Source organism: Mesorhizobium sp. M1027, from assembly GCF_040318745.1.
Taxonomy (GTDB): Bacteria; Pseudomonadota; Alphaproteobacteria; order Rhizobiales; family Rhizobiaceae; genus Mesorhizobium.
In genome coordinates this window covers 1-54,278 of record NZ_JAMYMW010000002.1, presented here as the reverse complement: position 1 = coordinate 54,278, position 54,278 = coordinate 1, and the positions used below count along the sequence as shown (strand labels likewise).

57 protein-coding genes and 1 pseudogene (1 of these 58 running past the window's edge) are annotated in these 54,278 nt (G+C 62.9%); 28 read left to right on the top strand and 30 right to left on the bottom strand.

The window, feature by feature from the left end:
* Together NKH50_RS04745 and rph are read right to left on the bottom strand one after the other, a co-directional pair.
* Positions 1 to 350, bottom strand: the 5' portion of a protein-coding gene (locus NKH50_RS04745) for a VOC family protein (protein WP_254818002.1). It extends 61 nt beyond the left edge of the window; 350 of the gene's 411 nt are visible here — the first part of the coding sequence; the start codon lies at positions 348 to 350; its stop codon lies off the left edge, out of view.
* A 32-nt stretch (positions 351 to 382) separates the two neighbouring features.
* Positions 383 to 1,099 (bottom strand): ribonuclease PH, encoded by a 717-nt coding sequence (gene rph / locus NKH50_RS04740; protein ID WP_254818003.1) that lies wholly within the window; start codon positions 1,097 to 1,099, stop codon positions 383 to 385.
* Positions 1,100 to 1,244: 145 nt separating this feature from the next.
* Here rph and hrcA point away from each other — a divergent pair, with 145 nt between their 5' ends.
* The 6 genes from hrcA (at position 1,245) to NKH50_RS04710 (ending at position 6,643) form a co-directional block, all read left to right on the top strand.
* The gene (hrcA, locus tag NKH50_RS04735; protein ID WP_352877010.1) at positions 1,245 to 2,357 is read left to right on the top strand and encodes a heat-inducible transcriptional repressor HrcA; all 1,113 of its coding nucleotides are present in this window, start codon (positions 1,245 to 1,247) and stop codon (positions 2,355 to 2,357) included.
* 32 nt (positions 2,358 to 2,389) lie between these two features.
* The gene (locus NKH50_RS04730; protein WP_352648472.1) at positions 2,390 to 2,587 is read left to right on the top strand and encodes a hypothetical protein; all 198 of its coding nucleotides are present in this window, start codon (positions 2,390 to 2,392) and stop codon (positions 2,585 to 2,587) included.
* Between the two features lie 100 nt (positions 2,588 to 2,687).
* A complete protein-coding gene (locus tag NKH50_RS04725) occupies positions 2,688 to 4,043 on the top strand; it encodes a PQQ-dependent sugar dehydrogenase (protein WP_352802311.1) in 1,356 nt (451 codons plus the stop codon).
* An 87-nt stretch (positions 4,044 to 4,130) separates the two neighbouring features.
* Positions 4,131 to 4,748, top strand: a complete 618-nt coding sequence (locus NKH50_RS04720; protein WP_352591732.1) for a LysE family translocator — start codon at positions 4,131 to 4,133, stop codon at positions 4,746 to 4,748.
* A 153-nt stretch (positions 4,749 to 4,901) separates the two neighbouring features.
* Entirely contained in the window at positions 4,902 to 5,882 is a 981-nt protein-coding gene (gene cysK, locus NKH50_RS04715; RefSeq protein WP_254818008.1) for a cysteine synthase A, read from the top strand.
* A 137-nt stretch (positions 5,883 to 6,019) separates the two neighbouring features.
* The gene (locus tag NKH50_RS04710) at positions 6,020 to 6,643 is read left to right on the top strand and encodes a glutathione S-transferase family protein (protein ID WP_352648466.1); all 624 of its coding nucleotides are present in this window, start codon (positions 6,020 to 6,022) and stop codon (positions 6,641 to 6,643) included.
* A gap of 15 nt (positions 6,644 to 6,658) precedes the next feature.
* On the opposite strand, the gene NKH50_RS04705 is transcribed toward NKH50_RS04710, so the two are convergent.
* Positions 6,659 to 7,915, bottom strand: coding sequence for an RNA polymerase sigma factor (locus NKH50_RS04705; RefSeq protein WP_352877005.1), 1,257 nt, complete (start codon positions 7,913 to 7,915; stop codon positions 6,659 to 6,661).
* A 7-nt stretch (positions 7,916 to 7,922) separates the two neighbouring features.
* Positions 7,923 to 8,291, bottom strand: a complete 369-nt coding sequence (locus NKH50_RS04700) for a YciI family protein (protein ID WP_352877003.1) — start codon at positions 8,289 to 8,291, stop codon at positions 7,923 to 7,925.
* 237 nt (positions 8,292 to 8,528) lie between these two features.
* Here NKH50_RS04700 and NKH50_RS04695 point away from each other — a divergent pair, with 237 nt between their 5' ends.
* The 3 genes from NKH50_RS04695 to NKH50_RS04685 all read left to right on the top strand — a co-directional run bounded on the left by NKH50_RS04695 (position 8,529) and on the right by NKH50_RS04685 (position 12,028).
* Entirely contained in the window at positions 8,529 to 9,488 is a 960-nt protein-coding gene (locus NKH50_RS04695) for a TAXI family TRAP transporter solute-binding subunit (RefSeq protein ID WP_352877001.1), read from the top strand.
* 63 nt (positions 9,489 to 9,551) lie between these two features.
* Positions 9,552 to 11,648, top strand: a complete 2,097-nt coding sequence (locus NKH50_RS04690) for a TRAP transporter permease (protein WP_352876999.1) — start codon at positions 9,552 to 9,554, stop codon at positions 11,646 to 11,648.
* Positions 11,645 to 12,028 carry a DUF1850 domain-containing protein gene (locus tag NKH50_RS04685; protein WP_352476825.1) on the top strand — a complete coding sequence of 128 codons (384 nt, stop codon included), beginning with the start codon at positions 11,645 to 11,647 and terminating at the stop codon, positions 12,026 to 12,028. Before NKH50_RS04690 ends, NKH50_RS04685 begins: the two co-directional genes overlap by 4 nt.
* Here NKH50_RS04685 and NKH50_RS04680 read toward each other — a convergent pair.
* The 4 genes from NKH50_RS04680 to NKH50_RS04665 all read right to left on the bottom strand — a co-directional run bounded on the left by NKH50_RS04680 (position 11,917) and on the right by NKH50_RS04665 (position 14,912).
* Positions 11,917 to 13,668 (bottom strand): saccharopine dehydrogenase family protein, encoded by a 1,752-nt coding sequence (locus tag NKH50_RS04680; protein WP_352876997.1) that lies wholly within the window; start codon positions 13,666 to 13,668, stop codon positions 11,917 to 11,919. The two genes, NKH50_RS04685 and NKH50_RS04680, sit on opposite strands and share 112 nt — an antisense overlap.
* Positions 13,669 to 13,718: 50 nt before the next feature.
* Positions 13,719 to 14,099: a thiol-disulfide oxidoreductase DCC family protein gene (locus NKH50_RS04675; RefSeq protein ID WP_352777748.1), complete on the bottom strand. Its 381-nt coding sequence runs from the start codon at positions 14,097 to 14,099 to the stop codon at positions 13,719 to 13,721.
* Positions 14,100 to 14,356: 257 nt separating this feature from the next.
* On the bottom strand, positions 14,357 to 14,503 hold the full coding sequence (locus NKH50_RS04670) for a hypothetical protein (RefSeq protein ID WP_254818015.1): 147 nt from the start codon (positions 14,501 to 14,503) through the stop codon (positions 14,357 to 14,359).
* Between the two features lie 49 nt (positions 14,504 to 14,552).
* Positions 14,553 to 14,912, bottom strand: coding sequence for a hypothetical protein (locus NKH50_RS04665; protein ID WP_352876993.1), 360 nt, complete (start codon positions 14,910 to 14,912; stop codon positions 14,553 to 14,555).
* Here NKH50_RS04665 and NKH50_RS04660 point away from each other — a divergent pair.
* The 3 genes from NKH50_RS04660 (at position 14,911) to ligD (ending at position 18,924) form a co-directional block, all read left to right on the top strand.
* The gene (locus NKH50_RS04660) at positions 14,911 to 15,417 is read left to right on the top strand and encodes a YciE/YciF ferroxidase family protein (RefSeq protein WP_352876991.1); all 507 of its coding nucleotides are present in this window, start codon (positions 14,911 to 14,913) and stop codon (positions 15,415 to 15,417) included. The genes NKH50_RS04665 and NKH50_RS04660 overlap by 2 nt on opposite strands.
* Before the next feature lie 144 nt (positions 15,418 to 15,561).
* Positions 15,562 to 16,413: a non-homologous end joining protein Ku gene (ku, locus tag NKH50_RS04655; protein ID WP_352876989.1), complete on the top strand. Its 852-nt coding sequence runs from the start codon at positions 15,562 to 15,564 to the stop codon at positions 16,411 to 16,413.
* Between the two features lie 9 nt (positions 16,414 to 16,422).
* Positions 16,423 to 18,924: a DNA ligase D gene (gene ligD / locus NKH50_RS04650; protein WP_352876987.1), complete on the top strand. Its 2,502-nt coding sequence runs from the start codon at positions 16,423 to 16,425 to the stop codon at positions 18,922 to 18,924.
* A gap of 123 nt (positions 18,925 to 19,047) precedes the next feature.
* Here ligD and NKH50_RS04645 read toward each other — a convergent pair whose 3' ends face one another.
* The gene (locus tag NKH50_RS04645; protein WP_254818019.1) at positions 19,048 to 19,722 is read right to left on the bottom strand and encodes an ArsR/SmtB family transcription factor; all 675 of its coding nucleotides are present in this window, start codon (positions 19,720 to 19,722) and stop codon (positions 19,048 to 19,050) included.
* A 68-nt stretch (positions 19,723 to 19,790) separates the two neighbouring features.
* Between NKH50_RS04645 and NKH50_RS04640 the strand changes: the two genes are divergently transcribed.
* The 3 genes from NKH50_RS04640 (at position 19,791) to NKH50_RS04630 (ending at position 20,777) form a co-directional block, all read left to right on the top strand.
* Positions 19,791 to 20,006: a DUF1127 domain-containing protein gene (locus NKH50_RS04640; RefSeq protein WP_254818020.1), complete on the top strand. Its 216-nt coding sequence runs from the start codon at positions 19,791 to 19,793 to the stop codon at positions 20,004 to 20,006.
* Between the two features lie 97 nt (positions 20,007 to 20,103).
* Positions 20,104 to 20,436: an NIPSNAP family protein gene (locus tag NKH50_RS04635; RefSeq protein WP_352509481.1), complete on the top strand. Its 333-nt coding sequence runs from the start codon at positions 20,104 to 20,106 to the stop codon at positions 20,434 to 20,436.
* Entirely contained in the window at positions 20,433 to 20,777 is a 345-nt protein-coding gene (locus NKH50_RS04630) for an antibiotic biosynthesis monooxygenase family protein (RefSeq protein ID WP_254818022.1), read from the top strand. The genes NKH50_RS04635 and NKH50_RS04630 overlap by 4 nt, the downstream gene beginning before the upstream one ends.
* Positions 20,778 to 20,783: 6 nt before the next feature.
* On the opposite strand, the gene mbfA is transcribed toward NKH50_RS04630, so the two are convergent.
* Positions 20,784 to 21,767 (bottom strand): iron exporter MbfA, encoded by a 984-nt coding sequence (mbfA, locus tag NKH50_RS04625; protein ID WP_352876983.1) that lies wholly within the window; start codon positions 21,765 to 21,767, stop codon positions 20,784 to 20,786.
* 179 nt (positions 21,768 to 21,946) lie between these two features.
* Here mbfA and NKH50_RS04620 point away from each other — a divergent pair, with 179 nt between their 5' ends.
* The 3 genes from NKH50_RS04620 (at position 21,947) to NKH50_RS04610 (ending at position 24,190) form a co-directional block, all read left to right on the top strand.
* Entirely contained in the window at positions 21,947 to 22,264 is a 318-nt protein-coding gene (locus tag NKH50_RS04620; RefSeq protein WP_352509480.1) for a hypothetical protein, read from the top strand.
* A gap of 202 nt (positions 22,265 to 22,466) precedes the next feature.
* Positions 22,467 to 23,444, top strand: a complete 978-nt coding sequence (locus NKH50_RS04615) for a threonine/serine dehydratase family protein (RefSeq protein ID WP_352509479.1) — start codon at positions 22,467 to 22,469, stop codon at positions 23,442 to 23,444.
* A 92-nt stretch (positions 23,445 to 23,536) separates the two neighbouring features.
* Positions 23,537 to 24,190: a glutathione S-transferase family protein gene (locus tag NKH50_RS04610; protein ID WP_352876980.1), complete on the top strand. Its 654-nt coding sequence runs from the start codon at positions 23,537 to 23,539 to the stop codon at positions 24,188 to 24,190.
* A 35-nt stretch (positions 24,191 to 24,225) separates the two neighbouring features.
* On the opposite strand, the gene NKH50_RS04605 is transcribed toward NKH50_RS04610, so the two are convergent.
* From NKH50_RS04605 to NKH50_RS04590, 4 genes are read right to left on the bottom strand one after another with little or no spacing between them, the layout of a single operon-like run.
* Complete coding sequence (locus NKH50_RS04605; protein ID WP_352509497.1) at positions 24,226 to 25,362, bottom strand: ABC transporter permease; 1,137 nt, start codon at positions 25,360 to 25,362, stop codon at positions 24,226 to 24,228.
* An 8-nt stretch (positions 25,363 to 25,370) separates the two neighbouring features.
* Positions 25,371 to 26,291 carry an ABC transporter ATP-binding protein gene (locus tag NKH50_RS04600; protein WP_352509476.1) on the bottom strand — a complete coding sequence of 307 codons (921 nt, stop codon included), beginning with the start codon at positions 26,289 to 26,291 and terminating at the stop codon, positions 25,371 to 25,373.
* On the bottom strand, positions 26,288 to 27,241 hold the full coding sequence (locus NKH50_RS04595) for an HlyD family secretion protein (protein ID WP_254818028.1): 954 nt from the start codon (positions 27,239 to 27,241) through the stop codon (positions 26,288 to 26,290). Before NKH50_RS04595 ends, NKH50_RS04600 begins: the two co-directional genes overlap by 4 nt.
* On the bottom strand, positions 27,238 to 27,954 hold the full coding sequence (locus NKH50_RS04590; protein WP_352477088.1) for a CerR family C-terminal domain-containing protein: 717 nt from the start codon (positions 27,952 to 27,954) through the stop codon (positions 27,238 to 27,240). Before NKH50_RS04590 ends, NKH50_RS04595 begins: the two co-directional genes overlap by 4 nt.
* Before the next feature lie 88 nt (positions 27,955 to 28,042).
* Here NKH50_RS04590 and NKH50_RS04585 point away from each other — a divergent pair, with 88 nt between their 5' ends.
* The 3 genes and pseudogenes from NKH50_RS04585 to NKH50_RS04575 form a co-directional block, all read left to right on the top strand.
* Positions 28,043 to 28,516 (top strand): CYTH domain-containing protein, encoded by a 474-nt coding sequence (locus NKH50_RS04585; protein ID WP_352877547.1) that lies wholly within the window; start codon positions 28,043 to 28,045, stop codon positions 28,514 to 28,516.
* Positions 28,513 to 29,457, top strand: a complete 945-nt coding sequence (locus NKH50_RS04580) for a CHAD domain-containing protein (protein WP_352876976.1) — start codon at positions 28,513 to 28,515, stop codon at positions 29,455 to 29,457. Before NKH50_RS04585 ends, NKH50_RS04580 begins: the two co-directional genes overlap by 4 nt.
* A gap of 133 nt (positions 29,458 to 29,590) precedes the next feature.
* Positions 29,591 to 29,788: pseudogene (locus tag NKH50_RS04575) on the top strand (hypothetical protein); the annotation flags it as partial.
* Here the strand turns inward: NKH50_RS04575 and NKH50_RS04570 are convergent.
* Positions 29,785 to 30,585, bottom strand: a complete 801-nt coding sequence (locus NKH50_RS04570; protein WP_352876974.1) for a helix-turn-helix domain-containing protein — start codon at positions 30,583 to 30,585, stop codon at positions 29,785 to 29,787. The pseudogene NKH50_RS04575 and the gene NKH50_RS04570 overlap by 4 nt on opposite strands.
* A gap of 115 nt (positions 30,586 to 30,700) precedes the next feature.
* Here NKH50_RS04570 and NKH50_RS04565 point away from each other — a divergent pair, with 115 nt between their 5' ends.
* Positions 30,701 to 31,561, top strand: coding sequence for an SMP-30/gluconolactonase/LRE family protein (locus NKH50_RS04565; RefSeq protein WP_352876971.1), 861 nt, complete (start codon positions 30,701 to 30,703; stop codon positions 31,559 to 31,561).
* 16 nt (positions 31,562 to 31,577) lie between these two features.
* Here NKH50_RS04565 and NKH50_RS04560 read toward each other — a convergent pair whose 3' ends face one another.
* The 4 genes from NKH50_RS04560 to NKH50_RS04545 form a co-directional block, all read right to left on the bottom strand.
* Positions 31,578 to 33,287 carry a SulP family inorganic anion transporter gene (locus NKH50_RS04560; RefSeq protein WP_352876969.1) on the bottom strand — a complete coding sequence of 570 codons (1,710 nt, stop codon included), beginning with the start codon at positions 33,285 to 33,287 and terminating at the stop codon, positions 31,578 to 31,580.
* A gap of 180 nt (positions 33,288 to 33,467) precedes the next feature.
* On the bottom strand, positions 33,468 to 33,737 hold the full coding sequence (locus tag NKH50_RS04555; protein ID WP_292656925.1) for a helix-turn-helix domain-containing protein: 270 nt from the start codon (positions 33,735 to 33,737) through the stop codon (positions 33,468 to 33,470).
* A 312-nt stretch (positions 33,738 to 34,049) separates the two neighbouring features.
* Positions 34,050 to 34,751 (bottom strand): phosphatase PAP2 family protein, encoded by a 702-nt coding sequence (locus NKH50_RS04550; protein WP_352876966.1) that lies wholly within the window; start codon positions 34,749 to 34,751, stop codon positions 34,050 to 34,052.
* A gap of 14 nt (positions 34,752 to 34,765) precedes the next feature.
* The gene (locus NKH50_RS04545; protein ID WP_352876964.1) at positions 34,766 to 35,104 is read right to left on the bottom strand and encodes a hypothetical protein; all 339 of its coding nucleotides are present in this window, start codon (positions 35,102 to 35,104) and stop codon (positions 34,766 to 34,768) included.
* Positions 35,105 to 35,306: 202 nt separating this feature from the next.
* On the opposite strand from NKH50_RS04545, the gene NKH50_RS04540 reads away from it, so the two are divergent.
* Positions 35,307 to 37,313 carry a PhoX family protein gene (locus tag NKH50_RS04540; protein WP_352876962.1) on the top strand — a complete coding sequence of 669 codons (2,007 nt, stop codon included), beginning with the start codon at positions 35,307 to 35,309 and terminating at the stop codon, positions 37,311 to 37,313.
* Between the two features lie 103 nt (positions 37,314 to 37,416).
* On the opposite strand, the gene NKH50_RS04535 is transcribed toward NKH50_RS04540, so the two are convergent.
* From NKH50_RS04535 to NKH50_RS04520, 4 genes are all read right to left on the bottom strand, one after another.
* Positions 37,417 to 38,097 (bottom strand): GNAT family N-acetyltransferase, encoded by a 681-nt coding sequence (locus tag NKH50_RS04535; protein WP_352802354.1) that lies wholly within the window; start codon positions 38,095 to 38,097, stop codon positions 37,417 to 37,419.
* Positions 38,097 to 38,585 (bottom strand): MarR family winged helix-turn-helix transcriptional regulator, encoded by a 489-nt coding sequence (locus NKH50_RS04530; RefSeq protein ID WP_352876960.1) that lies wholly within the window; start codon positions 38,583 to 38,585, stop codon positions 38,097 to 38,099. The genes NKH50_RS04535 and NKH50_RS04530 overlap by 1 nt, the downstream gene beginning before the upstream one ends.
* Positions 38,586 to 38,719: 134 nt before the next feature.
* Positions 38,720 to 39,481 carry an ABC transporter permease gene (locus NKH50_RS04525; RefSeq protein ID WP_352509411.1) on the bottom strand — a complete coding sequence of 254 codons (762 nt, stop codon included), beginning with the start codon at positions 39,479 to 39,481 and terminating at the stop codon, positions 38,720 to 38,722.
* Positions 39,482 to 39,495: 14 nt separating this feature from the next.
* The gene (locus NKH50_RS04520) at positions 39,496 to 40,422 is read right to left on the bottom strand and encodes an ABC transporter ATP-binding protein (RefSeq protein WP_352876957.1); all 927 of its coding nucleotides are present in this window, start codon (positions 40,420 to 40,422) and stop codon (positions 39,496 to 39,498) included.
* 263 nt (positions 40,423 to 40,685) lie between these two features.
* Between NKH50_RS04520 and NKH50_RS04515 the strand changes: the two genes are divergently transcribed.
* The 3 genes from NKH50_RS04515 to NKH50_RS04505 all read left to right on the top strand — a co-directional run bounded on the left by NKH50_RS04515 (position 40,686) and on the right by NKH50_RS04505 (position 45,712).
* Positions 40,686 to 42,059 (top strand): cytochrome ubiquinol oxidase subunit I, encoded by a 1,374-nt coding sequence (locus NKH50_RS04515; RefSeq protein ID WP_352876955.1) that lies wholly within the window; start codon positions 40,686 to 40,688, stop codon positions 42,057 to 42,059.
* Complete coding sequence (locus NKH50_RS04510) at positions 42,056 to 43,060, top strand: cytochrome d ubiquinol oxidase subunit II (RefSeq protein WP_352876952.1); 1,005 nt, start codon at positions 42,056 to 42,058, stop codon at positions 43,058 to 43,060. Before NKH50_RS04515 ends, NKH50_RS04510 begins: the two co-directional genes overlap by 4 nt.
* A 102-nt stretch (positions 43,061 to 43,162) precedes the next feature.
* Positions 43,163 to 45,712 carry a mechanosensitive ion channel family protein gene (locus NKH50_RS04505; RefSeq protein WP_352876949.1) on the top strand — a complete coding sequence of 850 codons (2,550 nt, stop codon included), beginning with the start codon at positions 43,163 to 43,165 and terminating at the stop codon, positions 45,710 to 45,712.
* 228 nt (positions 45,713 to 45,940) lie between these two features.
* On the opposite strand, the gene msrA is transcribed toward NKH50_RS04505, so the two are convergent.
* The 4 genes from msrA to NKH50_RS04485 form a co-directional block, all read right to left on the bottom strand.
* Entirely contained in the window at positions 45,941 to 46,669 is a 729-nt protein-coding gene (msrA, locus tag NKH50_RS04500) for a peptide-methionine (S)-S-oxide reductase MsrA (RefSeq protein ID WP_352876947.1), read from the bottom strand.
* A gap of 76 nt (positions 46,670 to 46,745) precedes the next feature.
* Positions 46,746 to 47,081: a hypothetical protein gene (locus NKH50_RS04495; protein ID WP_352876944.1), complete on the bottom strand. Its 336-nt coding sequence runs from the start codon at positions 47,079 to 47,081 to the stop codon at positions 46,746 to 46,748.
* A gap of 77 nt (positions 47,082 to 47,158) precedes the next feature.
* Positions 47,159 to 47,875 (bottom strand): DUF1223 domain-containing protein, encoded by a 717-nt coding sequence (locus NKH50_RS04490; protein ID WP_352876941.1) that lies wholly within the window; start codon positions 47,873 to 47,875, stop codon positions 47,159 to 47,161.
* Between the two features lie 349 nt (positions 47,876 to 48,224).
* Positions 48,225 to 49,289: a TadE/TadG family type IV pilus assembly protein gene (locus NKH50_RS04485; RefSeq protein ID WP_352691878.1), complete on the bottom strand. Its 1,065-nt coding sequence runs from the start codon at positions 49,287 to 49,289 to the stop codon at positions 48,225 to 48,227.
* Positions 49,290 to 49,448: 159 nt separating this feature from the next.
* Here NKH50_RS04485 and lepA point away from each other — a divergent pair, with 159 nt between their 5' ends.
* Entirely contained in the window at positions 49,449 to 51,254 is a 1,806-nt protein-coding gene (lepA, locus tag NKH50_RS04480) for a translation elongation factor 4 (protein WP_352876938.1), read from the top strand.
* Positions 51,255 to 51,274: 20 nt separating this feature from the next.
* Here lepA and NKH50_RS04475 read toward each other — a convergent pair whose 3' ends face one another.
* From NKH50_RS04475 to NKH50_RS04465, 3 genes are read right to left on the bottom strand one after another with little or no spacing between them, the layout of a single operon-like run.
* Positions 51,275 to 51,739: a hypothetical protein gene (locus NKH50_RS04475; RefSeq protein ID WP_352876936.1), complete on the bottom strand. Its 465-nt coding sequence runs from the start codon at positions 51,737 to 51,739 to the stop codon at positions 51,275 to 51,277.
* A complete protein-coding gene (locus tag NKH50_RS04470; RefSeq protein WP_352509383.1) occupies positions 51,736 to 52,062 on the bottom strand; it encodes an STAS-like domain-containing protein in 327 nt (108 codons plus the stop codon). Before NKH50_RS04470 ends, NKH50_RS04475 begins: the two co-directional genes overlap by 4 nt.
* A 14-nt stretch (positions 52,063 to 52,076) precedes the next feature.
* The gene (locus NKH50_RS04465) at positions 52,077 to 53,225 is read right to left on the bottom strand and encodes a hypothetical protein (protein ID WP_352876933.1); all 1,149 of its coding nucleotides are present in this window, start codon (positions 53,223 to 53,225) and stop codon (positions 52,077 to 52,079) included.
* Between the two features lie 401 nt (positions 53,226 to 53,626).
* On the opposite strand from NKH50_RS04465, the gene NKH50_RS04460 reads away from it, so the two are divergent.
* A complete protein-coding gene (locus tag NKH50_RS04460; protein WP_352876930.1) occupies positions 53,627 to 54,139 on the top strand; it encodes a hypothetical protein in 513 nt (170 codons plus the stop codon).
* Positions 54,140 to 54,278 lie beyond the last annotated feature (139 nt).

Sequence of the window (54,278 nt, the reverse complement as noted above, 5' to 3'; positions counted from 1 at the left end):
TAGATCGAGCGGCCGCCTTGCGGCCACTCGAACTCGCTTTCGATGGCGATTTTCTTCGCCTCAAGATGCGCTTTCCAGCGTGGGATTTCATCCGCGCTTGCGGCGAAGCAAAGATGGCCCTCGCCGACCGTGCCATGCGGCGGCACGGGCAGCTTGGCGTCGGCCCGCGGCGGCACTTTGGTCGCCTCGGCGTTGAAGATAAGCAGCACGCCGTCGCCGCAGCGGAAGAAGAGATGCCTGCCATCGACCTTACCGAGCAGATCGAGCCCGAGGACGCCTGAATAGAACCGTTCCGCGGCAGCAAGGTCCGTCACGTAGAGTGCTGATTCCAGGATTGCGGAAGGAGTCACAGGATCGCCAATCTCTTCAATATTGACCGCAGCTAAGCCACCGCCATCTGCTGCAAGCTGACCAGGCGCTGAATGCCTTTCTTGGCGAGCCCCATCAGCGCCGCGAACTGCTCTTCCGAGAACGGCTCGCCCTCGGCTGTGCCCTGGATCTCGACGATGCCGCCCTTGCCGGTCATGACGAAATTGGCGTCGGTGCCGGCCGAGGAATCCTCGATATAGTCGAGATCGATGACCGGCTGGCCATCATGGATGCCGCAGGAGATCGCCGCGACGTGATCCTTAAGCACCTTGCCCAGGCTCGCCATCTGGCGGGCTTCCATCCAGCGCAGGCAGTCGTAGAGCGCCACCCAGCCGCCGGTGATCGAAGCGGTGCGCGTGCCGCCGTCGGCCTGGATCACGTCGCAGTCGACGGTGATCTGCTGCTCACCGAGCGCCTGCAGATCGACCACGGCGCGCAGGGAGCGGCCGATCAGCCGCTGGATCTCCAGCGTGCGGCCGCCTTGTTTGCCGGCCGAAGCCTCGCGGCGCATGCGCTCGCCGGTCGATCGCGGCAGCATGCCGTATTCCGCCGTCACCCAGCCCTTGCCGGAGTTGCGCATCCAGCCCGGCACCTTTTCCTCCAGGCTGGCCGTGCACAGCACATGCGTGTCGCCGAACTTCACCAGGCACGAGCCTTCCGCATGCTTGGAGACGCCGCGCTCGAAGGAGATGGGGCGCATTTCGTCGAATTGGCGTTTGGAAGGGCGCATTCAGGCTTCTTTCTTTCTTCGGAATCTTGGCCGGGGAATCTTGGCCGGCTTGTAGCCGCACGGGGCGTGAGGCGCAAAGGAAAATGGACCGGTTGCGCCGACGCCGCGGAAGTCTATATCTTCGGACCGGAGGTTTTTGGCTCGAATGACCAAGGTAGTCGATCCCGGCTCGCAGTCGCCAGTGCTCTCGTCGCCGGCACTTCAACCGCCCGCGCTTCAATCGCTCGATATGCGTTCGCGCGACATCTTCCGGCGCATCGTCGATTCCTATTTGAGGGATGGCGAGCCGGTCGGTTCGCGCAGCCTGTCGCGCATCCTGCCGTCATCGCTGTCGCCGGCCACCATCCGCAACGTGATGAGCGACCTCGAGCACCTCGGCCTGATCTACGCGCCGCACATCTCGGCTGGCCGGCTGCCGACCCAGGCCGGCTTGCGCTTCTTCGTCGATGCATTCATGGAACTCGGCGACCTCTCCGACGAGGAGCGCCGCACCATCGAGGCGCAGGTGCGCGCCTCCGGCTCGGGCGCGACGCTGGAGCATATGCTGACCGAGGCCAGCCAGATGCTGTCCGGCATGTCGCGCGGCGCCGGCCTCGTGCTCGCCGCCAAAAATGAGGCGGCGCTGAAGCACATCGAATTCATCCAGCTCGAGCCGACCAAGGCGCTGGCCGTGCTGGTCTCGCAGAACGGCGACGTCGAAAATCGCGTCATCGATCTGCCCGCCGGCATCACCGTCTCGCAATTGCACGAAGCCTCCAACTTCCTCAACGCCCATATCCGCGGCCGCACCCTGGCCGAGGCCCGGGTCGAAATCGCCCGCATCAAGAAAGAGACCAGGGCAGCCCTCGACACGCTGTCGCAGGATCTGGTCGAGAAGGGCCTGGCGGTCTGGGCAGGCGCCGAAAGCGGGGTGCCTGGGCGGCTTATCGTGCGCGGCCGCGCCAATCTCCTGGAAAACGTCACCGCCCAGGCCGACATAGAATTGCTGCGGCATCTGTTCGAGGATCTGGAGACGCAGGATGGGCTGATCCAGCTCCTCGACCTCGCCGAGGAAGGCCCGGGGGTGCGCATATTCATCGGTTCGGAAAACAAGCTGTTTTCGCTGTCGGGCTCCTCGCTGGTGGTGGCACCCTATCGCGACAAGGACGCGCGCGTCGTCGGTGCGCTCGGCGTCATCGGGCCGACGCGGCTGAATTATGCGCGCATAGTACCGATGGTCGACTATACCGCGCAGCTGATTTCGCGCATGCTGCGCTAGGAGCCGCCGCGGCCTGCCGCAAGGAGAAAAGAATGGCGCTGGAATCGTTCAAGGCCCAGATCAGCCTACTGCTCGAGGAAATGGTCAATCAGCCTGAGGATCACCACGAGGTGCAAGAGCAGTTGCGTGAGAAGCTGCAAGAGATGCGGGCCATGGGCCTGCCGCTGCCGGCCGATCTGGTCGCGCTGGAAAAGCGCCTCGACGACGACTTCTACGCCTCTGGCAACTGAACAGGGTTCGGCTTCAAATCCTCGTGTGCTGGACGACCGCTTGGAACGACCAATGCCTGATCCCGTTTGCCCTCTTCGAGGCAAACTTCGGAGGACGTTAATGATCCGATCTGGCGGCTTTGCGGCCGTTGCCGCTGCCCTCCTTGTCGCGACACCGGCAGCCGCCCAGCAGGCGGATCAAAAGGTGCTCAAAGGCGAAGCCGCTTTTGGCGATTGGCACGCCGACAGGCCTGGCGTCCGCCGCCTCATCGGGCCGCAAGACATGCCGGCAGCCGACCCCGCTCAATCCGCTTCGAACGGCGGCGGCGTGGCGGAACGGCCCGAAAGCGCCGAGCCAGAATTGCCGCCGGGCTTTTCGGCCGAAATGATCGCCTCCGGACTCTATAATCCGCGCGTCGTTCGCGTCGCTCCGAACGGCGACCTGTTCATCGCAAACGGCCATGCCGACCAAATACGCGTCTACCGTCTGGCCGAGGGCCGCGCCAAACCCATCGAGAAAGCGATTTTCGCCCAAGGCCTCAACTATCCATACGGCATCGCCTTCTATCCGCCAGGCGGCAAGCCGCAATGGGTCTATGTCGCAAACAGCGACAGCATCGTCCGCTTCCCCTATCGCGACGGTGACCTGAAGGCGTCCGGTAAACCAGAAACCATTGTCGCCAAAATCCCGTCGGGCGGTCACTCGACCCGCGACATCGCCTTCTCGCTTGACGGCAAGACGCTTTTTTTATCGGTTGGCTCGGACTCGAATGTCGCCGAAGACATGGACAAGCAGCCCGATGGCGGCCTTGACGCCTGGGCGAAATCAAAGCCGCTCGGGGCGGCCTGGGGCCCCGAGGAAGGCCGTGCCGATGTGCTCGCCTTTGACCCGGACGGGAAAAATCCCCGAACTGTCGCCACCGGCCTGCGCAACTGTACGGGCATGACGGTGCAGCCCGCCAGCGGCGCGTTGTGGTGCGTCGTCAACGAGCGCGACGAGCTCGGCGACAATGTGCCGTTCGAGTTTGCAACTGAAGTCAAGGACGGTGCGTTCTATGGTTGGCCTTGGTACTACATCGGCAACCACGAGGATCCGCGCCATCAGGGCGAGCGGCCAGACCTCGCCGGCAAGGCCACTGTCCCCGATGTATTGATGCAGGCGCATTCGGCGCCGATGAACATAGCCTTCTACGACGGCAAGAACTTTCCGGCGGATTACCGGGGGGATGCTTTCGTCACCATGCATGGTTCGTGGAACCGTGGCGCCAGGACCGGCTACAAGGTGGTGAGGCTCAAATTCAGGGATGGCAAGCCGACCGGCGAGTATGAGGACTTCATGACCGGCTTCGTCATCTCGAACGACGCCGTCTGGGGCCGCCCGGTCGGTGTCGCCATGGCCAAGGACGGCTCCCTGATCGTCACCGAGGACGGTAACGGCACCATCTGGCGCGTTACCTACGAAGACGGCCGCTCCTGAACGGCGGCATCGCCTGCTGCGCTGGCGCAATAGAATTCGGCCCGAGGGAATTCACCCAACTTCAACATTGTGCGACAAGCGCGAACCATGACGCTCACCGGGTTTCTCGCCTATAGCGCCGCTCTCGGCATCGCCGCAGCCATCCCCGGCCCAGGCGTCACCGCGCTTGTTGCGCGTGCGCTGGGTTCCGGCTTCCGCTCGTCGCTGGCCATGTCGTTCGGGCTGATGCTCGGCGACCTGACCTATTTGACTGCCGTGGTGCTCGGCCTGGCTTTCGTCGCACAGACTTTCGGCATGGTCTTCCTGGCCATCAAATGGCTGGGCGTCGCCTACCTCGCTTTTCTTGGCTGGCGTTTCTGGACGAGCGGCATCACGCCCGAAACGGTAGAGGCGAAGAAAGGCAAAGGCGGCTTGGCATCCAGCTTTGTAGCCGGTCTCGCCGTCACACTCGGCAATCCGAAGACGATGATCTTCTATCTCGCCATCACCCCGACCATCGTCGATCTGAAGACGATCACGCTGGCCGATTACGGCATCCTGGTCGCGCTCACTATCGTCGTTCTACTCGTGGTGCTGGTGCCCTATCTGGCGCTGGCGGCCAAGGCGCGCTGGTTCCTGAAGTCGCCGCGGGCGCTGAGGGCACTCAACCGCACCGCCGCCGGCTTCATGGTCGGTGCGGCGGCGGCAATTGCCGCCCGCCAGTAGATCTCTTCGCCAATCCGCCCAACGCCCTGCAAGGCGCCGGTATTCAGCACGACCGTCACTCGGATATTTTTCGAACGTGCCTATCTTGCGCGGCGGATGGCTCTATCCTATGCCCGCCCGGCTCTTGCCGCTTGACCTCTGGGAGGAAAACCAATGAACAAGCCCGCCACCCACACACACGTGCCCGGCCGCGGCCGCATCTACAATTCGATCACCGAAACGATCGGCGACACGCCGCTGGTGCGGCTGGATAAATTCGCCAGGGAGAAGGGTGTCGTCGCCAATCTGCTGGCCAAGCTCGAATTCTTCAACCCGATCGCCTCGGTCAAGGACCGCATCGGCGTCTCGATGATCGAGGCATTGGAGGCTTCGGGCAGGATTACACCCGGCAAGACCACGCTGATCGAGCCGACCTCGGGCAATACCGGCATCGCGCTCGCCTTTGCCGCCGCCGCCAAGGGCTACAAGCTGATCCTGACCATGCCGGAAACCATGTCCGTCGAACGCCGCAAGATGCTGGCGCTGCTCGGTGCCGAGCTGGTGCTGACCGAAGGGCCGAAAGGCATGAAGGGCGCCATCGCCAAGGCGGACGAGCTGGCGGCAACACTGCCCGACGCCGTCATTCCGCAGCAATTCGAAAACCCCGCCAATCCGGAAATCCATCGCCGCACCACGGCCGAGGAAATCTGGAACGACACCCATGGCGAAGTCGATATCTTCGTTGCCGGCATCGGGACCGGCGGCACCATCACCGGCGTCGGCCAGGTGCTGAAGAAGCGCAAGCCCTCGGTGCATGTCGTCGCCGTCGAGCCGGAAGCCTCGCCGGTGCTGTCGGGCGGCCAGCCAGGCCCGCACAAGATCCAGGGCATTGGCGCCGGCTTCGCGCCAAAAATCCTCGACACGACGATCTACGACGAGATCGTCAAGGTCTCGAACGAGGATTCGGTTGCCAATGCACGGCTCGTCGCTCGGCTCGAAGGTGTGCCGGTCGGCATTTCGTCGGGTGCCGCCCTGCAAGCGGCGATCGTCGTCGGCTCGCGGCCCGAGAACAAGGGCAAGACTCTCGTCGTCGTCATCCCCTCCTTCGCCGAGCGCTATCTCTCGACTATCCTGTTCGAGGGATTGGGGACTTAGAGTCTGGACACGAACAGCGATCCCTTCGCGCGCTGCCCTTCCGGCGGGCGGCTGAAAATACCTGTAGCGGCGTCGTTCGCTTGAGCGGCGGGTCACTTCCGTATCAAATCGTCGCTGCCCGGCAGGTGGAGGACTTCATGTACAAGCTCTATACGCGTGCCAATACCGGCGGCTTTGTCGTCGAGGCGGCGCTCGCTTTGGCGGGCGTGCCTTTCCACCAGGTCGACGTTCCGAAGGGCCGCCTCGATCAGGCCTTTCTTGACATCAGCCCCTTGAACCAGGTGCCGGTGCTGATCTTGCCGGACGGACGCTCGATGACCGAATCCGCGGCGATCTGCATCCTGCTGGCCGAGCGCCACCCGGAAGCAGGACTGGCGCCCGCGGCAAGTTCGCCTGACCGTGCGGATTTCCTGCGCTGGATGGTTTTCATGTCGTCGGTCATCTATCCAGCCAACCTGCGGTTCTTCTACGCACATCGCTACACCGCCGACGCCGGCGGCGTGGACGCCCTCAAACAGGCGGCGGTCTCGGAAATGGATCGCAGCTTCGCCATTCTCGATGCCGCTCTCGACGGCCGCGACTGGCTGGCCGGCGACCAACTCTCGCTGGCCGACATCTATCTCGTCATGTTGGTGGCCTGGCATCCGGAGGTCGCGAAGGTTCCAACCGCTTGGCCGAACATCGAACGCCTGTGGGCCAATTTGCGGGAACATCGGGTGATGAAGAGGCTGAATGCTTCCCACGACATGTGGCCGGCCTGAGCACTCCGCCTTGTCTCAGTCTTTTTCCGCGCGGCCGAGCGCGGCCCGTCGTTCCTGCAGGAACCGGCGCACGGCTGGATCGCGTTCGAGGCCGATAGCCCGGTCATAGGCCTCGCTCGCCTGCGGAACTTTGCCGACCCTGGCCAGCAGGCCCGCGCGGGCGGCCCAGTAAGGTTGATAGTCATACAGCCGCTTATCGCCGCTGAGTTGATCAAGGGCGCCCAATCCTGCCGAGGCACCTTCGGCCTCGGCAATGGCCACCGCACGGTTGATCGAAACCACCGGCGAGCCGGCAATCACCGACAGCGCGTCATAGAGCTCCTTGATCGCGACCCAGTCGGTGCCGCCGGTCAGCCGTCTTGTCGCATGGGCGGACTGCACGGCGGCCTCAAGCTGGTAGCGGCCGACAACGCCCTTGGCCGCGGCGCGCCCGAGCAGCGTCTCCGCTTCATCGATCAGTGTATCGTCCCACAGTGCAAGATCCTGCTCGGCCAGCGGCACATAATCGCCCGCCACATTGCGCCGCGCCGCGCGCCGCGCTTCGGCGAACAGCATCAGCGCCAAAAGGCCGAGCGCCTCCGGCTCGTCCGGCATCAGCGTGGCCATCAGACGGCCGAGCCAGATGGCTTCGCTCGCGAGGTTGCGGCGCCGCGTTTCGGTGCCGGCCGGGTCGGACCAGCCTTCGGCAAACGCCGCGTAGATTGCTTCCAGAACGGTGCCCAGCCGCTCGCCGAGTTCGGCCCGCTCCGGCACGCGGAACGGAATGCCTGTCTCGCGAATTCGTGTCTTGGCGCGCACCAGGCGTTGGCTCATCGTGGCTGGCGAGACAAGGAAAGCCGAGGCGATCGTCGCTGCGTCGAAGCCCAGGACCGTCTGCAGGATCAGCGGCGCGCGGACGCCGGCCTCGATCGCCGGATGGGCGCAGGCAAACATCAGCCGGAGCCGCTCGTCCGGCAGGTCTTCGTCGACCATGCGTGCCTCCATCTCCTCGGCGATCAGCCTAAGGTGGTCGCGGGCCGCCTCGCTTGTCAGTCGCCGTCTGACCGCGTCGACGCGGCGCTTGCGTGCCACCGCCAGCAGCCAGGCGTCCGGCTTGTCGGGCACGCCCGCCTGTGGCCAACGCTCGAGCGCCGCTGCAAAGGCATCTGCCAAGGCGTCCTCGGCAGCGGCCACGTCGCGTGTGCGCGCGGCGAGATACGCGACCAGCTTGCCGTAGCTTTGCCGGGCGGCCGCTTCCGCCGCCGCCCGCGCGATCTCCGGACGACTGTCCATCACACGGTCACTTCTGGGATGGGTACTCGGTCATTTCCCAGATCGGCCGCACCTCGATCGTGCCGGTGCTGGCACCCGGGCTGCGAGCCGCCCAGGCAATTGCTGCGTCGGCGTCCTCAGCCTCGATCATGTAGAAGCCGGCGAGCTGCTCCTTGGTGTCGGCATAGGGACCGTCGAGCACATTGGTCTTGCCGTTGGCCATCCGCACCGTGGTGGCGGTCTGGGTCGGCTTCAACCGGTCGCCGGCCAGCCACGCTCCGGATTTCTTCAACGCCTCGGTATAGGCTCCATAGGCTGCACTGATTTCGTAGGTCTGCTCCGTCGGCGCGGCCGCCATCGCGGCTTCGTTCGCATAGATCAAAAGCATGTATCGCATGGTCTTCTCCCGTTTTTCTCGAAGGCCGCTCCGTTGCGGGCCGAACGTATGTCGCGCGGCCTCGCCCGATTTCGACAGGCGCTGCAAAAATCTTTCGGCTCCCATGGCATTTCACGCAAGCTCAACCGTTCGTCTAATGGCGACAATTGCGGGTTGGCATTTCCCGTCCGCTCTCTAAACTCGTCCCGGATCGCGCTGACGAGGAGAGTGCGGCAGATACTTCAGGGAGGAAACCGAATGCTCAATTTCAGGACGAAGTTCGTTGCCGCCGGCGCCATAGCGCTGTCGCTTGGCCTTGGCGCGGTATCGGTCAAGGCACAGGAATTCATCAACGTGCTGACCGGCGGCACGTCGGGCGTCTACTATCCGCTCGGCGTGGCGCTGTCGGAAATCTACGGCAAGGGCATCGAAGGCGCGCGCACCCAGGTGCAGGCGACGAAAGCGTCGGTCGAAAACCTCAACCTGCTGCAGCAGGGCAAGGGCGAGATCGCCTTTGCACTCGGCGATTCCGTCAAGCTGGCCGCCGAAGGCAATACCGAAGCAGGCTTCCCAGGCAAGCTCGACAAGCTGCGCGGCATTGCGGCCATCTATCCCAATTATATCCAGATCGTCGCCAGCAAGGAATCCGGCATCAAGACGCTCGCCGATCTCAAGGGCAAGAGCCTTTCGGTCGGCGCGCCGGCCTCAGGCACCGAGCTCAACGCCCGCACCATTTTCGCCGCTGCCGGGCTGAAATACGAAGACCTCGGGCGGATCGAATATCTGCCCTTTGCCGAGTCCGTAGAGTTGATCAAGAACCGCCAGCTCGACGCCACGCTGCAGTCGGCGGGCCTTGGGGTCGCATCGATCCGTGACCTCGCCACCTCGGTGCCGGTAAACATCGTTGCCGTGCCGGCGGAGGACGTCGCCAAGATCGGCTCGCCCTATCTTTCCGTGGTCATCCCCAAGGGCACCTATGAGGGCCAGACCGAGGATGTCGCGACCGCCGCCGTCGGCAATTTCCTGATCACCAGCGCCGATGTCCCTGACGAGACCGCCTACCAGATGACCAAACTGCTGTTCGAGCATCTCGACCAGCTCGTCGCTGCCCACGCCGCTGCCAAGGCGATCGACCCTGCCAAGGCGCTCGACGGCATGCCGGTGCCGCTGCATCCAGGCGCCGAGAGGTATTACAAGGAAAAGGGATTGGTGAAGTAAGGAGCCTCGCCTCGCTCCGCACCCTCCCTCGGGGAGGGGAGCGCCCCGCCAGGAACCCCGCTAATGACCGCAACCCCGACCGTTCTTTCCCCCACAGCGGAAGCTCCTGTCGAAGGATTGCCGCCGGGCTTCGGCGAAGGCATCGCCGGCAAGGCGGCTTTTCTTATCGCCATCGCCTTCTCCATATTCCAGATCTACATCGCCGCCTATGGCAGCCTGCCGAGCCAGGTCGTACGCGCCATGCATGTCGGCTTCCTGCTGCTGCTCGGCTTTGCCCTAATCGCCAATCTGCGCGCTAAAAGCGTCCCGGCGAAAGCAGTGTTCTGGACGCTCGGGGTGCTCGGCTTCGCCACCGGTCTGTACAATTGGGTGTTCTATGCCGACCTCATCCGCCGCTCCGGCTTTCTCACCACGCCTGACCTGATCGTCGGCGCGGTGCTGGTCGTGCTGGTCTTCGAGGCGGTGCGGCGATTGATGGGGCTGCCGCTCGCCGTCATTGCCTTCATCTTTCTCGCCTACGCATTTACCGGCAATCATCTGCCGCCGCCTTTCATCCATCGCGGCTATGATTTCGCCCAGCTCGTCGACACCTTCGCCTATGGCACCGAAGGCATCTACGGCACGCCGGTCTATGTTTCGGCCGCCTACATCTTCATCTTCGTCGTCTTCGCCGCTTTTCTTGAACGCGCCGGCATGATCGCGCTGTTCAACGATTTTGCGCTTGGCCTGGTCGGCTCGTGGCGCGGAGGCCCGGCACAGGTCTGCGTGCTGTCCTCGGCGCTGATGGGCACCATTTCCGGCTCCGGCGTCGCCAATGTGGTGGCCAGCGGCCAGTTCACCATCCCGCTGATGAAGCGCTTCGGCTTCCGCTCGGCCTTCGCCGGCGCCGTCGAGGCGACCTCGTCGATGGGCGGCCAGATCATGCCGCCGGTGATGGGAGCGGTTGCCTTTATCATGGCCGAGACCCTGAACATCCCCTATGCCGCGGTGGTCAAGGCGGCGATCATTCCGGCGCTGCTCTATTTCGGCGCCTGTTCCTGGCAGGTACACCTGGAGGCAGGCAAGGCCGGACTGCACGGCATGGCCAGGACCGACCTGCCCAATCCGTGGGATGCGGTGAGACAGCACTGGCCGCTGGTACTGCCGCTCGCAGCACTGATCTACCTGCTGTTTGCCGGCTACACACCGGTGTTCGCCGGCACCATGGGCCTGGCGTTGACCATCGTGCTTATTCTCGGCACGCCGCTGGCAGCATCGATCGGGCCGCTCGCCTTCCGCATCGTCTTCTGGCTGGCGCTCGGGCTTGCCGCGGCTTCCTTCATGAAATTCGGCGTCGACATCCTCAGCCTGGTCATCGCCGTGCTGGTCGTCGCCTGCCTCACCTTCAAGGGCGGGCGCGAGACGCTGCGCATATGCATCGATTCCCTTGCGGAGGGAGCAAAGAACGCGCTGCCGGTCGGCATTGCCTGCGCCATCATCGGCATCGTCATCGGCACGTTGACGCTTACCGGCATCGCCTCGACCTTCATCGGCTGGATCATCTCGATCGGCGAGAACAATCTGTTCCTGTCGCTGCTTCTGACCATGCTGACCTGCCTGGTGCTCGGCATGGGCATACCGACCATTCCCAACTACATCATCACTTCGTCGCTGGCCGGGCCGGCGCTGCTGTCGCTCGGCGTGCCGTTGGTGGTCAGCCATATGTTCGTCTTCTATTTCGGCATCATGGCCGATCTCACCCCGCCTGTGGCGCTGGCCGCCTTCGCCGCCGCACCCATGGCAAAGGAAAGCGGCCTCAAGATCGGCATCCAGGCCACCAAGCTTGCCATTGCCGGCTTCGTTGTGCCGTTCATGGCGGTCTATACCCCGGCGCTGATGCTGCAGGACCCCGGCCCGATCGCCGCCCAGTTCGGCTATCCCGTCGAGGTCGCTTATATCGTCATCAAAGCCTGCATGGGCATCGTCCTGTGGGGCGCCGCTGCCGTCGGATTTCTGGCCCGGCGCATGGCCTGGTGGGAACGCCTCGTCGCCTTCGCCGCCGGCGTGCTGCTGGTTGCGGCGCTGCCGCTTACCGACGAGGCGGGCTGGGCGCTGTCCCTTGCCTGGATCGGCTGGCACTGCTGGCGTGCGCGGCAGGCTTCGCTGGCCAACTCGGCATGAGCCTCTGCATAGCCGCGGCCGGCAAGACGGTGACGCTCGCGGTCGCTGCCTTCACGCTCTCCTGGGTGCATTCGGTGGAGAAGACCCAGTGGCAGGAAGACTGGAAGGTGCTGCCGTCCGGCCTGCAGCTGGTCGAGGCCCGCATCAAGGGATCGGGCGCCGGGATGGAGCCGCCGCAAGGCTCGGTGCTGAGAAACGGCTGGTGGGTCTATGCGCCCAAGGTCGGGCCACAGCGGCGCCTCGTGCTCGCCGCGTCGGGCGCTACGGGTCAGGGTTGGACGCTGTGCACGGCGCAGGACTGCCGCGAACTGGCTAAGCTGGCAGGCGACACGATCTCGCTGGAGCCGTGCGGGCCGGAGGGCTCCAGCCAGCCGCGGTAGCAGGCGATCATGCCGGCAAGTGGATGCGAGATCTCGACGTGGAAGCGGAAGCGGCCATCCTCCACCGTTTCGTAGGAAGTCGAGCGTGGACCGAGCCACATCGGCAGCGGCAGGCCAAAAAAGCTCCAGCGGCGCAAGACCAGCGCCAGCCGGCCGTCCTCGGCAACCAGCGCCATCGCGAAGGTCAGCGGGCCGAAGCGTTCGCACAGCAGGCGCTGCGATCGACCCCGGCCTGCAAACTGCAGGCTAGAAAAACTGTGCTTGCCGAATGTCCGCGTCCAGGTCTCGCTCTCCTTGTCGGTGTCGAAGCGGACGTGAACCGGGATGTCCTCGCTTGCCCCGGGGAAGCCGACCATCCGGGCCATTAGCCGGCCAAGAACATTGCGCCCGCGTTCGACGCGCGCGCGGCCTGCCGCCATCGTTGTGCAATCGTGCATGGCGCGGATTTCCCGGGGCAGGCCATGCCAGGCGTCGCCGAGCAAGACGGCATAAAGCGACTTGTCCCTGTCAGCGGGCTCATTCCTGAACCCGGTGTAGATTGTCTTGCCGGCGAACAGCGCTTCATAATCCCGGAGCTCCAAATCGCGGACCGCCGCCCGTGCGCCCGGCGCGGGCTGATGTCCGGCCAGCGCTTTGCGGACCAGCGCTTCGACCGCCATCGACGGGATCAGCGGCCCATCATTGCCCTCGGCCAAGAGATGCCACGAGCGCTTGACGATGGCGCCCGCCCGGTCAGATCCCTCCACCTCGACGAACATGCCGCCGCGATGCTCGCCCCAGCGCAGCCGGTTCGTTGCCTGATGCATCAGCGGCGCCAGCGGCAAAAGCGAACCGATCAATCCGGCGCGCACCAGCCAGGCGAGGCAGATCAGGGCGCGGTGCAGCAACTCGGGTACCGGCCCGGCTCCCATCCAGATGGTCCTCGCCTCCGGCCAAAGCTCGGCCAAGGCGCGCAGGTCGGGAACGTCGACAAGCGAAAACAGCGTGTATCGAAGCGGCAGCCGGCCCGGCGGCACGATGGTGTAGCGCAGTTGTTCGGTGAACGGACGGCCTTGTTCCGGACGGCCATTGCGAACAAGCCGCACCGGCTGACCGGCATAACCGGCGATAGCGTGAATGACGTTTCCGCCGACACCGGCAAAGGGCGACGGCGCGATGCCGCCGCGAATGCCGTCGACCCGCGTCAGGTCCGACGACAGGCGGCGCACAACCGCGGCCGTCAGCACCGGAAAGCTCGAGACGCCGGACAGCACGAAAACCCCGGCATTTCGCGCCGCCTCGTCGAACGCAGAGACGCCGGCGACGAAATCCGAGCCGTCGGCTAGATCGAGATAGTTGATGCGCCGGGCGATGCAGGCTTCGATCAGGCGATAGCGTCCCTCGCCATAGGCCTGGAATGGGCCGCTCGCGTCGACTACAATATCAGGCTCAAATGCAGCGAGTTGCGCGGCGAGATCGCCGTCACGGTCGAACAGGGCCGGCTCCAGCCGGGCTGCTGTCGGCGCAGGCCTGTCGCAATAAGCGTCAGCCTTGGCAAGCGAGCGCCCGGCGACGAAGAGGATCAGACGCGGTTCGCCCTCCAAAAGCTCGACGGTGCGACCGCCAAAGGTGCCATAGCCGCCGACGACAAGAACCTTCATCCGCAGTTCCCCCAAAATGCCCCGCGCCGCTCCCGGCCACGGCGGTGAGCCTAGCCGATCAACCTTGCCCTCACCTCGGCGGAAGGGATTTCACAATTGTCCTTCTTGCCGAACAGAGCGTAGCGGTTCTTTGCGATGCGGTCGTAGAGCCAGTCGCGAAGCGGGCGCGGCAACAGCAGCAGGATCCGCGCTGCCCGCCACGGCCAGCCGAGTTCGGCCATGACGGCAACGAAACTGTCCAGGCGGGTGAAAGCGGCGCCATCGACGATGACGAGATTGGTCTCGTAGCGATCCGCTCGCAGCCCGTATTTCTGGAACAGCATCTCGCCGAAGGGCGACTGCGCCGTTGCGAAATGGAAGCGGCCCTTGCGGTCGAGCTTCACCACCATGCGCACAAAGCCCGAGCACAACACGCAAATACCGTCGAACACGATCAACGGGCGACGTGATTCGAATTCTGGCGGCTCAGGAGAATGGTTCGGCTTGACGATCACGTGACGCCCGGCAGCTGGTGTCAGGCGACACTAGACCTGCCGGCGGCTGGATCAAAGCCCGGACTGCTGAAGGCTTGGCGTTGTCGCACGCCGTCTGTCGGTCAGCGCAGGGCGCTCGGCGCGATAGGTCGTTGACCGATTGTCGGCGTCGGGCCGGCATATCCGGCTGTCGTGACGGCTCTCCATGCTCATCATCAGTGCACGCTGATCCCAAGCGTGTTGCCACGGCGCGCGCAGGCGGGGCCTGGGCCGCGCATGTAATAGCGCTCGGGCCGATAGGTCGGTGCGACGAATTCGCGGATGGCGGCAGCATAGCCGGCGATGTGATTCCAGAAGCTCATTTTACTCGGTCCCTGTCCCGTTTCGGATGTCCCTTCCGAATTGCGGGGATCATAGCGTCCAGGCGTGAATAGTCGGTGAACGCGATGTTAATCTCTGGTCGAAAATGCCTTCGTTCATGGCTGGAATGCGGCTGATTCGCGGTGTTTCCATGCAGTCCGTCGGCATTTCGCCCAGTGTGACTTTTGCATCACATATGTTTCGCCTGAATGTCGCTGAGGCGCGGTTTTGTTTCAGCTTTTTGCTGGACCGCGAAATTTCCGTGCACGCGGCCGGAAAACCAGGAACCCGCCCGTCAGCCGCACGTTGATTTCCCAGTGCCGGGACGAACCGGTTCCGCAGGCTGTGGTGCTCGGGTTGGGCCGCAGCCAAAAATCCGAAACTGCAAGAGAATGGAAAGGCAAAGGCCATGGGCTTCTTTTCGAGGGATATCAAAACACTCGATGACCTGTTCGTGCACACGCTGCGCGACATCTATTACGCTGAAAAACAGATCGAGAAATCGCTGCCGAAGATGATCGACAAGGCGAGTGATCCGCAGCTGAAAGCCGGCTTTGAGAAACATCTCGCCCAGACCAAGGGTCATATCCAGCGTGTCGAGCAGGTGTTCGAACTGCACGGTGTGAAGGCCAAGCAGGTCGACTGCCCGGCCATCGACGGCATTCTCGAAGAGGCCGACGACATCAGCGGCGACATCGCCGACAAGGAGGTCCTCGACGCTGCGCTGATCGCCTCGGCCCAGGCGGTCGAGCATTATGAGATGACCCGTTACGGCACCTTGATTGCCTGGGCCAAGCAACTGGGCCGCAGCGACTGCGCCAATGTGCTGGCCAACAATCTCAAGGAGGAGCAGGCGACCGACCGCAAGCTTACCGAGATAGCGGAAAGCAAGATCAACCTGCAAGCCGCCGAGTAGGGCAGCGATAGAGAATTGAGTTCAGGGCAAGGCCGGGCCGAAAGCCCGGACTTGCCTTTTTGCGCCGCCGGAACCGGAACGGGCTTTGGCCGTTCTCGGTTGAACGCCGTTCTCGGTTGAACCTTGTCGCGCAGGGAGTTTGTCATGGCGCCGCGCCCCGCCTGGAGAGGATATCTCAAGCTTTCGCTGGTTACTTGCGCCGTCGAACTGACCAATGTCGTGACCCAGGCGGAGAAAGTCTCGTTCCGCGTGCTCAACCGCAAGACCGGCAATACCGTCAAGCGCGTCTATGTCGATCCGGCCAGCGGCAAGCCGCTCGATGAAGGGGACGAGATCAAGGGCTACGAGATCGGCGACGGCGACTTCGTCCAAATCGAGGAGGAGGAGATCGAAGCCGTGCAGATCGAATTCTCGCACACGATGAGCCTCGATGGTTTCATCGAAAAATCCTCGATCCAGCAGATCTATCTCGATACGCCCTATTATGTGACGCCTGCGGACGAGGTCTCGGAAGAGGCCTTCGCCGTCATCCGCGACGCCATGGCCGCCAAGAAGACGGCGGGGCTGGCCCGTATCGTGCTCTATCGCCGCGAACGTCCGGTGGTCATCGAGCCGTTGGGCAAGGGTCTGCTGCTGACGACCCTGCGCTATGGCGATACGGTTCGCAGGCCCGAGATGGTGTTCGGCGACATCAAGCCGGTGAAGACCGACGCCGAAATGATCAGGCTGGCCGAACACATCGTCTATGAGAAACAGGCGAAGTTCGATCCTTCCGAATTCGAGGACAAATACGAAAACGCCCTGATCGAGCTGGTCCGCGCCAAGAAGGCCGGCAGGAAGGCACCGAAGACAAAGGCGGAACCACGGCCCTCCAACGTCGTCAATCTCTTCGATGCACTGAAGAAGAGCCTTTCGTCGGAAGCCGGTGCGCCGGCAAAGACCGGACGCCCGGCAAAGGGCGCCAAGTCCAAAGCCGCTCGGCGCAAATCTGCTTAGGATCAGACCATGGTCAGCCTCGAGCAGTATCACGCCAAGCGCAATTTCAAGAAGACCACCGAACCGGCCGGCAAGGTTTCGCGCGGCAAGAAAGCCGAGCCAGGTGGCATCTTCGTCATCCACAAGCATGCCGCCACCAGGCTCCACTACGACCTTCGTCTCGAGCATGGCGGCGTGCTGTGGAGCTGGGCAGTGACGCGGGGCCCGAGCCTCGACCCGCACGAAAAGCGGCTCGCCGTGCATGTCGAGGACCACCCGATCGACTATGCGCCGTTTGAAGGCACTATCCCGAAGGACCAATATGGCGGCGGCTCGGTCATTGTCTGGGACGAGGGAACTTGGGTCCCCGATGGCGACCCGGCAAAAGCGATGAAGAAAGGCCATATCAGTTTCGAACTGCATGGCCACAAATTGCATGGCGCCTGGCATCTGGTGCGGCTGAAGCCGCGTCCGGGCGAAAAGCGTGACAACTGGTTGCTGATCAAATCCGACGATGCCGCCGCGCGTCCGGGCGAGGACATTTTGCAGGAGGCGCCGCAATCGGTGAAATCCGGCCTGACCATCGAGGAGGTTGGCGAAGGCAAGACCGCCGATGGCAAGAAGCCAAGCGTCTGGCAGTCCGACAGGCCGGCCGCCAGCAAAGCGAAGGCCGTCGCCGCAAGGCGGCTCGAATTCATCGAACCGGCGCTCGCAACGCTGGAGCGGGACGCCCCGCCCGGCAAGGACTGGCTGCATGAGGTGAAGTTCGACGGCTATCGCATGCAGGCGCAGCTTGCCGGCACCGAGGTTCGGCTTTTGACACGCGCCGGCCTCGACTGGACCGACAAGTTCGGTGGCGCAATTGTCGCGGCACTTGGCGGCCTGAAATGCACCGATGCTATCATCGACGGCGAAATCGTCGTGCTGGCGGATAATGGCGTGTCGTCATTCTCGCTGCTGCAGCAAGATCTGTCGGCAGGCCGCACGGATCGTTTCATCTACTACGTTTTCGACCTGCTGCGTCTTAACGGTGAGGATATCCGTTCCGAGCCGCTGGTCGAGCGCAAGGAAAGGCTGCGCACTTTGCTCGCCGGACAGGCCGAGGATCAGGCCGTGCGCTTCAGCGACCACTTTGCCGAGCCCGGCAAGATCATGCTGGAGCATGCTTGCCGGCTGGGGCTCGAAGGCGTCGTCTCCAAGCGCGCCGATGCGCCCTACCGCAGCGGCCGGGTCCCGTCCTGGGTGAAGTCGAAATGTACGGCGCGCCAGGAATTCGTCATCGGCGGCTACATGCCGTCGGACAAGACCGGGCGCGGCCTGCGCTCGCTGCTGGTCGGCTATCACGAGGGCGGCAAGCTGCGCTATGCCGGCCGCGTCGGCACCGGCTTCACGGCCAAAAGCACCAACGAGCTGAAGAAGAGGCTTGATGCGCTGAAGACGACAACCTCGCCCTTCGACAGGGCGGTGCCAAGGGGTAAGGGGCTGGTCTGGGTCAAGCCCGAACTTGTCGGCGAAGTGGAGTTTCGCAGTTGGACGTCGGACCGTATAATACGCCACGCGTCGTTCCAGGGATTGCGCGAGGACAAGCCGGCGGAGGAAGTCGTGCAGGAGAAACCGAAAGCACGCTCAGCCCCGGCAGAGTCGAAGCCAAAGCCCGCCAAACCCGTGGCCACGGCGAAAACCTCGGTTACGCTGTCCCGCCCCGACAAGCTTCTGTGGCCCGAGGAGAACGTATCGAAGCAGGATCTGGTCGATCACTACGCGCTGGTCTGGCCGCGCATGAAGCAATTCGTCATCAACCGGCCGCTCAGCCTCGTGCGGGCGCCGGACGGTGTTGGCGGCCAACGGTTCTTCCAGAAGCATGCCTCGGCCGGCATGCACGACAAGATCGCCGTGATGAAGGATCCCACCGACGGCGAGGAGATATTGTTCATCCGCGATTTCGACGGTGTCGTGGCCCTCGTTCAACTTGGCGTCGTCGAGATCCACATCTGGGGCTCGACCACGGACGAGCTGGAAAAACCAGACCAGATCATCTTCGATCTCGATCCCGACGAGGGTGTCGACGTGAAGGCGGTGCTTGCCGCGGCGCTCGACATCCGCAGCCGGCTCGACGAACTGTCCCTGCCTAATTTCGTCAAGACCTCGGGCGGCAAGGGCTATCATGTCCTCGTCCCGCTGAAGCCGTCGGCGGACTGGGATGAGGTCAAAGGCTTCGCCCATGAGTTCGCTCGAGCGCTCGAGCAAGCCGCACCCGACCGCTACACGGCGACGCTGTCGAAGAAGGCGCGCACCGGCAGGATATTCGTCGATTATCTGCGCAATGGCCGTGGCGCGACCACGGTCGCGCCCTATTCGTCGCGCGCCAAGAAAGGTGCCACTGTATCAATGCCGGTGACCTGGGCGGAAATCGAGGCCGGATTGCCGCCGAACGCCTTTCCGATAGGCGACAAGACGACGCTGAAGCGGCTTGGGCAAGCCGATCCCTGGGAGCATTTTTTCAAGCAGGCCAAGCCGCTCAAGCGCGGCTAGAGCAATTCCAGGAAAAGTGTGTGGAACGATTTTCTGTCCGGAATTGCGTCAAAACAAAAAAGATAGAGCGGTTCGGCGTTTCCGTGGAGACGGCGAGCCGTTCTGGTGCGTCGAAGCGAGCCGTCAGGCGAGAAACGTCTTCTCGAATGCCTGCTTGCCTGTCGGCGAGAAGATCACTGCACGGCTGTCCTTCTCGCGCCGCGCCCATTTTTCGGCGAGGATCTTATCGAGAATGGCGGCGCCCAGCGTGCCGGCGAGGTGCGAACGCCGCACGCTCCAATCGAGGCAGGCCCGGCACACCGGTCGCCGCGCCTTGCCCTCGACATCGATGCCGATCGCGGCGAAATGCGAGGCGGCCGACGGCCCAAGCCGGATCTCCTCATCATTGCGCAGGAGCACTTGTCGAGCGACGAGACGGTCCAGCATCGCCACCGCCTGCTCGCCGGCGAGGTGGTCGTAGCAGACCCGCGCCACGCGCATGGCAGCGTCGCGTGGGCCAGGCCGCACTCGTTGCGGCCCGACCGCGGCGGCAACACCGGTGATCGCCTCAATCATGCCTGCTACCTGCGGGCCGGCGAGGCCGTAGTAGCGGTGCCGTCCCTGGCTTGCCAGCGTCAGCAGCCCGCCTTCCATCAGCTTCGACAGATGGGAGCTCGCTGTCGGAAGCGACACGCCGGCCTCGAGTGCCAGTTCACTCGCCGTCAGTGCCGTGCCGCCCATCAGTGCGGACAGCATGTTTGCCCGCGCCGGATCGCCCACCAGGCTGGCAATGCGGGCTATGTCAGGTCCTTCGCGCATGGTTCGTTCATCATCGAATCATCCTCGTCAGACAAGCATTAATCTCGATGCAAATCAAGGAGACGACAATGCCTGCAAGGACTATTCTCGGCGCCGCGCCTGCTCGCCGGCCGTTCCCGTTCATTGTCTTGCGCCGCCTGCGGCTGCGGCTCCTGAAGCGGTGGTACGACCGTCATTTGCAGCGTCTCGACCTCGCCGAGATCGACGATCATCTGCTGCGTGACCTTGGCCTGACACCCGAAGACGTCCGCCGCGAATGCGCGAAATCCTTCTGGCAAACCTGACCGGCCAGCGAATTTGCCTAGCATATCGATCTTCGGAACGTTTCGACCCGGCTCGAACTGTGACCGCCAGAAAACATCCACCGCCAAGGAGGCGAAAATGACCATCACCTGCTTCATCCGCTACGAGATCGATCCGTTCGGCAAGGCGGCGTTCGAGGAATATGCACGCAATTGGGGGCAGGCGATCCCGCGCTGCGGCGCCGATCTGATCGGCTATTTCGCGCCGCACGAAGGCTCGGCCACTACGGCTTATGCCGCCTACAACATCGACAGTCTTGCGGCCTACGAAGCCTACCGCGCCCGGCTCGCCGCCGATCCCGCCGGCAAGGCGAATTACGAGTTCGCCCGGCGGGAAAAATTTATCCTGAAGGAGGACCGCATCTTCCTCAAACTGGCCTCCGGGCCACATGCTTCTTTGGTGAAGCCATGATCGCCGTCATCTTCGAGGTCGAGCCGGCGGCGGGCATGCGCGATGCCTATCTCGGCATCGCCGCCGATCTGCGCCCACTGCTCGACGGCATCGACGGTTTCCTGTCGATCGAGCGCTTCCAGAGCCTTGCCGATCCGAACCGCATCCTGTCGCTGTCCTTCTGGCGCGACGAGGATGCGGTGAAGGCCTGGCGCAACACGCAGGAACATCGGCAGGCGCAGAGGGCTGGGCGCGGCGGCATCTTTGCCGGCTACCGTTTGCGGATCGCCCATGTCATGCGCGACTACGGCCTGACCGAACGCGCCGAGGCGCCAGCAGACAGCCGGGCGGTGAATGGGTAGCGACTGCTATGCATTCCCGATCAGCACCCCTGCCGCAAACACCAGCGCGCCGCCCAGCACCACCTGGAAGGCGGCGCGCCAGAATGGCGTCTGCATGTAGCGGTTCTGTACGAAGGCGATCGTCCAAAGTTCGAAGAACACCACGACCGCGGCGACGATCGTCGCCGTCCAGAAAAGCGGGATGAGATAGGGCAGCGCGTGCCCGAGCCCGCCCAGCGTCGTCATGACGCCGACGGTCAGCCCGCGTTTTACCGGCGAGCCGCGGCCGGATAGCTTGCCGTCGTCGGAGGCCACTTCGGTGAATCCCATCGAGATACCGGCGCCGATCGAGGCGGCAAGCCCGACCAGAAAGGTCTGGAACGTGTCGTGCGTGGCAAAGGCCGCGGCAAAGATCGGCGCCAGCGTCGACACCGAGCCATCCATCAGCCCGGCCAGCCCGGGCTGCACGTAGGTCAGGATGAACTGACGTTGCTCGGCCGCCGCCTCTTCGTCCTTGACCGCGCCCGATATATGCTTTTGCTCCAGCCGCTGCGCCAGTGTCTCGTGGCCCTGTTCGGCCACCGCCAGATCGTCGAGCAACTTTCTCGTCGAGGCATCGCCTGTGCGTTTGGCCGCCTCGATATAGAACAGGTAGGCCTGCCGCTCCATGGCCTCGGCTTGGCTGCGCACATGATCGATACCGAGCGGCCTCACCAGCCAGTCCGGCTGGCGCTCGTAATAACCCTTCACATGCTCGCGCCGGATCAGCGGTATGCGCTCGCCGAAACGCTTGCGGTAAAGCTCGATCAGCGCGTCGCGATGGCCGTCCTCTTCCTCCGCCATCTCCTCGAACACTTTGGCCGATTGCGGAAAGCTTTCCGCCAGCCCGTCGGCATAGGCGCGATAGATGCGCCCGTCATCCTCCTCGGAGGAGATTGCGAGCGCCAGGATCTCCTGCTCCGAGAGAGATTCAAACGGACGGCGGCCGAAGCCAAAAACGCGGGAAAGCATGAGAAATTCACCCCAGTTTAGAATAGTTCTAAACTAGAGCTTCGCACATCCTCGGTCAATCGCGCCCCTCCACTCATCTGCTCAAAAGTATCGACGTCGAAACCGAACGAGGCATCGTTTGCTATCGGCAAACGTTCACCTATATGATCGAATCTGAACCAAGAGAAAGGAACCCGCAGATGCCGGAACAACAGCAGCCATTTGACCCCAAGCCGGTTCTCGACCTGATCGCTAACATCGAGGCGGACTTGCAGCGCCTGAAAGGGCTGGTCGAGCAGCAGGTCGAAAAATTCGATCCCGCCAATCCACACAACAAGGCTCCCGACGGCAAGTTGACCGAGGAGGGCGTCGAGTGCTGCTATCGCCTGTTCGACGAGGGTAAGTCGCGCTATTCGGTTGCTCAGCAGATGAAGATCTCCTTCGCTGCTGCCACCCATCGCTTCAACACCTGGCGCAAGATGGGCGGCCCCAAACGGAAAAAGACGCTGTTGGGATGAGGAGCGGCCGGCAATGCCGGGTCAGGCAACGATTTGTCGATTGAAGTGACGAATGCATAGCGGAGAGTGGAGGCGGCGGTGGGTGACAGTCACGCCCCACTCCTGCCTCCAAGTCGAATTGTAACGGTCACATTTTTTTATTGGTGCGCGGCCTCCCTTTCCGTGCACCATAGGCGGTCTCATTTCTTGCAGGACCCCAGCCATGACCATCCCTCCCGGCATCGCCGATATTCACAGCGCAGCAGCGCGATTGTCCGGACTGATCGTCGAAACGCCGCTGATCGAATCGCCGGAGTTGAACAAGCGCTTCGGCGCCAGGATCCTGTTCAAGCCGGAGACGTTGCAGCGCACCGGCTCGTTCAAGTTCCGCGGTGCCTATAACAGGCTCTCCTCGCTCTCGGCGGAAGAACGCGCCCGCGGCGTCGTCGCCTTCTCGTCGGGCAATCACGCGCAAGGCGTTGCCGCCGCAGCGGCGATGTTCGGCGTCAAGGCCATCATCGCCATGCCTGCCGATGCGCCGGCGATGAAGGTCGGCAATGTCAGGAAGATGGGCGCCGAAGTGATCACCTTCGACCGGGTCCGCGACGATCGCACTGCCGTTGTCCGTTCTTACGTGGAAAAGGGCATGGTCCTGGTGCCGCCCTACGACGATCCGGCCATCATCGCCGGCCAGGGCACGATCGGCCTCGAATTGATGCGCCAAGCAAAAGCGCTTGGCGTCAGCCTCGATGCGGTGGTGGTTCCCTGCGGCGGCGGCGGGTTGAGCAGCGGCATTTCGATCGCGATCAAGGACGCCTCGCCGGACACCGCCGTCTGGGCTGTGGAACCCGAGCATTTCGACGACACACGCCGCTCGCTGATCCAAGGCGCCAGGGTGTCGAACGCGCCCGGCCACACCTCGATCTGCGATGCCCTTCTCGTCGCCGAGCCGGGTGCGATCACTTTCGAGATCAACCGCAAGAACCTTGCCGGCGCCATCGCCGTTTCCGACAAGGCGGTGGCTCAGGCGACGCGCGACGCGATGGCTTGCCTGAAGCTGGTGGTCGAACCTGGCGGCTGCGTCGGCTTGGCCGCGCTGTCGTCAGGCGAGATCGACCTTACCGGGAAATGCGTGGCCGTGGTGCTGTCCGGCGGCAATGTCGATTTCAGCACCTATGCCGAGATCATTGCTGCCAGCTAAGATAGCAATCAGTTGCAGGTCATGCGCCGGTTCGAGGCGCTCGAGCCTCCGTTGCGTCCGGTCGAACCGGTCCCATTCAAGGACTGAGATCAATGAAACTGTTCTTCAGCCGCAATCCCAATCCTCGCCTCGCGGTCGCCGTGGCACGTTATCTCAATGCCAAGGTCGAGTTTGAATTCGCCTCCCCCTTCGCTCCGGGGCAGGCCGAGCGCTTTCGGCCGCTCAATCCAAATCTTTCATTGCCCATCCTTGTGGACTTGGGAAAAAGCCTCTGGGAGGCCGATGCCATAGCCTGCCGGCTTTCACGCGACACGCATTCGCATTTTTGGCGCACCGGCGACGATGAGCCGGAGATGATCCGGTGGCTGAGTTGGGGCAAAGAGAACCTCGCAAGAGCCTGCGATGTCGTGCATTTCGAACGCGGGACCAAACAGCGCTATGGGCTCGGCCCGATCGATCAGGCACGGGTTGAGGAGGGCCTGAGGGACTTCAGTACCGCCGCTGCAATACTTGATGCCGAGCTTTCCCAGCGAGAATGGCTGGTCGGAAATTCGGTTTCCTACGCCGACTTTCGAATGGCGACGTTTCTGCCCTTCAACGACGTCGCCCGATTGCCTCTCGATGATTATCCCTCTGTCGGCCGCTGGTATCGGCAGCTTGAAGAAATCGATGCCTGGCGTGATCCCTTCGAAGGGCTCAATGCACCTGAATTGACACCGGTCCCGGGCCGGGCCAAGGCCGTGTGATTCTCGATCATTTGCGCAAGCTGATTGCGTCGACCCTAATCCAGCGTCCGGCGGAACCGCACCAGCGCAATGCCGGCGAATAGCGCCACGAACACCACCAGCCAGCCGATCTCCGTTGCCACTGCCGGCAGCTCGGCGCCCTTCAGCATCACCGCGCGGATAATGCGCAGGAAATGCGTCAGCGGCAGCACTTCGCCGAAATCTTGCGCCCAGTCCGGCATGCCGCGATAGGGGAACATGAAGCCGGACAGCATGATCGACGGCAGGAAGAAAAAGAAGGTGAGCTGCAGGGCCTGCATCTGCGTGCGGGCGATCGTCGAAATCGTGTAGCCGAGCAGTACCAGCGCCAAGACGAAGATCAGGACCGCCGTCAACAGCAGCGACATAGATCCGGTGAAGGGTATGGCAAACAGAAGCTTCGAGGCCGCCAGCACCACCAACACCTGCACGGCGCCGACCGCCAGATAGGGCAGCACCTTGCCCAGCATGATCTCGAGCGGGCTGGACGGCATCGCCAGAAGGTTCTCCATCGTGCCGCGCTCGGTCTCGCGCGTCAGCGCGATCGAGGTCATCATCACCATGGTCATCTGCAGGATGACGCCGAGCAGACCGGGCACGATGTTGTACTGCGAGACGGCTTCCGGATTGTAGCGCCGGTGTACTACCACCTGGAGCTGGCCCCGGGCAGCTTCAGCCGCCGTCTCCTGCATGCCGCGTGCCCTGAGCAGCGCCTGGTTGGCGACGGTGCCGAGCGTCGAGATGGCGCCGCTGGCGACGGCCGGGTCGGTTGCATCCGCCTCGATCAGGATCTGCGGGCTGTCGCCGCGCTCGACCCGTCGGGCAAAATCGGCGGGAATGGTGACGACGAAGGCGACATCGCCGCGCGCCATCAGGAATTCGGCTTCGGCGGCACTTTGCGCAACATGGTCGAAGCGGTAATATCCGGTGGTCTGCAGCGCCGAAACCATGGCCCGCGTGTAAGGATCGCTGCTCATCGCCACCAGTGCTGCCGGCAGGCTCTTCGGATCGTTGTTGATGGCATAGCCGAACAGCACCAGCTGCATCAGCGGCACGCCGAGCATCATGGCGAAGGTGATGCGGTCGCGCCGCATCTGGATGAACTCCTTGATCAGCAGCGCGCCTAGCCTGGCGAAGGAAAAGATGCTGTTTATCCCGTTCTTCATCCCATGTTGTCCTTCGAACCGGACATGAACTGGATGAACACATCCTCCAGGCTGGTCTCGCCGGGCGATACCGTGACGCCCTTGTGCTCTTTCTCGACATCGGCGAGCGCTGCCTGAAGCGCCTTCCTGTCGGAACCGACGACATGCAGCGTCGCCCCGAACGGCGCCACCTGGTCGACGCCGTGGCGGCCATGAAGTGCGGCCGCGACCTTATCGAGCCGTGGCCCTTGCAGGACGAAGGTGGTCAGCCCGGCATTCCTCACCACGTCCTCGACCGTGCCAGTGGCCAGCATCTTGCCGTAGGAGATGTAGCTGATGCGGTGGCAGCGCTCGGCTTCGTCCATGTAATGGGTGGAGACCAGCACGGTCAGGCCGCCGCTCGCCAGCCGGTGGATCTCGTCCCAGAATTCGCGTCTGGCCTTCGGATCGACGCCCGCCGTCGGCTCGTCGAGCAGCAGCAGTTTCGGCTTGTGCATGATGCAGGCGGCCAGCGCCAGCCGCTGCTTCCAGCCGCCGGACAGCGTACCGGCCAGCTGGTTCTTGCGCGATGTCAGGCCGAGCTCCTCAAGCGTCTTAGCCACATGCCCGTCGAGCGGCTTCAGCCGGTAAAGCCGTGCCACGAATTCGAGATTCTCGCCGATCGTGAGGTCTTCGTAGAACGAGAATCTCTGCGTCATGTAGCCGACTTCGCGCTTGATCCGCAGGCTGTCGGTGCGGATGTCGAAGCCCAGAACCGTGCCTTCGCCCTCATCCGGCGTCAGCAAGCCGCACATGATGCGGATGGTCGTCGTCTTGCCTGAGCCGTTCGGCCCGAGGAAGCCGACGATCTCGCCCTCGGCCACCGTCATCGTCACATGGTCGACGACGGTCTTGTCGCCGAAGCGCTTGACCAGGCCGTGCAGGTCGATGACGTTCATTTTCCGATGTCCGCCAGATCGACGTCGACGATCTGCCCGGGCTGCAATGCGCTGGCGTCGCCCTCCGGCCGCGCTTCGACCAGATAGACCAGCTTTTGCCGGGTCTCGAGCGAGTAGATCACCGGCGGCGTGAATTCCGGATCCGGCGACACGTAGCTGACGCGAGCCTTCACGCCCGCTCCGCAACCGTCGCAATGGACATTGAGCAGCGTGCCGACATCGACCGAGGAGAACGCGCTTTCCGGCACATAGACGCTGAGCTTCACCGCGCCATCCGGCAGTATGGAGATGACCGGCGCGGTCGGCCCGGCCGTGTCGCCTGGATAGCGGATGACATCGTTGACCCGGCCGGGCGAGGGCGCCGTCAGCACGCGCTTCGACAGCCGCCATTGCGCTTGCTCCAGCGCCGACTGCGCCTGCCTGACCTGATTGTCGGCGGCCTTGATCGTCTCGGGCCGTGCGGGCAGCCCGCCGACGGCGAGATTGGCCTCCGCCTGGCCGACCTGCGCGTTGGCCGTCTCCAGCGTCGCGGAAGCCGTGTCGTAGTCGGCCTGCGTGCCGGTGCCGCGTTTGAACAGATCGCTGGCGCGGATGTAACGGCGTTTGGCGTCGGCGGCTTGCGCCTTGGCCATGTCGACCTGCGCCTTGAGCACCGCAATCTCTTCCGGCCGCTTGCCGACCTGCAGGTCGGCAAGTTGCGCCTGGGCCTGCGCAAGGGCCGCCTCGGCTTGTGCGATGGCGATCTTGGCGTCGGCGTTTTCCAACGTCACCACCGGCGTGCCGGGCGCGACGCGGTCGCCGCGCTTGACCGCAATCGTCTCGACCTGCGCCACCTCGATCGGCGCGAGCAGGACGTAGTCGCCCTCGACGTAGCCGACGGCGAGCGGTGCTGCCGGCGCACAGGCGCTGAAAAGCTGGGCGGCAAGCGGCAAAGAACAGAGCAGGCTCATGATCCACGATCCTTCCGGACAGCCAAATCGCGCCGAGCTAAAATCGCGCTGAGATTGTCGGTTATTGTTGCCGCGATCTTGCCGGCCTCATCATCGCCGATCTTGCGCCAGCCCATCCGGCGCATAACCGCCTCGCGGCCGATGCGGAAATAGACGACCTGGCCGATCAGCGTGAATACGGTGAGTTTTGTGCGCTCGCTCTCGGCCGGCTCGCCCGTCGCCTGTTCCCAGATGAGGCAGAGCCGGCGATGCGCCGGTTCGAACACGCCGTCATAGATACGGTCGAGCGCCGCGGTAGGATGCGACAGCTCGCGCAGGACGAACTGTACAATCTCGCCGGCTTCCGGCCTTGCCGCGATGAAGGCGACCATGCGCTCCAGTGCGACGGCTAAATGTGCCCGCGCGGCCTCGGTGTCCGCCAATGCCGCGACCGGCGCCTGCAGATTGCCGATCGCCTGGCCAGCAACGGTCTGGATGGTGTCGACGATGTAGTCGGCTGCCGCGTTGCGGAGCCCTTCCTTGCCGCCGAAATGATAGGCGATCGAGCCGATATTGGCCTTGGCCTCAGCCGCGATCTGGCGCGTCGACGTGCCGTCAAAACCCTGGCGTCCGAACAGCTTCAGCGCCGCGCGCACGAGTGCCGTCCGCGTCATATCTGCGGCGGTTTTGGGCGCCTCATGAGGAAGGCTGCTGGCGCTGGGCGATTTGATCATCACCGACAATTTAATCAATCGAATGATTAAAGTCAACTGCGATCAAGCGGCTTGCCAACTCTGGCCGTGCGCGCTCTAGTGCATGGCCATGGGCAAGGAAATCGAGCGTAAATTCCTGGTCTCAGGTGAGGAATGGCGGGCAATGGTCGAGGCGGACATTCATATCCGTCAATTCTACCTTGTCGCCGAACCCAGCCGTACGGTGCGTGTGCGCATCAGCAATGATGCCGTCGCCAAGCTGACGCTCAAGTTCGGCAGCCAGGCACGCCAGCGCGATGAATTCGAATATCCGGTGCCTTTGGTGGAGGCGCAGGAGATGCAGGCCTTTGCCATCGGACATGTCATCGAGAAGACACGCCATCATGTTAGACACCGCGGCTATCTCTACGAAGTCGATGTCTTCGGCGGGACGCTTGCGGGGTTGGTGATCGCCGAGCTCGAGACGCCGGAGGATGTACCGGACGAAATGCTGCCAGATTGGCTCGGCCGCGAAGTCACCGGCGAGCCGAGATTTTACAACGCGTCGCTCGCCCTTGGGGGGATTGCGGAGATCGTCGCATGAGCTTTCGTATCGATCCGCACATCTCGCTGACCGGCGAGATCAGGCGCATTCTCGCCGAGGAGATCGGCAAGGCGCTTGTCCATCTGGAGGCCGCGCGTGACAGGCCCGAACAGGGGCTGCACAACTGTCGCAAACGGCTGAAGAACGTCCGCGCCTTGCTGCGCCTTGTCCGTTCCGGAGACGAAACATTCTGCGTGACTGAGAATCAATGCTACCGCCAGGTGGCGGCCCTGCTTGCCGGCCCGCGCGAGGCGACCGCACTGGTGGAAACAATCGACCGGCTAGCGGCAAGCTTTCCCGAGCAAAGTGCCGGCGGTGGCCTCGATGCCGTTCGCGACCGGCTCGTCGCGCGCCTTCATGAACTGCATGGCGGAGCAGGCCTCGATGCTGCGATAGGCGCGGCGATCGCCGCTTGCGAGGAAGGTGTCGGCCGGATCGACAAGCTCGCTCTGCCCGACCAGCCGGAGCAGGCTGCCGACGTGCTCGCCGAAGGCGCGCGCGCCACTTTGCGCCGCGCCAGGAAAGCGCTGGACAAGGCGGCTTCGCGCGGCGAAGCCGATGACTTTCACGACCTGCGCAAGGCGGCCAAGACGCATGGCATGCACCTGTCGCTGCTCGGCCGGCTGTGGCCGACGCCGATCAAGGCCCGGCGCAAGGCCGTCGATGAATTGGGCGAGCGGCTCGGCGAACTGCACGACGTGTTCGTCATGCGCGCGCTTCTCGATGCCGAGGACCAGCCGCTCGGTCCCCCTGAGGACACGCGGTTGCTTGCCAAGCTGCTGAAGCGCTCGGAAAAGAGCCTGAAAAAAACCTGCCTCGCCGAGGCGGCCGAGCTTTTCGGCGACCGTCCGAAGCGCTCGACAAGGAAGCTTGCCCGCAAGGTGCGCGACGATCTCACAGCGGTATCGCACGAAGACGCCGGCGCGCCTGGCGTGGGCTGATCATGGTGTAATTTGCCGCCCTGTGATAATCGCCGTCTGGCATGACCGAGCCCGGCGACACGCTTCTGGACCGACTTGGCCGCTGGCTTGCCGGCCGGCTGCAGGAGGAATCGTCCGGCTACGAGCCTTACACGCCGTCGGACGCTATTCGCGCAGGGAAATTCTGCACATCCGCCATCACTCGCTCGACACGCCGCGCGACTTCGACCTGTCGCCCTATTTCCGCATCAGCAAGCCGACCCTCGAATATGGTTTCGACTACCGGCAGATGATTTGGGACGACAAGCCCTGGATTACCAACGCCGAAACAAGGGTTCAGAGTGGCGGCTAGGCCGGCAGCGGCCGTCGTGCCTTTGCGGCGGCCCGGCCGGGTGTCCGCGTGCCGGCGTCGCGCGGATGCGGTCCGATCGGCATGATCGCCGGGAATGGCGTCGCGCCGAAAGCGAAGGTCCATTTGTAGCCGATCAACCCGTCTTCCGGCGTCGTGTGCTGATCGTGATGCGCAAGCAATTTGGCGCGCTCGGCCAGTTCCTCCGCCTCCCGCCTGACCATTTCCGCCGTCTCGGGCCGCATCCGCCTGGAGAAGCTGACGAATGTCGCCTCGCGCTCCAGATGGGTGATGGCCCAGCCGATGAAGTTCTTGTTGGTCACCTCGAACAGTGGCCGCAATGGCCCGTCGAAATTCCACTGGATTGGCGTCTCGACCAGCAGCCTGGCCGACAGGCCGCGACCGAGCGCGACCAGCCCCAACTCCTCGAGGTCGCGCAGATAGAGGAACATCGAAGCCTCGCTCAACCCCTGTGAGCGCATGATGCCTTCGGGCGTAAATTTTTCCGAAAGCATGACGAAGATGAACAGCAGTGCCGGCCGGCCGGCGAGCTTGCGCTCGATCTCCGGCGCGATGTGGTTGGCAGGTCCTGGTCCTCTGTTCATAGAGCCGAGCACGTTCTCCAACTCCACGCCGGCGGCAGCGCAGATCTCCATCAGCCGGTCGAGCTTGCAGTTGCGCTCGTGGAAAATGCGCTTCACCGTCGGCTCGGAAACGCCCATTCGCTCGGCAAGGACGCGGTAGGTCACGCCCTTGGCCTTCAGCGTCCGCTTCAGCGCGTCGAAGATCAGGCCGTTCATGGGATGCACCTCTTTTGCACGATTTGGTATCAATCTTCGGTACTAGTCCCGATAGATCTTCCCGAAAAGTATCGAAAGGCCTAGCTCTCCGCCAGTCCATTACAGGAGACTAGCCATGAAAAGCCTCTTCACACCGATACTTCTCGCCATCGTCGGCATCGCGACTGCGCCGGCAGTTCAGGCCGCTGAACTCTGGCGCGCCGGCGGCCTCGAGCAACCTGAATCGGCGCTGTTCGACGCCGCCGGCCAGCGCGTTATCGTCTCGAACATCGTCGGCAATCCCGGCGAAGCCGACGGCAACGGCTATCTGTCGGTTCTGTCGATGGACGGCAAGCTGGTCACGCAACACTGGACCGACGGCATGGACGCGCCCAAGGGCATGGCGATTGCCGGCGGCAAACTCTACGTCGCCGACATCACCCATGTGCGCGTCGTCGATCTCCAAAGCGGCAAGCTAGCGTCGACGATCGACGTGCCGAACGCTGTCTTTCTCAACGACATGACCGCTGATGCATCCGGCAAGGTCTACGTCACGGATATGCTTGCCGATACGATCTATCGCAGCGACGGCGACCGGCTCGAACTGTTCATCAAGGATGCGGCGCTCGCTTCGCCGAATGGCATCTTCGCCGATGGCGGCCGGCTGATCGTCGCTTCGTGGGGCAAGGGCATCAAGCCCGACTTCAGCACCGCGGAGCCGGGCGGCCTGCTCTCGGTCGATCTCGCCACCAAGGCCGTTTCGCCTCTGGCTGGCGCGGAAAACTTTGCCAACCTCGATGGCGTCGTTGCCATCGGCGGCAGCATCTACGCCACTGCCTATATGACCGGCACGCTCTACCGCTACAAAGCCGGCGGTACGCCGCAAGTGGTTGCGACGTTCAAGCCGGGCAGCGCCGATATCGGCACAGATGGCAAGTCGACAATCTTCGTGCCGCTGATGAACGAGGGCGAGGTCTCAGCGTTGGGTCTCGACTAAGCCGGAAGTTGCCAGCTCAGGCGGCGGGCGCGGCTTTCTTCAGCTGCGCCCGCGCATCCGTGATCGATGCGGCATAAGTCACCAGCGGCCGCTTGACACCGTGGTTGATCAGCATGCGGCGTGTCTGCGGTGAAGCGCCTGAGATAATAAAGCGAACGCCGGCGCGCTTGGCCTTGTGGGCCGCGCCCTCGATGACATTGGCCGCCGTCGAATCGAAGAACGGCACCGCCGAACAGTCGAGGATGAAGTTGCGCTGGTCGGCGATGCGGTCCAGCACCGTGCCGACGGTCGAGGCGGCGCCGAAGAAAAAGGCGCCCGATATCCGGTAGACCACGGTGTCGGCATCGCTCGCCTCGCTGGAATCATAAGCGCTGGCTCGGTCGGCGACGTCTTCCTGCACCAGGGATTGATGGTCCGCCTCCACCGCGATGCTCTTGGCCATGCGGTCGATGAACAGGATCGAGCCTAGCGCGAAGCCGACGACGATGCCTTCGGTCAGGTCGCGGAAGATGACGATCAGGAACGTCGCCATCAGTACCAGCGCATCGCCGCGCGAGGCGCGCAGCAAGGTGGCGAAGGCCTGTTTCTCGAACATGTTCCAGCACACCACCGCCAGCACGCCGGCAAGTGCTGCAAGCGGGATATAGCTGGCCAGCGGTGCCGCCACCAGCATCAGAGCAAGCAGAATGGCCGAGTGCATCATGCCTGAGACCGGTCCATGCGCGCCGGCCCGTACATTGGTCGCGGTGCGGGCAATGGTGCCAGTGGTGCATATGCCGCCGAACAAGGCGGAGGCGATATTGGCGAAGCCTTGCGCCACCAACTCGCAATTGGAGCGATGCCGCCTTCCGGTCATGCCGTCGGCGACGACGGCCGACAGCAGCGATTCGATCGCCCCGAGCAGCGCAAAGGCGATGGCGTCCGGCAGCACGTCGATTATCCTGTCGAGGCTGAGCGGCGGGAAGGCCGGCCATTGCAGGCTGCGCGGGATGCCGCCGAAGCGCGTGCCGATCGTCTCGGCCGGCATGGCGAGCAATGCGACGACGAGGGATGCCAGTCCGATGGCAATCAGCATAGCCGGCCACTTCGGCCGAAACCGCTTCAACATCGCAATGGTGATGATGGTCAGTGCCGCCACCGCAGTTGCGGCGAGGTTGATCGTTCCGGCCGCCTCGCCAATGGCGATCAGCTTCGGCACCAGCGGCCCTGGCTCCTTGCCGGCGAGCTTCAGCCCGAACAGTTCGACGATCTGGCCGGAGAAGATGATGACAGCGATGCCGGCGGTGAAGCCGACGGTCACCGGGTACGGGATGAATTTGATGTAGGTGCCAAGTCTGAGATAGCCGATGGCAAGCAGGAACACGCCGGCCATCATCGTCGCCAGCAGCAAGCCGTCGACGCCAACCCGCGCCACCGTCGCCGCCACAAGCACAATGAAGGCGCCGGCCGGGCCGCCGATCTGGAAACGGCTGCCGCCAAGCGCCGAGACCAGGAAGCCGCCAATGATCGAGGTGTAGAGCCCGCGCTCCGGCGTCACGCCTGAAGCAATGGCAATTGCCATCGACAACGGCAGCGCAACGATGGCGACAGTCAGCCCGGCGATGGCATCCGCCTTGAAATGCGTGAGCGTGTAGCCCTCGCGCAGCACCGTCACCAGCTTCGGGGTGAACAGTTCGGAAAATGTCGGCCGCGCCGGTTGATGCACTGCCCGCTGCGTCTGATCCATCGAGTGCCTTCCGCATGAAACCAAGGAGCGGCGGGATCGTCGGCAGGACTGTCGGCGGTCGCCGTCGCGACTTGGAGCGGCGTGCGTCCAAATAGGCGCACAGATACGCCCCAACACTTTTGACCCGCGCATCGGACTATCCGAAAATCGAATTTGATTTTCGGCGATGCGGCAGTAGCGTCAGCCTTGCGGGTTCTGCGGCGTGACAGGCTTGAGGCGAACGCCCCTGCCGCCACGCTCGCTCGCCTGGTTCTCGCCGATCAGCTCGACCCCGGCCTCTTCAAGGGCCTGGATGACCTTCATCAGCGTATCGACCACGCCCCGGACCACGCCGTCGCTCGCTTCCATGCGCTGAATGGTTGGAAGCGAAACCCCGGCGCGCTCGGCGAGGGTCTTCTGATCGATGCCGGCCAGCGCCCTCGCGGCACGCATCTGCGCGGCAGTGATCATCGGTCAAACCCCCGTCTGAGTTCTGCAGTATCACATATAATACCTTCATAATGATGGGTCAAACATCATCTTGCATATGTGAAACATGCAACATCCTTTGCCAGCCGGTGCGCTGGCATGCTACAAACCTCGGCATCGTTTGGCGGGACATCCATTGCGGTACCGATTTTACACTACGACCTCAAAAGGATGAGCAGGTGAAGACATTCAAAGCGTTGGCGACCTCGACAGTCTTGCTGTCGATGGTTTTCCTGCTGGCAGGCTGCGGACATGGCCTGATCAACAGGCTGATTTGAAGTAGTCCGGCCGACGTCAGGTGCCGTCGGCCCGCCCTAGCCATCGCTCCAGCAGTCGTGCCGCCAGCCAGCACAGCATCGCCCAGGCAAAGCCGGCGCACCAGCCGGCCAGCACGTCGGACGGCCAGTGGACGCCGAGATAGATGCGGCTGATGCCGACCACCACCGTCGTCAGCACCGCCAGCACGAGCACATAGATCTTCGTTGTGCGCCCGGGCAAAAACCGTGCCGCCATGCTGCCCAGCGTCAAATACGTCACCGCCGACAGCATGGCGTGGCCGCTCGGAAACGAAAGCGATGCCACATCGGCGAGATGCGAGACCAGATCGGGGCGCGGCCGGTCGATATCGAATTTCAGCACGCTTGACAGGAGCTGGCCGCCCGCCACCGCGACGAACATGAGAAGCGCCGCGCCTGGCCTGCGGATAAGGAGCAGATAGACGATCATTGCTGCCGTGATCAGCACCAGTACGCTGGCGCTGCCGAGGCTGGTGATGTCGCGCATCGCTCCTTCCAGCCATGCCGGTCCGATCGGATTGTCGGGCTGGCCGGCCTTGCGGAAGGCAAGTAGGATTTCGGTGTCGAAGGCATGCGGCGTGGTCGCCCGCGCCAGCTCCATCAGTTCTTCGAACCCCCACAGCCCGCCGGCAATGACCAGCCCGGCCAGCAGAACCGGGAACTCCAGCCAGTTGCGCAGTCTGCTTGCAATCTTCTTCATCGGCCCGATCGCAGCTACAGCCTTTGCAGATAGGGTCCGAGCGTGATCAGCGCCACAGCTGCGATGGCAAGCACAATGCCGGTTGCCTGTAAGGTATTGACGCGCTCGCCGAAGAAGACCAGCGCCACCACATTCACCGACACCAGCTGGATCACCGCCGACAGGCTGAACGACACAGACATGCCGAATTCACGGATCAGCCTCAGCATGATCAGATTGCCCAGCGAATAGAGCGCCAACGTCAGCACGATCTTGCCGAGGCTCGGCGCCAGCCCCCACTGTTTTGCGGCCATCGCCGCCAGCAGGAAGATCACGGTCGAAACGCAGAGCTGCCCAAGTCCCCAGAAACTCACTTTTGTTCTCTCCCGATGCGGTCCCTACGCGCTGCCGCAGCTCTTGTTTCCGAAGCGCCGGTCGCGGTCAAGCGGGACTGATGTTGGATACGAAATCGCAGGTGGCAATTAGCCGGCATGTCATCAAACTGTGACCTGCCGGTAATACCGGATTGGCCAGGCAACACGCTCCAGCAATCCATCCAGCCAGAGGCAGGCCCCCATGACTGAACAGCGCTCGACCGAACATCGCACCCCTGACGCCCATTTCCGCACCAGTCTGCTCGAGGAAAACGATGGGCCAGGAGCCAATCCCACCGATAACCGCACCATGGGTGAGATCATCGCCGCGCGGTTCTCGCGCCGCGGCTTCCTCAAGGGCTCGCTTGCCGTCTCGGCCATAGCCGCTACCGTTAGCCCGCTGGCGCTGATCACCGCCGACAACGCCCGCGCCGCCGAAGGATCCGCCTTCGCTTTCGACGAGCTCGAGGCCGGCATCGACGACAAGCATCACGTCGCACCTGGCTATGACGCTGACGTGCTGCTGCGCTGGGGCGATCCGCTGTTCGCCGATTCGCCGGAATTCGATCCGACAAAACAGTCGGCGGAAGCCCAGGCCAGACAATTCGGCTACAACAACGACTATGTCGGTTATATCCCGATCGGCGGCTCGGCCGAGCATGGCCTGCTGGTCGTCAACCACGAATACACCAATCCGCATCTGATGTTCCCGGGCCTCGTCACCATCGTCGATGGCAAAGCCAAGCAGGCGCCCCTCAGCAAGGAGCAAGTCGATGTCGAGATGGCCGCGCATGGCGGCACCATTGTCGAGATCCGCAAAGAAGCCGGCAAATGGCAGGTCGTGCGCGACGGCAAGCTCAACCGCCGCATCACTTCCAATACCGAGATGGCACTGTCTGGCCCCGTCGCCGGCCACGACCGCGTCAAGACCAGCGCCGACCCGAGCGGTACGAAGGTCATCGGCACCCTCAACAACTGCGCCGGCGGCGTCACGCCGTGGGGCACCTATGTCATGGCCGAGGAGAACATCCACGGCTATTTCTCGGGCGAGCTGCCGCAGGGCCATAACGAGGCGGCCAACTACAAGCGCCTCGGCATTCCCGAAGGCGCCTATGAATGGGCGGCGCATCACGACCGTTTCGATATCGGCAAGGAGCCGAACGAGCCGAACCGCTTCGGCTGGATCGTCGAGGTCGACGTCCAGGATCCGACGTCGGTGCCGAGGAAGCGCACCGCCATGGGCCGCTTCAAGCATGAGGGCGCAGAATCGATCGTCGCCAAGGATGGCCGTGTCGTCTTCTATCTCGGCGACGACGAGCGCTTCGACTATGTCTATAAGTTCGTCACCACAGGCAAGTTCAATCCGGACGATCGCGCCGCCAACATGAATTTGCTCGACGACGGCACCTTGCATGTCGCCAAGTTCGCCGAGGACGGTTCAATCGAATGGCTGCCGATCGTCTTCGGCCAGGGACCGCTGACAGCGGCAAACGGCTTTGCCGGCCAGGCCGACGTGCTGATCGAGACGCGCCGCGCCGCCGACCTGCTTGGCGCCACCAAGATGGACCGCCCGGAAGACATCCAACCCAATGCCGCCAATGGCAAGGTCTATGTCATGCTGACCAACAATTCGAAGCGCAAGGCTGACCAGGTCGACGCCGCCAATCCGCGCGCCGAAAACGCCTTTGGCCATATCATTGAGATCGTCGAGGATGGCGGTGATTTCGCTGCGACCAAGGGCAAGTGGGAAATCCTGCTGAAATGCGGCGATCCCGCCGTGGCCGAAATCGGCGCCACCTTCTCCACCGCAACCACTGCCAATGGCTGGTTCGGCATGCCGGACAATTGTGCGGTCGATTCGGCCGGCCGCCTCTGGGTTGCTACCGACGGCCAAGGCCCGAAGGCCACAGGCCGCACCGACGGCCTGTGGGCGGTCGACACGGAAGGCCCGGCGCGGGCGACCTCAAAGCTGTTCTTCCGTGTGCCGATCGGCGCCGAAATGTGTGGTCCCCTGTTTGCGCCGGACGACCAGACTGCTTTCGTTGCCGTCCAGCATCCAGGCGACGGTGGCGAGGACTGGGAGGCTTTTGGGCGTCCGTCCTATTATGAGGATTTGTCGACCCGCTGGCCTGACTTCAAGCCGGACATGCCGGTGCGCCCGGCGGTCGTTGCCATCACCAGGCAAGGCGGCGGCAAGATCGCGGTCTGAGACGCAAGAAGGCCTTGCAGTCTCAAGGAAGGATTTCGACCATACGAAATCCTTCCTTTCCTGATACTGGATGCATCCATGCGGCGCATCATGCGCCGACTAATCATTCGGTGCGCTGAACCACGGCAACATTCATTGTGCTTCGCAACCTGAAGCCAATGGACTCGTATAGTCTGATGGCCGTGGCGTTGCTGGCATAGGCGTGGAGATAGGGAACTTCGCCGCGAGCCACTATCCGGTTTGCCACGAACAGGGACAGCAGCTTGCCCAGGCCACCGCCGCGAAATTCCGGATGTGAGCACACCCCGCTGAGTTCGGTATAGCCAGGTTGCTTCATGCGCTCGCCGGCCATTGCCACAAGTCTGCCCTCGATTTTCACGCCCCAAAAATCGCCCAGGCTCAGGGCTTCGAGCGTGAATGGGCCAGGCTTGGTGAGCAATGCCAGGGCGAGCATCTCAGCCGCATCGTCTCGGGTCAGACGTTGCACACGTTGGTCAGACACGGTTTGCAACGGCCGCTCGGCAATCATTTGAACCCCGGCTGCGGTCGAAGTCGCAAAAAGCCCCGCGGGCAGAGCAATGGCGTCCGACTGAAGCAGGATGACACTCTCGCCCGCGGAGACAAGCTGTTCGAGCGCCCGCAGGCTTTCCGCGTCGTCGGCGCCAGTGGCGGCGAATGGAACGATCGACGGCCGATACCGCCTGGCGAGGTCATTCCCTTGCGCGAACGCCCGATGTCGCGTCTGAAGTGCGCTCCAGATAGGGCGGTCGAGCAGGTGTCTCATTACGCCGCGGTCTCCGGATTTTTCACTCGACGGTCGAGAGGAGCCGCGGCGAGGCCGTCCTCGATGGCGGTCAGCTGCTCAAGAAGCGGCCCCGAAAGATCCGCGCACAAATCCGCAACGGCGTTTTCGATGCGCGGCCAGACCTCGCGCTTTGCGACATCGACCAGCCGCCGGCCGTCCCGAGTGAGGGCGACAATCCTGCGCCGCTGGTCATCGGTCGACGGACTAACCTCGAGCAATCCCAATCCGGCCAGAAGCGAGACGCTTCGCGTTACACCTGGCTGCGCGATGCCAAGCGATTGCGCCAGTTCCCCGACAGGCAGCGGGCCCAGCCTGTCGAGCGCGGCCAGCAGTGGGTACTGGCTCGCCTGAACCGGAACATCCAGCCGGTCGAGCAGGCGCTGCGCCTCCGCTTGCAGTTGCTCGCCTATACGCTTCATCCTGCTGCCCAGGCACAAGAAGCCAAGCGATCGTATGATGTCTTCCATAAACCAATCCCTCTCGCGAAAAACAATAACATGATATATAACAAAACATGAAGATCAAGGGCATCGTCGCAAGGGCTGCACTCAGCGCTGTTTCCGTTGACTGATAAGGCTGCTTTGCCTGGCAGGCCAGTCGATCAGTTGCGCAGCCGGTAGCCGGTCCTGAAGATCCAGGCGACGATTGCTATGCAGACGAGCAGGAAAACAACCGTCATGCCGAGGCTGACGCCGACCGAAACGTCGGATTTGCCGTAGAAGCTCCAGCGGAAGCCACTGACCAGGTAGACGACCGGGTTGAACAGCGTCACCGTGCGCCAGATGCCCGGCAGCATGTTGATCGAATAGAAGCTGCCGCCGAGGAAGGTCAGCGGCGTGATGATCAGCAGCGGCACCAGCTGCAGCTGCTCGAAGCTCTTCGCCCAGATGCCGATGATGAAGCCGAACAGGCTGAAGGTCACCGCCGTCAGCACCAGGAAGGCGAGCATCCAGAACGGATGCTCGATGTGAAGCGGCACGAACAGCGAGGCCGTCGCCAGGATGATCAGGCCAAGCACGATCGACTTTGTCGCCGCACCCCCGACATAGGCGATGACGATCTCCAGATAGGACACAGGTGCCGACAGCAATTCGTAGATCGAGCCGACGAATTTCGGAAAATAGATGGCGAAAGAAGCGTTGGAGATTGACTGCGTCAGCAGCGACAGCATGATCAGCCCCGGCACGATGAAGGCGCCGTAGCTGATGCCGTCGATCTCGGTGATGCGCGAGCCGATGGCCGAGCCGAAGACGACAAAATAGAGCGACGTCGAAATGACCGGCGAAACAATGCTCTGCAGCACCGTGCGAAGGGCGCGCGCCATCTCCACCCGATAGATCGCCCATACCGCATGAAGATTCATGACCGCGCGCGGGTTCATGCCTGTTTCCTCACCAGATTGACGAAGATCTCCTCGAGCGAGCTGTTTTCCGTATCGATGTCGCGGAACTGAATGCCGGCCGCCTCGAGCTCGCGGATCAACGAGGCGACGCCCGGCCGTTCGCTCTGGTTGTCATAAGTATAGGTCAGCTGCCCGCCATCCGGCGAAAGCTCCAGCGCGTAGCGCGAAAAGGCGTCGGGAACGGTGGCCAGGGGACTGCGCAGTTCCAGCACAAGCCGCTTGCGGCCGAGCTTGCGCATCAGCTCGGCCTTGTCCTCGACCAGCACGATCTCGCCGCGGTTGATGACGCCGACGCGGTCGGCCATCGCCTCCGCTTCTTCGATGTAGTGTGTGGTCAGGATGATGGTGACGCCGTCTTCGCGCAGCCGGCGCACCATCGCCCACATGTCCTGGCGCAGCTCGACATCGACGCCTGCCGTCGGTTCGTCGAGGAACAGGATGCGCGGCTCGTGCGACAACGCCTTGGCAATCATCAGCCGGCGCTTCATGCCGCCGGACAGCGTGATTGCCTTGGCGTCCTTCTTGTCCCAGAGCGACAGGTCGCGCAGCACCTTTTCGATGAACGCCTTGTCCGCCGGTTTGCCGAACAGGCCGCGGCTATAATTGACCGTCGCCCACACGCTCTCGAAGGCGTCGATGGTCAGTTCCTGCGGCACCAGCCCGATCAAGCTGCGCGCCGCGCGGTAGTCGCGGTTGATGTCATGGCCGTCGACGGTGACGGAACCCGACGAGCGGTTGACGATGCCGCAGACGATCGAGATCAGCGTCGTCTTGCCGGCGCCGTTCGGCCCGAGCAGCGCAAAGATCTCGCCGCGCACTATATCGAGATTGATCTCCTTCAGCGCCTTGAAGCCGGTGGCGTAGGTCTTGGTGACCCCGGAAATCGAGATGATCGGCTGCATGGCTGAAAACGGCTGCTTGAAACAGAGTTGTTGATTTAATCCGCTGAATGTCGGTTCGCAAATCCGGATGTCAATGCCGCTCCCGACAGTTCTGGACATCGAGGTTCGCCGGAATAGGCGACACCTGCCCGATCGTCCAGCCAAATTCCGCGCAGAAGCAGATTCACCGGCACTGCGGCGTTCCGCCTCGCGGCGGGACGCCGCTTTGACCGTCCCGCGCATCAAGCCTATCCTTGTACAAACAAGCAGCAGCCGGAGCCGCCATGGACCCGCTCATTCTGTCGCGCATTCAGTTCGGCGCGAACATCTCGTTCCACATCCTGTTCCCGGCGATCACCATCGCGCTCGGCTGGGTGCTGCTGTTCTTCAAGCTCCGCTACAACGCGACAGGCGATTCGGCCTGGATGCGCGCTTATTTCACCTGGGTTAAGGTATTCGCGCTGTCCTTCGCCATGGGCGTGGTTTCCGGCGTCACCATGAGCTTTCAGTTCGGCACCAACTGGCCGGGCTATATGGAGACGGTCGGCAACATCGCTGGCCCGCTGCTGGCCTACGAAATCCTGACCGCCTTTTTCCTCGAGGCAGCGTTCCTCGGCATTATGCTGTTCGGCTTCCGCCGCGTCTCGAACCGCGTCCATACGCTGGCGACGGTGCTGGTGGCCGGCGGCACCACTTTGTCCGCCTTCTGGATCATAGCACTCAATTCGTGGATGCAGACGCCGGCCGGCTTCGAGATGCGCGATGGTGTAGCGCACGCCACCGACTGGTGGGCCGTTGTCTTCAATCCGTCCATGCCCTACCGGCTCGTCCATATGCTGCTTGCTTCGGGGCTGACCGTCTCGTTCCTGATCGCCGGCCTGTCGGCGCTGCGCTATCTCTACGGCGATCGTTCGGAATCGATGTGGAAGGCGCTGCGCACCGGCGTCTTCACCGCCGCGATCCTGATCCCGATCCAGATCTTCGCCGGCGACCAGCACGGCCTCAACACGCTCGAACACCAGCCGCAGAAGATCGCCGCCATGGAGGCCAACTGGAACACCGGTCCCAACGTGCCGCTAGTGCTGTTTGCGCTTCCCGATGAAGCGGCGAGCGAGAACAGGTTCGAGCTCACCATTCCCGACGGCGCCAGCCTCATCCTCAGGCACAGCGCCGGTGGCGTCGTGCCGGGGCTGAATGATTATGCCGGCAACCATCCGCCGGTGTTTCCGGTATTCTGGGGCTTTCGCATCATGGTCGGCACCGGCCTCATGATGCTCGCCGTCTCCTGGTCGGCGGCCTTTTTCCTCAAGCGCCGCCATAGCCTCCCCAAGCCGCTGGCGCTCGTCATGGTGCCGATGGCGCTGTCCGGCTGGCTGGCGACGCTGGCCGGCTGGTACACCACCGAGATCGGCCGCCAGCCCTGGCTGGTCACCGGCGTGCTGCGTACCGCCGATGCTGTCGGGCCGGTCGCCGGCAGCCATGTCGCGCTGTCGCTCGCGGTCTATCTCAGCCTCTACGTGCTGCTACTGATCGCCTATCTCGGCGTGTTGGTGCATCTGGCATTGAAGGCGGCGAAGGATGGTGACACCTCGCCGCTGCCGGGTGTCATGAACAGGCCGCTGTCGCAGCCGGTTGCGCAACCGGGAGAAACATCATGAGCGTCGACTGGCCGACCCTGCTGCCTCTGATCTTCGCCGGCCTGATGGGCCTCGCCATCCTGATCTACGTCATCCTCGACGGCTTCGATCTCGGCATCGGCATCCTGTTCGCCGCAGCCGAAGGCACCGAGCAGGATACGATGATCGCCGCCATCGGCCCGTTCTGGGACGCCAACGAGACCTGGCTGGTGCTGGCGGTCGGCCTGCTGCTGGTCGCCTTCCCGCTGGCGCACGGCACCATCCTGACGGCGCTCTACATTCCGGTTTTCGTGCTGCTGGTCGGCTTGATCCTGCGCGGCGTCGCCTTCGATTTCCGCGCCAAGGTGCCGGCCGGCAGGAAGCACCGCTGGAACCGCATCTTCTTCCTCGGCTCGGTCGTCGCTTCGCTGGCGCAAGGTTATATGCTCGGCGTCTATGTGCTCGGCCTCGACGTCGGCCCTGGCGGCATGGCGTTCGGCGCGCTGGTGGCGCTCTGCCTTGCCGCGGCCTACGCGGCAATGGGCGCGGCCTGGGTCATCTACAAGACGGAAGGCGACCTGCAGAGGAAGGCGGTGCTGTGGCTGCGCACGACACTGGTGCTGACCGCGCTCGGCATGGTCGCGGTATCGCTGGCCACGCCCTTTGCCAGCGCGCGCATCTTCGACAAATGGTTCGTCTGGCCGGCCATGCTCTATTTGTCGCCGCTGCCGATCCTGTCGGCAGTGCTGTTCCTGTGGCTGTGGCGCCAGACCTTCCATATGCCGAAACCCGGCGACCGCCACGCGCTGCTCCCGTTCCTGACATTGGCCGCGATCTTCACGCTCGGCTTTGCCGGCCTCGCCTGGTCTTTCTACCCCTTCGTGGTGCCCGACCGGCTGACCATCTGGCAGGCTGCTTCGGCACCCGAAAGCCTGGCCGTCATCCTGGTCGGCACGGTCGTCGTGCTGCCGATCATCATCTTCTATTCGTTCTTTGCCTACCGAGTGTTCGGTGGCAAGGCGACGGATCTGACCTATGACTGACCGGCATCGCCGTGGCAGCCTGAAACAGAATATTCATCTTCAAGCGGAATAACCTTCTCTGGCCGGCCCAGCAGAATCGCCGGCAAGAAGAAGGGCAACAGAATGAACCCCTTTTCTGCGGCAGGACAGGATCGGCTGTTGCTTTTGCTGATCCGGACAGTCGCGCTGATCGGCGCACTCGCGCTTGCCGGCCTGCTGCCGGCCATGCCGCAGGCGCATGCCCAGGACGCGGCCAACTGGACGGGCGTGTGGGACACGAAATGGCGCGGCGGCGGCGCCCAGATCAAGTTCGAGCAGACGGGCGCCGACGTAAAGGGCGTGTACCCGCTTTATAACGGCCGTATCGAGGCCAAGGCCGAAGGCGACAAGCTTGTCGGCCACTGGTTCGAAGGCGACCGCCAGGGCGCCGTCACCTTCGTCCAATCGCCTGACGGCGGCAGCTTCATGGGTCGCTTCGATGCCGCCACCGCCGAATGGTGGACAGGTGTGCGCGTCAGCGCCGTCGAGGACGTCCGTGTCGACCAGTCGAGCCCGATGAGCACCATGCGCTCGTTCCTGCAGACGATGAACGAGAGCGGCGCCGACAACGTGCCGCGCGCCACCGGCGGCGGCATGGGTCTTGCTGGCCTGGCAGCGGGTCTCGTCGACGTCACCGAGGCCGACCGCGGCGGCCTCAACATGCCCGATTACACCAAGCTGCTGTTCACCGTCATCGACAACGCGACGTTCCGTCTGTGGAGCCTGCCGCATGATGCGATTGCCGGAGACGAGGTGACGGCGACGCTGCCGCAATACGGCACCAGGGTCTCCTTCGCCGTCACTTTTCGCCGCAAGAATGGCGACTGGTTCATCGTCGGGCCGCCACTTGGCCAGCTACAGGCCAAGCTCGCCGAATTCCAGGAAGCGCGTGGCGAAGCCATCGACATGGTCGACGATCCGAGCAGGCTCGCCTCGCCGCGCGACACGTTCAAGGTACTGTTGAGCGGCCTCACCGAAGCCGGCGACCCGGCCCAGGCGGCGCTCGACCTGCGCAACTACAGTCAGGCGGTGCGCGGCGACGAGGCGTTCCTGCTTGAGCGCTATCTCAAAAAGGTCATCGACCGCATCGGCTATGTCTATTGGCAGGAGATCCCCGACGATCCGAAGAGCAACACCCCCTTCGTCTATTTCGAGCATCCCGCCGGCAACATCGTCATCGGCCCGGTCGAGACTGACCCCGACGGCACCGGCAAGCGCAAGATCTGGCAGTTCACGCCCGAGACGCTCGCCCACATCCGCGCGCTCTACGCCGACGTCGAAGACGTGCCGGTGGCGCCGGAATTCGCCGCCTTCGCCAGCACCGACCCGTTCTTCATCGCCCGTGGCCTCGCCCGCGAGATCAGCCCCGGCCTGCTCACCCGCGCCGGCCCGATGGAGCACTGGCAATGGTGGATGCTCGGCCTTGCCGCACTGGCCGGCATCGTCTTCGGCTTCATCGCCAATGCGCTGATTTCCTTGTTTGTGCGAGGGACGGACAGCCCGGCCTTCTTCCGCATCGTCGAATGGGCGGTGCGCTCGATCGTGCTTGGCTTCTTCCTGCTGTTGACGCTGCGCCCGCTCGGTCTGCCGCAAGTGGTCGCCGCCCCGGTCAAGGCAATCGCCTGGAGCCTGATCGTGATCGGCGCCGTGCCGGTGGTCTGGCATCTGATCGGCAAGGTCGCCGAACACTATCGCGGACTGTGGCAAGTGCCCGGCTATCACGACACGCTGATTTCGCTGTCCACCGGCGTCGCGCGCGTCGCCGTGCTCGTCGTCGCCTTCCTGCTGTTGGCCGAAGTGCTCGCCATCCCCTACGAAGGCGTCATCGCCGGTCTCGGCATCGGCGGTCTGGCGGTGGCGCTGGCCGCGCAGCCGACGCTGCAGAACTTCCTCTCCGGCCTGACGCTTTATGCCGACCGGCCGGTAAGCGTCGGCGACTTCTGCAAGTTCGGCGACCAGTCCGGCACGATCGAGCATATCGGCATGCGCTCGACGCGCATCAGGTCGCTCGACCGCACCATCATCTCGGTGCCGAACTCGGATTTCGCCGGCATGCAGATCGAGAACTACGCCCATCGCGACCGCACCCGGTTCGCGACGACGCTGCAGCTGCGCTACGAAACGACGCCCGATCAGCTGCGTTACGTCCTGGCCGAGCTGCGCAAGCTGCTGATTGCCCACCCGCGCGTTATCGATGAGCCGTGCCGCGTGCGCTTTGCCGGCTTCGGCGCCTATTCGCTCGATATCGACGTGTTCACTTATATCAAAACCGCCGACGTGGCCGATTTTCAAGCTATCCGCGAGGACATCCTGTTGTCCATGATCAACATCATGGATGATGCCGGCGCGCAGTTCGCCTTCCCTTCGTCACTGGAATACAGAGCCACCGACCTTCCGGTCGACGACGAAAAACGCATTGCCGCGGAGAAAAGGGTCGGCGATTGGCGCGAGGCGCAAAATCTGCCTTTCCCCGACTTCAGCCAGATCGACAAATTCGCCCTCAACAACACGCTTGCCTACCCGCCTGAGGGCTCGGCCCATTATCGCGAGACAGAGCCCGACCCGGACTCGGCCGAGGCAAAGGCGACGCTGGAGAAAATGCGCTGGAGCCTGCCCTGGAAAAAGGGGAGGTAGTTTCGAGACGTTGGCGGGACAGCACCCCCCTCTGGCCTGCCGGCCATCTCCCCCGCAAGGGGGGAGATTAGCAGTTTCAGCGCTCCGCTCGTCCTGAACGTTGGAGATTTGGCGAAGGTCGAGGTGATAGCCGATCTCCCCCCTTGCGGGGGAGATGTCCGGCAGGACAGAGGGGGGTGCGAAGGATCGCCGACGCTTATTCTCCGTCGCGCCCGCCGGCGCAAAAGCTCAGCTCTTGTTGGCGGCCAGCACCAGCACCGGCTTTTCGCTGTAGAGGTTGGGGAACAGCCGCTTCAGATTCTCGACCTTGGGCAAATCGTTGTAGACGATATAGGGATAGGACGGGTTGAGCGTCAGAAAGTCCTGGTGGTAGTCCTCGGCCGGATAGAAGCTCTTGCCGGTCTCCAGCGTCGTCACGATCGGCTTAGGAAACACCTTGGCCTTGTCGAGCTGGGCGATATAGCTTTCGGCGATCTTTTTCTGCGTGTCGTTTTCGGCAAAGATCGTCGAACGGTACTGTGTGCCGCTGTCCGGCCCCTGGTAGTTCAGTTGCGTCGGATTGTGCGCCACCGAGAAATACACCTGCAGCAGCTGGCCGTAAGTAACCTTGGACGGCTCGTAGGTGATCTCGACGGATTCGGCATGGCCCGTCCGGCTGGTGCCGACCATTTCATAGACGGCCGTGTTCTTGTCGCCGCCGGCATAGCCGGAGACGGCGCTGGTGACGCCGTTGACGTGCTGGAACACGCCTTGCACACCCCAGAAGCAGCCGCCGGCGAAGACCGCCTTTTCGGTGCCGGCGGTGGCCTTCTCGTCCATTGCCGGCGGCGGGATCACCACCGCGTCTTCGGCCGAGACTGCCGGGGTCTGCCAGAATACGGCGGCGGCGGCCGTGAGGATGAGCGCGGCAGCTGCTGCTTTTGCGAAAATCGACGATCGTTTCACGGCTGCGGTCATGTCTGATCTCCCATGATGTGGTGTGGATTATACGACGGATAGGTCCGCCGGGCTCTCACATTGCTGTGCGCATCGCCTATTTGGCCGGAGCCATGGCATCGCAGGCCTTGGTCGCCTCTGCCTTCTTCATGGCGTCCGTCTCGGCGTCGGCCTTGTTCATGCAGTCGGCCTTCATCGGATCTGTCGCCTTCATCGCGGTCGTGGCCATTGCGTCAGCCGCCATGGCGCCGGCCGGCTTCATTGCATCGGTTGCCGGCTTCATGGCGCCCGTTGCCGGCTTCATGGCGTTTGTCGCCATCGCCGGCTTCATCGCATCTTCGGCCCGCGCCGCGCCTCCTGCGAACAGCGCCGCCGAGCAAAGTGCGAAGGCGAGTGCCGCCAGGGTCGGGCGATTGGTCAAACGATTGGTCATGATGATCTCCTAGGGTTTGGCAGGGTTCACGGCATGCGGCGGCGCCGCTGCGCGTTGGGGGAATTTCGCGCGGGTTTCTAATTCGTAGCGGCAGCAAGGATCGGCCCGCCGCCCGGCACCTGCACCAGCACCGCCGTGCTAAGGCCGCCCGTCGTCGCCGGCAGCGGCAGCGCGGTGGCGTCGCCGGTCCAACTGCCCAGCCTGGTCAGCGAATGCACGACATTGGCGTGCGGCAGCGTGCGCCCGGTGTTTTCTCCGCGCGCCACCGGCACCTCGACGACGCCCTTGCCGTAACGCACCAGCCAGACGTCGGCCTTGTCGCCGGGCACCGGACCGGCGCCGATGCTGACCGTCCCGCCGGCGAGCGACAGCGAAGGTCCGTCGGCGTGGCCGCCGCTCGCAATCAGCTGCTCGATCTCGCCCGGCCTGGCGCCGACCGCATCGGCCCTGCCGTTGACCACCACTTGCGGCGTGAACGGGCCGGAACGGCCGAGCGACGGTTCATAGCGGACCTGGCGCTGCGTGAATTCTTCTTTGCCGAATGTGTCCTTCCAGCCGAGATAGTCCCAGTAGGTGACGTTGAAGGACAGCGCCAGCACGCCGGGCCGGTCCATGACCTTGATCAGATTGGCGTTGGCCGGCGGGCAGGACGAGCAGCCCTGGCTGGTGAACAGCTCGACGACGGTCTGCGTTTGGCCGGCGGCCGCGCCGGTTGCCGACAGCACAGTTGCCGAAAACAGTATTGCGGCGAGCCCCATCAGGGCTGTGCTGCGTTTCGCTGTCGATCCAGGCATTGCGTTTCTCCTGCGCAGACATCGTTCCATGTCCACACTTCGCCGCCGACACACGGTTCGTTACAGCATCACCGCTTCGTGATCGTTCGCAGCTCTCCCTTCCCCTTGTGGGAGAAGGTGGATCGGCGCGAAACGCCGAGACGGTTGAGGGGTGCTGGAAGAAATGAGGCGTCGGCGTCCCCTGGAACACCCCTCATCCGACCGAGCTTTGCTCGGCCGTCTTCTCCTACAGGGGGCGAAGGGAAGACGGTCGCTCGCAACCAACACGCCACCCGGTGTGACCGGGCGGCGGTGTGATGGACGGGCAGCCTAAGCGGGCCGATATGCCCTCGCACTCAGCTGCGGCGGCCTATTGTGTCAACAGCGTTTCCGATGCCCGCTGATTGAAGGCGCACTTGCCGGTTACTGTGTAGAAAAAGTCCGCGTTGGAATCGGTGATGGTCGGAGATGTCGGCACCGGCGATCCCCCGTCTTCCCACGCTTGTGTGCTGGTCTGGCCGCACGGCACCAATGTAAAGATATCGACCGTTTGGCCACTGGCGATCTCGACGCCGTCCGCGTAGAGGCGGTTCGATGTCGCCGGATCGTTCGATTTGAGCACCGTTGGATTGCCTGACGGCACATCCATCTGCAGGTAGAGCTGGTCCATCTGGCTGACGTCGATCACCGCGCCGGCACCGGTCGCGGGGTACATGGTGTTGACGCAGGTGGTCGCATATTTCTTGCCGTTGGAAGCGGTCTGGGTGATCGTGGTGCTGGGCAGCCCATAAAAGCTGAGCACCGTGGTGGTCGTACACACCTGCTGCTGGACCGTAGTGATCGTCGCTCCGTTGATGGTGGAGACGGTCGCCGTGCCATAGCCTTTCGGATCGCCATAACCGTTGTATGTGTAGGTGATCTTCATCAGCTTGTTGGCCACCGTGTCCCCGAATTTGGTGCCGTAGAGCGTCATTGTCTTGCCCCACCAGCCCGAGACCTTGGTCACCTTGAACGTGGCTTGCACCAATGCCGGCCGCTTTGTCACTGCCGACGCAACGCCGACCTGCACCGTGTTGATCCTGGCGATCTGCATGAAATTCGTCGGCATGGCAAAGCCGGCCGAAGCCTTGATGCTGGCGGCGCCGTCGGTGGCGACGACGAAGCTGTCGAGCTTGGCCGTGCCTTGCCCGCCATTGGCCAGGTATACCTCCTGCAGTTTTACCTGACGGTCCGCCAATGAGGTGTCCGTCGCAAGCGTCGTGATCGACAGCGACGCTGCATCGAGGGCGTTCTGCATCGATGCCCTGGTTGAAACCGCCGAGGTATAGTCGATGGAAAAGCCCAATGCGGCAACCATCGGGATAAGCAGGATGGCGAGCATCGGCGCGAACGAGCCGCTCACCGATCTGAGAAATTTGCGTGCTGACAGCGGCATTCCGATCCCCCCGAAACGGCGATAGACCGGTGGGCTACCACGCCGGGCGCAAACTATGCTCTAATCTCATGGATCAAAGTTTAACGACTTTGCCGCCTTGCCGCCGCACCCGCGCCCCGCCGCTTGCCGATATACCGTGCCCCTGCTAAAGCGCGCCGCATGACCACGCCCATCAAGAACATCCGCAACTTCTCCATCGTTGCCCATATCGACCATGGCAAATCCACGCTTGCCGACCGGCTGATCCAGTCGACCGGCGGGCTGGAGCTGCGCGACATGAAGGAGCAGGTGCTGGACTCGATGGACATCGAGCGCGAGCGCGGCATCACCATCAAGGCGCAGACGGTGCGGCTGAAATACCGCGCCAACAATGGACAGGATTATGTCCTCAACCTGATCGACACGCCCGGCCATGTCGACTTCGCCTATGAAGTGTCGCGCTCGCTCGCCGCCTGCGAGGGCTCGCTGCTGGTCGTCGATGCCTCGCAAGGCGTCGAGGCGCAGACGCTGGCCAATGTCTATCAGGCCATCGACAACAACCACGAGATCGTCGTGGTGCTGAACAAGGTCGACCTGCCGGCCGCCGAGCCCGAGCGCATCCGCGAGCAGGTCGAGGAGGTGATCGGCATCGATGCCTCCAACGCCGTGCTGATCTCGGCCAAGACCGGGCTGGGCATCCCCGACGTGCTGGAAGCGATCGTCAACGATCTGCCGCCGCCGCGCGAGGGCGACATCACGGCTCCGCTGAAGGCGATGCTGGTCGACTCCTGGTACGACGCCTATCTCGGCGTTATCGTGCTGGTGCGCATCATCGACGGCGTGCTGAAAAAGGGCCAGACCATCCGCATGATGGGCACCGGCGCCAAGTACCTGGTCGAGCGCACCGGCGTCTTCACACCCGCCCGCGTCAATGTCGACGAGCTCGGCCCCGGCGAGTTCGGTTTCTTCACCGGCTCGATCAAGGAGGTTGCCGATACCCGCGTCGGCGACACCATCACCGAGGACAAGCGCCCGACGGCAAAAGCCCTGCCCGGCTTCAAGCCGGCGCAGCCGGTGGTGTTCTGCGGCCTGTTCCCGGTCGACGCCGCCGATTTCGAAGACCTGCGCGCCGCCGTCGGCAAACTGCGCCTCAACGACGCGTCCTTCTCCTTCGAAATGGAAACCAGTGCCGCGCTCGGCTTCGGTTATCGCTGCGGCTTCCTCGGCCTTTTGCATCTCGAAATCATCCAGGAGCGGCTGGAGCGCGAGTTCAACCTCGACCTCATCGCCACCGCGCCCAGCGTCGTCTACCGCCTGCTGTTGAACGACGGCACGGTCAAGGAACTGCACAACCCAGCCGACATGCCCGACGTGGTCAAGATCTCGGCCATCGAGGAGCCGTGGATCCGCGCCACCATCCTCACCCCCGACGACTATCTCGGCGGCATCCTGAAGCTATGCCAGGACCGGCGCGGCATCCAGGCCGACCTGTCCTATGTCGGCAAGCGCGCCATGCTGATCTACGATTTGCCGCTCAATGAGGTCGTCTTCGATTTTTATGATCGCCTAAAATCGATCTCCAAGGGCTACGCCTCCTTCGACTATCACTTGACCGACTATCGCGAGGGCGACCTGGTGAAAATGTCGATCCTGGTTAATGAGGAGCCGGTCGACGCGCTGTCGATGCTGGTCCACCGCACGGCGGCGGAAAAGCGCGGCCGCCAGATGTGCGAGAAGCTGAAGGAGCTGATCCCGCACCATCTGTTCAAGATCCCGATCCAGGCGGCGATCGGCGGCAAGGTCATCGCCCGCGAAACCATCTCGGCGCTGCGCAAGGACGTCACCGCCAAATGCTACGGCGGCGACGTCTCACGCAAGCGCAAGCTGCTCGACAAGCAGAAAGAGGGCAAGAAGCGGATGCGCCAGTTCGGCAAGGTGGATATTCCCCAGGAGGCGTTTATCCAGGCGCTGAAGATGGGGGATTGAGAAGCCGGTCGGCTTCTCGTCTACCAAAGCAGGCGGTTAGCTTCGTATTGAACATCGCGCAACGCAACCCTGAATGCGATCGCGTTCGAGCGGATTTCTACAACCTTGGCCGGGTTTGGCGCACGACCTTTGACGTCGAAATCGTCACCAGAAATTGAGCGTCGAAAATTTGCATATGCCGGCGCTATTCTCAGCTCTGCTTTGGCCCCTTTCGACCCGAGGAAAGAAAGGATGGTAGAAATATCGTGGATTTGGCATACCAGTTCCTGTTCCTCATGAATCTTGTCTCCACCTTTTGCGCCCCACACCATATAAGACAGCTCAACGCATTTTAATATTATACTCTCCATCTCAGCATAAAGATCATCAAATATCTTTTTATTTCTGGAAATCTTGTCAGAAATAATGAAGAAAATATGAGAAACGATTGCTGCCGAGAGACCTCCTATAAAAGAGACAATAAAAAGATTGGCGAATTCTTTCATTTCGAGCGCCTTTGAGACACCTCGATATAGTGATAGATATCATCCTGGTAAATTTTGTACTGATCCGACGCAACTATCTTAACGCGTTGAGTGAATTGATCTCGCGTCCATCCCATCTTCCTTGCAAGACCGGCAAAAGCCTCGTCAAGAAAAGATGACGGATACCCTCGTGTTCCATCTAGGATTACAGTAACAGGAGAACCCTTGCTGAGGGCAGGAATGAGGAGCCGTTCACGAAAATCCTCGCCGCTGAATGGGCCATCGGTTAAATACCGTCCACCAGGAGTAGCCGAAAAATCCTCTGCCACCCGAATGGTCTGCATTGGCCCCTTCCCTATCAGACTTTGGATATTTGCCACTGAATCAGTGTTCCGCCAAGGCTAAGCGGACGACCGATACGTCCGATTTCGCTTGCGCCGCTTGTGTACCTAACTTCACCATGGCCACTCAGGATGCGCAAGTGTCCCCGCACGTGGTCAAATAGGCGCATCATAATTGGCAGGCCCTTCCCTCGCTCGACCTGACCAGTTCGGGTTCGTCCAGCTTGCATGGCGGCAGCAATCATCGAGCTGTCATCATTTGCCCCGAATGCAGCCAAGATACCCTTTATTTGCTCCCAGAGCCCCGAGCGAGGCAGAGTTGCAGGGATTCCGACGCCCATGTCATAGACTGCCGCCGTTAGAACCTTGGCACGTTCACTATAAGCCCCACACATTAACCAGGTTCCCGACGAAACGCCGTGCCAACCTGAATTGTCCGGATACGCGTGATGTTTTACATTGTTTAGCGCCTCAACCAGCCCATCGAAAATGAATTTCTCAGCTTCGATTGACCCAACGATCGCCGATAGGTGGTCAAGTAGATCACTACATGCGGTTGGAGTGACGCCTACGCCGCTTCTATATTTAATAAACTTAAAAAAGGGGGGTTCACTAGGACTGGGCTCCGGGCGTTGATCGGGCGTCTCGAGGAACTCGAAAAGCCCGAAATCTCTAAGCATCCTTGAAATCAAGGGATCCCAGTCGTCTTGCAAAACAGGCACAAGCTTGCGCTGAGTAAATATCTGCCATCTATATAACTCCGCAGCCAAAACAAGTGCTGCGCCGGGCGTTATCTTCTTAATAGAACGAAAATCAACACCAAGCGCACTAGCCGATGTCGGCGGTATGTTATATGCGCGATCTCTCAAATGTTGGAAGAAGCTCACAACATTATCGTAGTCCCCTCTCAACGAAAAAGTTTCTGGAGGAATGATCAATTCTCTCCTAAAAGTTCTATTTTGCCGGACGTATACGAATTGTGGAGGTGCTGCTTTTTGCTCAGGTGAGCTTACTCGTTGAATGATCAACTGCTGCTGAATTGCGGAGTTTGCAAACAAATCCTCGCTGACTCGAAGGAGTTTGCGTCGCCGTGATCGAGAACGCCGGGTTTCATTTTTTTGTCTGGCCAGAAACCAATTCAAACGGCGAATAGTAAGTTTCTTCAAATCGAGTCCCCCCGACAAACCTCTTACCAATTAGAGAGGGTCAGGTACAAATTGTTTATCCTAACTTGAACTACCTGAATGCTACGCGACCATAGCACCTGGGATATTGCTCAGTGCTACCTCGGCCTCGACGTCTCCTACTTTCCGTTCCATTCTCCCCATGTCAGCGCCCATCGAATCCGCAACAGCGCGTCCCGCAACACCTACTAGGTAATCGCGCCGTTTATCAGCGCGACTGTTGTCAGGCTGTTGTGGAGGGCGCTTTCGCCCGATACCGCGCGAGGCTAAACAAGCGATAGCTAACGCCATCCGCTTCGCAGGCGCGGCCTCTGGACACCGGACCACCCTTTGAGAACGCTCCGCCCTGCAGTACCTTGCGTGCCTAGGGGAGATCGATCTCAATGCGCTCCATCTCGGACAACATCGCAGCGATTGGCCTCGCCATCGGCGGCGCTCTGGGCCTCGCCGGCACTTTCGTCGAGGGCGCGCCACTCCGCGAAACACTCTGGACGATCGACGGTGTCGCACTCGTCGTGGCGACCGCGCTGTTGACCATGAAGTATCAGCGGCTGGGAAATGACTGCGTAGCGGCAGGGTTCCTGACCTTCGTGGCGGGCGAGAGTTTGCTGCTCGCCGGCAATGCGGCCGGGCTTCAGGCCAGCGTACCCTCCTATGTCGGCGGTATCTCGCTTTGGGCGGCGGCGCTGGTCATGGTAAGCGCGCCGAAAACCCTCGCACTGTGGATCCGGCTTACCGCTGTCGTGGCGGCTGTGCTGTTCGTGGTGTCGGCGGGCCTGATCCTGTGGGGTGCGCCTTTGCTGCCGACCTCGGCGCCGCTGCCCGCTGCCGGATATCCGTTCCTGGTGCTCACATTCATCGGCTGGATATGGACGCTGCTGAAGCCTGATCGTTGAGCCCGGTCGGACCGCCCCCTCTCCGGGGGCGGGGGGGGCCCCCCCCCCCCCCGACGCCGCCGGGGCGGGCCCCCCGGGGTTGGTGGGGGGGGCGCGCCCACGGCCCCCGCCGCCCGGGGGGGTGGTGCGGAGGCCGGAT

Coding starts and splice junctions, on each gene's coding strand:
- NKH50_RS04665 (WP_352876993.1), bottom strand. CDS start 14,912: ATGGCCTTTGCCTTTCCATTCTCTTGCAGTTTCGGATTTTTGGCTGCG.
- NKH50_RS04640 (WP_254818020.1), top strand. CDS start 19,791: ATGCCTGCAAGGACTATTCTCGGCGCCGCGCCTGCTCGCCGGCCGTTC.
- NKH50_RS04580 (WP_352876976.1), top strand. CDS start 28,513: ATGAGCTTTCGTATCGATCCGCACATCTCGCTGACCGGCGAGATCAGG.
- NKH50_RS04610 (WP_352876980.1), top strand. CDS start 23,537: ATGAAACTGTTCTTCAGCCGCAATCCCAATCCTCGCCTCGCGGTCGCC.
- NKH50_RS04660 (WP_352876991.1), top strand. CDS start 14,911: ATGGGCTTCTTTTCGAGGGATATCAAAACACTCGATGACCTGTTCGTG.
- NKH50_RS04560 (WP_352876969.1), bottom strand. CDS start 33,287: ATGGATCAGACGCAGCGGGCAGTGCATCAACCGGCGCGGCCGACATTT.
- NKH50_RS04620 (WP_352509480.1), top strand. CDS start 21,947: ATGCCGGAACAACAGCAGCCATTTGACCCCAAGCCGGTTCTCGACCTG.
- NKH50_RS04600 (WP_352509476.1), bottom strand. CDS start 26,291: ATGAACGTCATCGACCTGCACGGCCTGGTCAAGCGCTTCGGCGACAAG.
- NKH50_RS04475 (WP_352876936.1), bottom strand. CDS start 51,739: ATGAAAGAATTCGCCAATCTTTTTATTGTCTCTTTTATAGGAGGTCTC.
- NKH50_RS04555 (WP_292656925.1), bottom strand. CDS start 33,737: ATGATCACTGCCGCGCAGATGCGTGCCGCGAGGGCGCTGGCCGGCATC.
- rph (WP_254818003.1), bottom strand. CDS start 1,099: ATGCGCCCTTCCAAACGCCAATTCGACGAAATGCGCCCCATCTCCTTC.
- NKH50_RS04590 (WP_352477088.1), bottom strand. CDS start 27,954: ATGATCAAATCGCCCAGCGCCAGCAGCCTTCCTCATGAGGCGCCCAAA.
- NKH50_RS04490 (WP_352876941.1), bottom strand. CDS start 47,875: ATGCCTGGATCGACAGCGAAACGCAGCACAGCCCTGATGGGGCTCGCC.
- NKH50_RS04690 (WP_352876999.1), top strand. CDS start 9,552: ATGACCGCAACCCCGACCGTTCTTTCCCCCACAGCGGAAGCTCCTGTC.
- NKH50_RS04685 (WP_352476825.1), top strand. CDS start 11,645: ATGAGCCTCTGCATAGCCGCGGCCGGCAAGACGGTGACGCTCGCGGTC.
- NKH50_RS04470 (WP_352509383.1), bottom strand. CDS start 52,062: ATGCAGACCATTCGGGTGGCAGAGGATTTTTCGGCTACTCCTGGTGGA.
- NKH50_RS04495 (WP_352876944.1), bottom strand. CDS start 47,081: ATGACCAATCGTTTGACCAATCGCCCGACCCTGGCGGCACTCGCCTTC.
- NKH50_RS04570 (WP_352876974.1), bottom strand. CDS start 30,585: ATGAACGGCCTGATCTTCGACGCGCTGAAGCGGACGCTGAAGGCCAAG.
- msrA (WP_352876947.1), bottom strand. CDS start 46,669: ATGACCGCAGCCGTGAAACGATCGTCGATTTTCGCAAAAGCAGCAGCT.
- hrcA (WP_352877010.1), top strand. CDS start 1,245: ATGACCAAGGTAGTCGATCCCGGCTCGCAGTCGCCAGTGCTCTCGTCG.
- NKH50_RS04520 (WP_352876957.1), bottom strand. CDS start 40,422: ATGCAGCCGATCATCTCGATTTCCGGGGTCACCAAGACCTACGCCACC.
- lepA (WP_352876938.1), top strand. CDS start 49,449: ATGACCACGCCCATCAAGAACATCCGCAACTTCTCCATCGTTGCCCAT.
- NKH50_RS04505 (WP_352876949.1), top strand. CDS start 43,163: ATGAACCCCTTTTCTGCGGCAGGACAGGATCGGCTGTTGCTTTTGCTG.
- NKH50_RS04535 (WP_352802354.1), bottom strand. CDS start 38,097: ATGAGACACCTGCTCGACCGCCCTATCTGGAGCGCACTTCAGACGCGA.
- NKH50_RS04515 (WP_352876955.1), top strand. CDS start 40,686: ATGGACCCGCTCATTCTGTCGCGCATTCAGTTCGGCGCGAACATCTCG.
- NKH50_RS04630 (WP_254818022.1), top strand. CDS start 20,433: ATGATCGCCGTCATCTTCGAGGTCGAGCCGGCGGCGGGCATGCGCGAT.
- NKH50_RS04485 (WP_352691878.1), bottom strand. CDS start 49,289: ATGCCGCTGTCAGCACGCAAATTTCTCAGATCGGTGAGCGGCTCGTTC.
- NKH50_RS04525 (WP_352509411.1), bottom strand. CDS start 39,481: ATGAATCTTCATGCGGTATGGGCGATCTATCGGGTGGAGATGGCGCGC.
- NKH50_RS04710 (WP_352648466.1), top strand. CDS start 6,020: ATGTACAAGCTCTATACGCGTGCCAATACCGGCGGCTTTGTCGTCGAG.
- NKH50_RS04720 (WP_352591732.1), top strand. CDS start 4,131: ATGACGCTCACCGGGTTTCTCGCCTATAGCGCCGCTCTCGGCATCGCC.
- cysK (WP_254818008.1), top strand. CDS start 4,902: ATGAACAAGCCCGCCACCCACACACACGTGCCCGGCCGCGGCCGCATC.
- ligD (WP_352876987.1), top strand. CDS start 16,423: ATGGTCAGCCTCGAGCAGTATCACGCCAAGCGCAATTTCAAGAAGACC.
- NKH50_RS04730 (WP_352648472.1), top strand. CDS start 2,390: ATGGCGCTGGAATCGTTCAAGGCCCAGATCAGCCTACTGCTCGAGGAA.
- NKH50_RS04565 (WP_352876971.1), top strand. CDS start 30,701: ATGAAAAGCCTCTTCACACCGATACTTCTCGCCATCGTCGGCATCGCG.
- NKH50_RS04725 (WP_352802311.1), top strand. CDS start 2,688: ATGATCCGATCTGGCGGCTTTGCGGCCGTTGCCGCTGCCCTCCTTGTC.
- NKH50_RS04670 (WP_254818015.1), bottom strand. CDS start 14,503: ATGAGCTTCTGGAATCACATCGCCGGCTATGCTGCCGCCATCCGCGAA.
- NKH50_RS04615 (WP_352509479.1), top strand. CDS start 22,467: ATGACCATCCCTCCCGGCATCGCCGATATTCACAGCGCAGCAGCGCGA.
- NKH50_RS04585 (WP_352877547.1), top strand. CDS start 28,043: ATGGGCAAGGAAATCGAGCGTAAATTCCTGGTCTCAGGTGAGGAATGG.
- NKH50_RS04595 (WP_254818028.1), bottom strand. CDS start 27,241: ATGAGCCTGCTCTGTTCTTTGCCGCTTGCCGCCCAGCTTTTCAGCGCC.
- NKH50_RS04695 (WP_352877001.1), top strand. CDS start 8,529: ATGCTCAATTTCAGGACGAAGTTCGTTGCCGCCGGCGCCATAGCGCTG.
- NKH50_RS04540 (WP_352876962.1), top strand. CDS start 35,307: ATGACTGAACAGCGCTCGACCGAACATCGCACCCCTGACGCCCATTTC.
- NKH50_RS04460 (WP_352876930.1), top strand. CDS start 53,627: ATGCGCTCCATCTCGGACAACATCGCAGCGATTGGCCTCGCCATCGGC.
- NKH50_RS04510 (WP_352876952.1), top strand. CDS start 42,056: ATGAGCGTCGACTGGCCGACCCTGCTGCCTCTGATCTTCGCCGGCCTG.
- NKH50_RS04550 (WP_352876966.1), bottom strand. CDS start 34,751: ATGAAGAAGATTGCAAGCAGACTGCGCAACTGGCTGGAGTTCCCGGTT.
- NKH50_RS04645 (WP_254818019.1), bottom strand. CDS start 19,722: ATGCGCGAAGGACCTGACATAGCCCGCATTGCCAGCCTGGTGGGCGAT.
- NKH50_RS04635 (WP_352509481.1), top strand. CDS start 20,104: ATGACCATCACCTGCTTCATCCGCTACGAGATCGATCCGTTCGGCAAG.
- mbfA (WP_352876983.1), bottom strand. CDS start 21,767: ATGCTTTCCCGCGTTTTTGGCTTCGGCCGCCGTCCGTTTGAATCTCTC.
- NKH50_RS04680 (WP_352876997.1), bottom strand. CDS start 13,668: ATGAAGGTTCTTGTCGTCGGCGGCTATGGCACCTTTGGCGGTCGCACC.
- NKH50_RS04700 (WP_352877003.1), bottom strand. CDS start 8,291: ATGCGATACATGCTTTTGATCTATGCGAACGAAGCCGCGATGGCGGCC.
- NKH50_RS04530 (WP_352876960.1), bottom strand. CDS start 38,585: ATGGAAGACATCATACGATCGCTTGGCTTCTTGTGCCTGGGCAGCAGG.
- NKH50_RS04705 (WP_352877005.1), bottom strand. CDS start 7,915: ATGGACAGTCGTCCGGAGATCGCGCGGGCGGCGGCGGAAGCGGCCGCC.
- ku (WP_352876989.1), top strand. CDS start 15,562: ATGGCGCCGCGCCCCGCCTGGAGAGGATATCTCAAGCTTTCGCTGGTT.